At 63.4% G+C, this 55,814-nt stretch carries 53 protein-coding genes and 1 pseudogene (1 of these 54 running past the window's edge); 38 read left to right on the top strand and 16 right to left on the bottom strand.

Translation table 11 applies throughout. The features are described from left to right. The first annotated feature begins 101 nt into the window (after positions 1-101). From intI1 to Q9451_RS25245, 4 genes are all read left to right on the top strand, one after another. Positions 102-1,115, top strand: coding sequence for a class 1 integron integrase IntI1 (gene intI1 / locus Q9451_RS25260; protein ID WP_000845048.1), 1,014 nt, complete (start codon positions 102-104; stop codon positions 1,113-1,115). 282 nt (positions 1,116-1,397) lie between these two features. After that, positions 1,398-2,135 (top strand): recombinase family protein, encoded by a 738-nt coding sequence (locus Q9451_RS25255; RefSeq protein ID WP_001366550.1) that lies wholly within the window; start codon positions 1,398-1,400, stop codon positions 2,133-2,135. After that, positions 2,132-2,356 carry a hypothetical protein gene (locus Q9451_RS25250; RefSeq protein WP_000743213.1) on the top strand — a complete coding sequence of 75 codons (225 nt, stop codon included), beginning with the start codon at positions 2,132-2,134 and terminating at the stop codon, positions 2,354-2,356. Before Q9451_RS25255 ends, Q9451_RS25250 begins: the two co-directional genes overlap by 4 nt. Before the next feature lie 210 nt (positions 2,357-2,566). Beyond that, a complete protein-coding gene (locus Q9451_RS25245; RefSeq protein ID WP_001120888.1) occupies positions 2,567-4,060 on the top strand; it encodes an IS91-like element ISVsa3 family transposase in 1,494 nt (497 codons plus the stop codon). 175 nt (positions 4,061-4,235) lie between these two features. Here the strand turns inward: Q9451_RS25245 and Q9451_RS25240 are convergent, their stop codons facing one another. Both Q9451_RS25240 and sul2 read right to left on the bottom strand, forming a co-directional pair. Further along, entirely contained in the window at positions 4,236-4,538 is a 303-nt protein-coding gene (locus Q9451_RS25240) for a phosphoglucosamine mutase (RefSeq protein ID WP_000251875.1), read from the bottom strand. A gap of 86 nt (positions 4,539-4,624) precedes the next feature. Continuing rightward, positions 4,625-5,440, bottom strand: a complete 816-nt coding sequence (sul2, locus tag Q9451_RS25235; protein WP_001043260.1) for a sulfonamide-resistant dihydropteroate synthase Sul2 — start codon at positions 5,438-5,440, stop codon at positions 4,625-4,627. Between the two features lie 511 nt (positions 5,441-5,951). Here sul2 and Q9451_RS25230 point away from each other — a divergent pair. Next, positions 5,952-7,334 (top strand): multicopper oxidase family protein, encoded by a 1,383-nt coding sequence (locus Q9451_RS25230; protein WP_012270725.1) that lies wholly within the window; start codon positions 5,952-5,954, stop codon positions 7,332-7,334. Continuing rightward, on the top strand, positions 7,334-7,813 hold the full coding sequence (gene tadA / locus Q9451_RS25225; protein ID WP_071890897.1) for a tRNA adenosine(34) deaminase TadA: 480 nt from the start codon (positions 7,334-7,336) through the stop codon (positions 7,811-7,813). Before Q9451_RS25230 ends, tadA begins: the two co-directional genes overlap by 1 nt. Positions 7,814-7,824: 11 nt before the next feature. Here the strand turns inward: tadA and mltF are convergent, their stop codons facing one another. Continuing rightward, on the bottom strand, positions 7,825-9,282 hold the full coding sequence (gene mltF, locus Q9451_RS25220; RefSeq protein ID WP_012270727.1) for a membrane-bound lytic murein transglycosylase MltF: 1,458 nt from the start codon (positions 9,280-9,282) through the stop codon (positions 7,825-7,827). Positions 9,283-9,514: 232 nt separating this feature from the next. Between mltF and purL the strand changes: the two genes are divergently transcribed. Together purL and Q9451_RS25210 are read left to right on the top strand one after the other, a co-directional pair. Further along, a complete protein-coding gene (purL, locus tag Q9451_RS25215) occupies positions 9,515-13,414 on the top strand; it encodes a phosphoribosylformylglycinamidine synthase (protein WP_012270728.1) in 3,900 nt (1,299 codons plus the stop codon). 3 nt (positions 13,415-13,417) lie between these two features. Further along, on the top strand, positions 13,418-13,729 hold the full coding sequence (locus tag Q9451_RS25210; protein WP_012270729.1) for an NIF3 1: 312 nt from the start codon (positions 13,418-13,420) through the stop codon (positions 13,727-13,729). Positions 13,730-13,769: 40 nt separating this feature from the next. Here the strand turns inward: Q9451_RS25210 and tatC are convergent, their stop codons facing one another. The 3 genes from tatC to tatA are packed head-to-tail and all read right to left on the bottom strand — an operon-like array spanning position 13,770 to position 15,051. Then, positions 13,770-14,531 (bottom strand): twin-arginine translocase subunit TatC, encoded by a 762-nt coding sequence (gene tatC / locus Q9451_RS25205; protein WP_012270730.1) that lies wholly within the window; start codon positions 14,529-14,531, stop codon positions 13,770-13,772. Continuing rightward, positions 14,528-14,818, bottom strand: a complete 291-nt coding sequence (gene tatB, locus Q9451_RS25200) for a Sec-independent protein translocase protein TatB (protein WP_012270731.1) — start codon at positions 14,816-14,818, stop codon at positions 14,528-14,530. The genes tatC and tatB overlap by 4 nt, the downstream gene beginning before the upstream one ends. Next, the gene (gene tatA, locus Q9451_RS25195; protein WP_012270732.1) at positions 14,818-15,051 is read right to left on the bottom strand and encodes a twin-arginine translocase TatA/TatE family subunit; all 234 of its coding nucleotides are present in this window, start codon (positions 15,049-15,051) and stop codon (positions 14,818-14,820) included. The genes tatB and tatA overlap by 1 nt, the downstream gene beginning before the upstream one ends. Positions 15,052-15,196: 145 nt before the next feature. On the opposite strand from tatA, the gene gspK reads away from it, so the two are divergent. After that, the gene (gene gspK, locus Q9451_RS25190) at positions 15,197-16,162 is read left to right on the top strand and encodes a type II secretion system minor pseudopilin GspK (RefSeq protein WP_012270733.1); all 966 of its coding nucleotides are present in this window, start codon (positions 15,197-15,199) and stop codon (positions 16,160-16,162) included. Between the two features lie 40 nt (positions 16,163-16,202). Here gspK and Q9451_RS25185 read toward each other — a convergent pair whose 3' ends face one another. After that, entirely contained in the window at positions 16,203-18,278 is a 2,076-nt protein-coding gene (locus tag Q9451_RS25185; RefSeq protein WP_012270734.1) for a PhoX family phosphatase, read from the bottom strand. Between the two features lie 224 nt (positions 18,279-18,502). Here Q9451_RS25185 and Q9451_RS25180 point away from each other — a divergent pair, with 224 nt between their 5' ends. From Q9451_RS25180 to gspN, 12 genes are read left to right on the top strand one after another with little or no spacing between them, the layout of a single operon-like run. Continuing rightward, positions 18,503-20,143, top strand: coding sequence for a hypothetical protein (locus Q9451_RS25180; protein ID WP_012270735.1), 1,641 nt, complete (start codon positions 18,503-18,505; stop codon positions 20,141-20,143). Then, complete coding sequence (locus tag Q9451_RS25175) at positions 20,140-20,565, top strand: pilus assembly protein PilZ (protein WP_012270736.1); 426 nt, start codon at positions 20,140-20,142, stop codon at positions 20,563-20,565. The genes Q9451_RS25180 and Q9451_RS25175 overlap by 4 nt, the downstream gene beginning before the upstream one ends. A gap of 3 nt (positions 20,566-20,568) precedes the next feature. Beyond that, complete coding sequence (gspD, locus tag Q9451_RS25170; RefSeq protein ID WP_012270737.1) at positions 20,569-22,323, top strand: type II secretion system secretin GspD; 1,755 nt, start codon at positions 20,569-20,571, stop codon at positions 22,321-22,323. Next, positions 22,323-23,771 (top strand): ATPase, T2SS/T4P/T4SS family, encoded by a 1,449-nt coding sequence (locus tag Q9451_RS25165; protein ID WP_012270738.1) that lies wholly within the window; start codon positions 22,323-22,325, stop codon positions 23,769-23,771. The genes gspD and Q9451_RS25165 overlap by 1 nt, the downstream gene beginning before the upstream one ends. A gap of 3 nt (positions 23,772-23,774) precedes the next feature. Further along, the gene (gspF, locus tag Q9451_RS25160; protein WP_012270739.1) at positions 23,775-24,977 is read left to right on the top strand and encodes a type II secretion system inner membrane protein GspF; all 1,203 of its coding nucleotides are present in this window, start codon (positions 23,775-23,777) and stop codon (positions 24,975-24,977) included. 17 nt (positions 24,978-24,994) lie between these two features. Next, positions 24,995-25,429 carry a type II secretion system major pseudopilin GspG gene (gene gspG / locus Q9451_RS25155; RefSeq protein WP_012270740.1) on the top strand — a complete coding sequence of 145 codons (435 nt, stop codon included), beginning with the start codon at positions 24,995-24,997 and terminating at the stop codon, positions 25,427-25,429. 3 nt (positions 25,430-25,432) lie between these two features. Continuing rightward, entirely contained in the window at positions 25,433-25,864 is a 432-nt protein-coding gene (gene gspH, locus Q9451_RS25150; RefSeq protein WP_012270741.1) for a type II secretion system minor pseudopilin GspH, read from the top strand. Further along, positions 25,861-26,229, top strand: coding sequence for a type II secretion system protein (locus Q9451_RS25145; protein ID WP_012270742.1), 369 nt, complete (start codon positions 25,861-25,863; stop codon positions 26,227-26,229). Before gspH ends, Q9451_RS25145 begins: the two co-directional genes overlap by 4 nt. Next, positions 26,226-26,816: a prepilin-type N-terminal cleavage/methylation domain-containing protein gene (locus Q9451_RS25140; protein ID WP_012270743.1), complete on the top strand. Its 591-nt coding sequence runs from the start codon at positions 26,226-26,228 to the stop codon at positions 26,814-26,816. The genes Q9451_RS25145 and Q9451_RS25140 overlap by 4 nt, the downstream gene beginning before the upstream one ends. Continuing rightward, on the top strand, positions 26,813-27,886 hold the full coding sequence (gene gspL / locus Q9451_RS25135) for a type II secretion system protein GspL (protein WP_012270744.1): 1,074 nt from the start codon (positions 26,813-26,815) through the stop codon (positions 27,884-27,886). The genes Q9451_RS25140 and gspL overlap by 4 nt, the downstream gene beginning before the upstream one ends. Continuing rightward, positions 27,883-28,269: a type II secretion system protein GspM gene (gspM, locus tag Q9451_RS25130; RefSeq protein ID WP_012270745.1), complete on the top strand. Its 387-nt coding sequence runs from the start codon at positions 27,883-27,885 to the stop codon at positions 28,267-28,269. The genes gspL and gspM overlap by 4 nt, the downstream gene beginning before the upstream one ends. Next, a complete protein-coding gene (gene gspN, locus Q9451_RS25125) occupies positions 28,266-28,925 on the top strand; it encodes a type II secretion system protein N (protein ID WP_012270746.1) in 660 nt (219 codons plus the stop codon). The genes gspM and gspN overlap by 4 nt, the downstream gene beginning before the upstream one ends. 70 nt (positions 28,926-28,995) lie before the next feature. Here the strand turns inward: gspN and Q9451_RS25120 are convergent, their stop codons facing one another. The 4 genes and pseudogenes from Q9451_RS25120 to Q9451_RS25105 form a co-directional block, all read right to left on the bottom strand. After that, the gene (locus tag Q9451_RS25120; RefSeq protein WP_012270747.1) at positions 28,996-33,522 is read right to left on the bottom strand and encodes a hemagglutinin repeat-containing protein; all 4,527 of its coding nucleotides are present in this window, start codon (positions 33,520-33,522) and stop codon (positions 28,996-28,998) included. Between the two features lie 27 nt (positions 33,523-33,549). After that, positions 33,550-35,232 (bottom strand): annotated as a pseudogene (locus Q9451_RS25115) (ShlB/FhaC/HecB family hemolysin secretion/activation protein). Positions 35,233-35,392: 160 nt separating this feature from the next. After that, complete coding sequence (locus tag Q9451_RS25110) at positions 35,393-35,947, bottom strand: L,D-transpeptidase family protein (protein WP_012270748.1); 555 nt, start codon at positions 35,945-35,947, stop codon at positions 35,393-35,395. Positions 35,948-35,972: 25 nt separating this feature from the next. Next, positions 35,973-36,530, bottom strand: a complete 558-nt coding sequence (locus Q9451_RS25105; protein WP_012270749.1) for an NUDIX hydrolase — start codon at positions 36,528-36,530, stop codon at positions 35,973-35,975. A gap of 123 nt (positions 36,531-36,653) precedes the next feature. Here Q9451_RS25105 and Q9451_RS25100 point away from each other — a divergent pair, with 123 nt between their 5' ends. The 5 genes from Q9451_RS25100 to purT all read left to right on the top strand — a co-directional run bounded on the left by Q9451_RS25100 (position 36,654) and on the right by purT (position 39,799). Further along, positions 36,654-37,253, top strand: a complete 600-nt coding sequence (locus Q9451_RS25100) for a CoA pyrophosphatase (RefSeq protein ID WP_012270750.1) — start codon at positions 36,654-36,656, stop codon at positions 37,251-37,253. A gap of 44 nt (positions 37,254-37,297) precedes the next feature. After that, positions 37,298-37,822 (top strand): gamma carbonic anhydrase family protein, encoded by a 525-nt coding sequence (locus Q9451_RS25095; protein ID WP_012270751.1) that lies wholly within the window; start codon positions 37,298-37,300, stop codon positions 37,820-37,822. Beyond that, on the top strand, positions 37,812-38,009 hold the full coding sequence (locus tag Q9451_RS25090) for a DUF1289 domain-containing protein (RefSeq protein WP_012270752.1): 198 nt from the start codon (positions 37,812-37,814) through the stop codon (positions 38,007-38,009). Before Q9451_RS25095 ends, Q9451_RS25090 begins: the two co-directional genes overlap by 11 nt. 64 nt (positions 38,010-38,073) lie before the next feature. Further along, on the top strand, positions 38,074-38,541 hold the full coding sequence (locus Q9451_RS25085; RefSeq protein WP_012270753.1) for a VUT family protein: 468 nt from the start codon (positions 38,074-38,076) through the stop codon (positions 38,539-38,541). Positions 38,542-38,617: 76 nt separating this feature from the next. Then, positions 38,618-39,799 carry a formate-dependent phosphoribosylglycinamide formyltransferase gene (gene purT, locus Q9451_RS25080; RefSeq protein ID WP_012270754.1) on the top strand — a complete coding sequence of 394 codons (1,182 nt, stop codon included), beginning with the start codon at positions 38,618-38,620 and terminating at the stop codon, positions 39,797-39,799. Between the two features lie 32 nt (positions 39,800-39,831). Here the strand turns inward: purT and Q9451_RS25075 are convergent, their stop codons facing one another. From Q9451_RS25075 to Q9451_RS25065, 3 genes are all read right to left on the bottom strand, one after another. After that, a complete protein-coding gene (locus Q9451_RS25075) occupies positions 39,832-41,130 on the bottom strand; it encodes an MFS transporter (protein WP_012270755.1) in 1,299 nt (432 codons plus the stop codon). Positions 41,131-41,404: 274 nt separating this feature from the next. After that, on the bottom strand, positions 41,405-42,610 hold the full coding sequence (locus tag Q9451_RS25070; protein ID WP_012270756.1) for a transporter associated domain-containing protein: 1,206 nt from the start codon (positions 42,608-42,610) through the stop codon (positions 41,405-41,407). A 9-nt stretch (positions 42,611-42,619) separates the two neighbouring features. Then, positions 42,620-43,429 (bottom strand): inner membrane protein YpjD, encoded by an 810-nt coding sequence (locus Q9451_RS25065; RefSeq protein WP_012270757.1) that lies wholly within the window; start codon positions 43,427-43,429, stop codon positions 42,620-42,622. A gap of 230 nt (positions 43,430-43,659) precedes the next feature. Here Q9451_RS25065 and ffh point away from each other — a divergent pair, with 230 nt between their 5' ends. The 6 genes from ffh to Q9451_RS25035 all read left to right on the top strand — a co-directional run bounded on the left by ffh (position 43,660) and on the right by Q9451_RS25035 (position 47,738). Continuing rightward, positions 43,660-45,036, top strand: coding sequence for a signal recognition particle protein (ffh, locus tag Q9451_RS25060; RefSeq protein WP_012270758.1), 1,377 nt, complete (start codon positions 43,660-43,662; stop codon positions 45,034-45,036). A gap of 257 nt (positions 45,037-45,293) precedes the next feature. Then, entirely contained in the window at positions 45,294-45,545 is a 252-nt protein-coding gene (gene rpsP / locus Q9451_RS25055; protein ID WP_003252142.1) for a 30S ribosomal protein S16, read from the top strand. 5 nt (positions 45,546-45,550) lie between these two features. After that, positions 45,551-46,087, top strand: a complete 537-nt coding sequence (rimM, locus tag Q9451_RS25050; protein ID WP_012270759.1) for a ribosome maturation factor RimM — start codon at positions 45,551-45,553, stop codon at positions 46,085-46,087. Between the two features lie 3 nt (positions 46,088-46,090). Further along, positions 46,091-46,843, top strand: a complete 753-nt coding sequence (gene trmD, locus Q9451_RS25045) for a tRNA (guanosine(37)-N1)-methyltransferase TrmD (protein ID WP_003252146.1) — start codon at positions 46,091-46,093, stop codon at positions 46,841-46,843. Positions 46,844-46,885: 42 nt separating this feature from the next. Further along, the gene (gene rplS, locus Q9451_RS25040) at positions 46,886-47,236 is read left to right on the top strand and encodes a 50S ribosomal protein L19 (protein ID WP_003252148.1); all 351 of its coding nucleotides are present in this window, start codon (positions 46,886-46,888) and stop codon (positions 47,234-47,236) included. Positions 47,237-47,330: 94 nt separating this feature from the next. Then, on the top strand, positions 47,331-47,738 hold the full coding sequence (locus tag Q9451_RS25035; RefSeq protein ID WP_012270761.1) for an acyl-CoA thioesterase: 408 nt from the start codon (positions 47,331-47,333) through the stop codon (positions 47,736-47,738). Between the two features lie 3 nt (positions 47,739-47,741). On the opposite strand, the gene Q9451_RS25030 is transcribed toward Q9451_RS25035, so the two are convergent. Continuing rightward, positions 47,742-49,547 carry a sodium:proton antiporter gene (locus Q9451_RS25030; protein WP_012270762.1) on the bottom strand — a complete coding sequence of 602 codons (1,806 nt, stop codon included), beginning with the start codon at positions 49,545-49,547 and terminating at the stop codon, positions 47,742-47,744. Between the two features lie 68 nt (positions 49,548-49,615). Here Q9451_RS25030 and xerD point away from each other — a divergent pair, with 68 nt between their 5' ends. The 6 genes from xerD to Q9451_RS25000 all read left to right on the top strand — a co-directional run bounded on the left by xerD (position 49,616) and on the right by Q9451_RS25000 (position 55,180). Beyond that, positions 49,616-50,512, top strand: a complete 897-nt coding sequence (xerD, locus tag Q9451_RS25025; protein WP_012270763.1) for a site-specific tyrosine recombinase XerD — start codon at positions 49,616-49,618, stop codon at positions 50,510-50,512. 153 nt (positions 50,513-50,665) lie between these two features. Then, positions 50,666-51,409: a thioredoxin fold domain-containing protein gene (locus Q9451_RS25020; RefSeq protein ID WP_012270764.1), complete on the top strand. Its 744-nt coding sequence runs from the start codon at positions 50,666-50,668 to the stop codon at positions 51,407-51,409. A gap of 83 nt (positions 51,410-51,492) precedes the next feature. Next, the gene (locus Q9451_RS25015; RefSeq protein ID WP_012270765.1) at positions 51,493-52,797 is read left to right on the top strand and encodes a homoserine dehydrogenase; all 1,305 of its coding nucleotides are present in this window, start codon (positions 51,493-51,495) and stop codon (positions 52,795-52,797) included. A gap of 61 nt (positions 52,798-52,858) precedes the next feature. After that, on the top strand, positions 52,859-54,268 hold the full coding sequence (gene thrC, locus Q9451_RS25010; protein WP_012270766.1) for a threonine synthase: 1,410 nt from the start codon (positions 52,859-52,861) through the stop codon (positions 54,266-54,268). A gap of 131 nt (positions 54,269-54,399) precedes the next feature. Next, complete coding sequence (locus Q9451_RS25005; RefSeq protein ID WP_012270767.1) at positions 54,400-54,819, top strand: response regulator; 420 nt, start codon at positions 54,400-54,402, stop codon at positions 54,817-54,819. 79 nt (positions 54,820-54,898) lie between these two features. Next, on the top strand, positions 54,899-55,180 hold the full coding sequence (locus tag Q9451_RS25000) for a DUF3509 domain-containing protein (RefSeq protein ID WP_012270768.1): 282 nt from the start codon (positions 54,899-54,901) through the stop codon (positions 55,178-55,180). A gap of 184 nt (positions 55,181-55,364) precedes the next feature. Here Q9451_RS25000 and Q9451_RS24995 read toward each other — a convergent pair whose 3' ends face one another. Beyond that, on the bottom strand, positions 55,365-55,814 hold the 3' portion of the coding sequence (locus Q9451_RS24995; protein WP_012270769.1) for a TIGR02285 family protein. Its footprint extends 426 nt past the window's final position; 450 of the gene's 876 nt are visible here — the last part of the coding sequence; its start codon lies off the right edge, out of view; the stop codon is at positions 55,365-55,367.

Genomic DNA, 55,814 nt, shown 5'->3' with positions numbered 1-55,814 from the left:
CGTTGCTGCTCCATAACATCAAACATCGACCCACGGCGTAACGCGCTTGCTGCTTGGATGCCCGAGGCATAGACTGTACAAAAAAACAGTCATAACAAGCCATGAAAACCGCCACTGCGCCGTTACCACCGCTGCGTTCGGTCAAGGTTCTGGACCAGTTGCGTGAGCGCATACGCTACTTGCATTACAGCTTACGAACCGAACAGGCTTATGTCCACTGGGTTCGTGCCTTCATCCGTTTCCACGGTGTGCGTCACCCGGCAACCTTGGGCAGCAGCGAAGTCGAGGCATTTCTGTCCTGGCTGGCGAACGAGCGCAAGGTTTCGGTCTCCACGCATCGTCAGGCATTGGCGGCCTTGCTGTTCTTCTACGGCAAGGTGCTGTGCACGGATCTGCCCTGGCTTCAGGAGATCGGAAGACCTCGGCCGTCGCGGCGCTTGCCGGTGGTGCTGACCCCGGATGAAGTGGTTCGCATCCTCGGTTTTCTGGAAGGCGAGCATCGTTTGTTCGCCCAGCTTCTGTATGGAACGGGCATGCGGATCAGTGAGGGTTTGCAACTGCGGGTCAAGGATCTGGATTTCGATCACGGCACGATCATCGTGCGGGAGGGCAAGGGCTCCAAGGATCGGGCCTTGATGTTACCCGAGAGCTTGGCACCCAGCCTGCGCGAGCAGCTGTCGCGTGCACGGGCATGGTGGCTGAAGGACCAGGCCGAGGGCCGCAGCGGCGTTGCGCTTCCCGACGCCCTTGAGCGGAAGTATCCGCGCGCCGGGCATTCCTGGCCGTGGTTCTGGGTTTTTGCGCAGCACACGCATTCGACCGATCCACGGAGCGGTGTCGTGCGTCGCCATCACATGTATGACCAGACCTTTCAGCGCGCCTTCAAACGTGCCGTAGAACAAGCAGGCATCACGAAGCCCGCCACACCGCACACCCTCCGCCACTCGTTCGCGACGGCCTTGCTCCGCAGCGGTTACGACATTCGAACCGTGCAGGATCTGCTCGGCCATTCCGACGTCTCTACGACGATGATTTACACGCATGTGCTGAAAGTTGGCGGTGCCGGAGTGCGCTCACCGCTTGATGCGCTGCCGCCCCTCACTAGTGAGAGGTAGGGCAGCGCAAGTCAATCCTGGCGGATTCACTACCCCTGCGCGAAGGCCATCGGTGCCGCATCGAACGGCCGGTTGCGGAAAGTCCTCCCTGCGTCCGCTGATGGCCGGCAGCAGCCCGTCGTTGCCTGATGGATCCAACCCCTCCGCTGCTATAGTGCAGTCGGCTTCTGACGTTCAGTGCAGCCGTCTTCTGAAAACGACAGCATTTAGATCGATATGTGATAAATTGGCCTGCCAGTTTAAGATGGGTGCATTTGAGTATGCCCAAAGGAGCCCGCAAGTATGCGCAGGACGAAGCCAGTAGCCGCGCCGATGGTGGCGCGGGTCTATCTGCGCGTCAGCACCGACGCGCAGGACTTGGAACGCCAAGAGGCGATCACTACGGCCGCGAAGGCCGCCGGCTACTACGTCGCCGGCATCTACCGTGAGAAGGCATCCGGCGCACGCGCCGACCGGCCTGAGCTGCTGCGCATGATCGGCGACCTACAGCCCGGCGAGGTGGTCATTGCCGAGAAGATCGACCGCATCAGCCGCCTACCTTTGCCCGAGGCCGAGCGCCTGGTGGCCTCGATACAGGCCAAAGGCGCACGCCTGGCCGTCCCTGGCGTGGTCGATCTATCCGACCTGGCGGCCGAGGCCCAGGGCGTCGCCAAGATCGTGCTGGAAGCCGTGCAGATCATGCTTTTTCGCCTGGCCTTGCAGATGGCCCGCGACGACTACGAGGACAGGCGCGAACGCCAGCGCCAAGGCATTGAGTTGGCCCGCCAGGCCGGGCGGTACAAGGGCCGCCGTGCTGATCCGAAGCGCCGCGCCCAAGTTGTCGCGCTGCGCAAGTCCGGCTACAGCATCAACAAGACCGCCGAGCTGGCCGGGTACAGTGCGGCCCAGGTGAAACGGATATGGGCCGAGGTCAGCCAGGCCGAAGCGAAGCAGCACGGCGCGTTCGTGGAGGACGCATTGACGGAAGCCGATGCCCTGGCCGCTGTCGGCCAGGATGAGCGCCAGGAGGAAAGGGCATGAAGAAGCCGAACCAAGACGACGAGCCGTTTTTCATCACCGAGGAGATTGCGGCCGAAATGATCGCCGGCGGCTATGAGTTCGAGCTGCCGCCCATTCCTTGCACCATCCGCCTACGCGACGTGCTGGAGCGCATGACCGATGCTGAGCTAGCATTGCAGCCGGGCGAGATCGCCGACCAGGAGCGTGAACGCTGCCGGCGCAAGCCGTGTTCAACCTCATGATCTGGTCATGGTATTTTTCATGGCACTGAGCCTGATAGTTCTTGCAAATTGTTGTCACTAAAGGGTTTTGTGTGCTTGTTTACAATCGAGTGGGAGTGACGGGCACTGGCTGGCAATGTCTAGCAACGGCAGGCATTTCGGCTGAGGGTAAAAGAACTTTCCGCTAAGCGATAGACTGTATGTAAACACAGTATTGCAAGGACGCGGAACATGCCTCATGTGGCGGCCAGGACGGCCAGCCGGGATCGGGATACTGGTCGTTACCAGAGCCACCGACCCGAGCAAACCCTTCTCTATCAGATCGTTGACGAGTATTACCCGGCATTCGCTGCGCTTATGGCAGAGCAGGGAAAGGAATTGCCGGGCTATGTGCAACGGGAATTTGAAGAATTTCTCCAATGCGGGCGGCTGGAGCATGGCTTTCTACGGGTTCGCTGCGAGTCTTGCCACGCCGAGCACCTGGTCGCTTTCAGCTGTAAGCGTCGCGGTTTCTGCCCGAGCTGTGGGGCGCGGCGGATGGCCGAAAGTGCCGCCTTGCTGGTTGATGAAGTACTGCCTGAACAACCCATGCGTCAGTGGGTGTTGAGCTTCCCGTTTCAGCTGCGTTTCCTGTTTGCCAGCCGGCCCGAGATCATGGGGTGGGTGCTGGGCATCGTTTACCGCGTCATTGCCACGCACCTGGTCAAGAAAGCGGGCCATACCCACCAAGTGGCCAAGACGGGCGCGGTCACCCTGATCCAGCGTTTTGGATCGGCGCTCAATCTGAATGTTCACTTCCACATGCTGTTTCTCGACGGTGTGTATGTCGAGCAATCCCACGGCTCAGCGCGTTTCCGCTGGGTCAAGGCGCCGACCAGCCCAGAGCTCACCCAGCTGACGCACACCATCGCCCACCGGGTGGGTCGCTATCTGGAACGGCAAGGCCTGCTGGAACGGGATGTCGAAAACAGCTATCTGGCCTCGGATGCGGTGGATGACGACCCGATGACACCCCTGCTGGGGCACTCGATCACTTACCGTATCGCTGTCGGTTCACAGGCGGGGCGAAAGGTGTTCACTTTGCAAACTCTGCCGACCAGTGGTGATCCGTTCGGTGACGGGATTGGCAAGGTAGCCGGGTCCAGCCTGCACGCCGGCGTGGCGGCCAGGGCCGATGAACGCAAGAAGCTCGAACGGCTGTGCCGGTACATCAGCCGCCCGGCGGTATCCGAGAAGCGGCTGTCGTTAACACGAGGCGGCAACGTGCGCTACCAGCTCAAGACGCCGTACCGGGACGGCACCACGCACGTCATTTTCGAACCATTGGATTTCATTGCAAGGCTGGCCGCCCTGGTACCGAAGCCCAGAGTCAACCTAACCCGCTTCCACGGGGTGTTCGCACCCAACAGTCGGCACCGGGCGTTGGTCACGCCGGCAAAACGGGGCAGGGGCAACAAGGTCAGGGTGGCTGATGAACCGGCAACACCAGCACAACGGCGAGCGTCGATGACATGGGCGCAACGGCTCAAGCGTGTTTTCAATATCGACATCGAGACCTGCAGCGGCTGCGGCGGCGCCATGAAAGTCATCGCCTGCATTGAAGACCCTATAGTGATCAAGCAGATCCTTGATCACCTGAAGCACAAAGCCGAAACCAGCGGGACCAGGGCGTTACCCGAAAGCCGGGCGCCACCGGCTGAGCTGCTCCTGGGTCTGTTTGACTGACGAGCCTGAAGGCCAACGATACCAATCAAAATGCTGCGTTCACAGCGCCGCGGCAGGGATCCGCCGTGCTGGTTGTCGGAAAAGGAGCCGCTAGTGGGAAAGAGGAGGGTAAATTTTCAGCGTTGCTGGCTCCCCGTCAGCCGGATTGGGTTGCATCGCAGGGGTGTCGAAAGAGTCAACTGCGGTCCAAAGCTGTTGGACTTGGGTGAAAAGGGCGTTTATTCTTCCTATACGTTGTCGGCAGCGGGCCAAAAAGGAATACGTCCATGCCCATCGAGGTGAAACCGGCTGTGAGCGCGGGTTCAAGCATATAGCCCGACAGGCGCGTATCCTTGCCGATCACGACACGATGGCGGTGGTCACCGCGACGAAAGACACGGCCAGCCGCCATGCCGACGCGCAAGGCGGTTTCCGCCGTCATCGCGCCTTCGTTGGCTTTGCCACGAATACCGTCTGTGCCGAAATATTTGCGCACCATAAGGTCGATTATCCTGTCGTCGGGTCGCCCTCAAAGGGGACATGCCTGCTGAACCGCGAATATAGAGAAATATCCCGAATGTGCAGTTAACGAATTCTTGCGGTTTCTTTCAGCGCCGCCAATACCGCCAGCCCGTCGCGCAAGGGGCGCGGCTCGTGTGTGCGGATGAAGTCAGCTCCACCTGCGGCGGCGGCAAGCTCTGCAGCGAGTGTCGCGGCCCCGACATCCCCCGGACCACGGCCTGTGAGCGCGCGCAGAAAGGATTTGCGCGAAACAGACAGAAGCACCGGCAAATCGAAGCGCAGCCGCAATTCATCGAACCGCGCCAGCACCGAGAGCGAGGTTTCGGGAGCAGCCCCCAGAAAAAACCCCATGCCGGGATCAAGGACAAGGCGGTTGCGTTTGATACCGGCACCCGTCAGCGCCGCGATGCGCGCGTCAAAGAACGCCGCAATGTGATCCATGATGTCGCCAGCGGGTGCCTCGCGCCGATCTGCCTGCCCGTCTTGCACCGAATGCATAACGACGAGTTTGGCAGATGATTTCGCCAATTGCGGATAGAACGCAGCGTCTGGAAAACCGCGAATATCATTGAGATAGGCCACACCACGCGACAAGGCATAGGCTTGCGTCGCGGGTTGATAACTGTCGAGCGAGACGGGAATGCCATCTGCCTTGAGCGCGTCCAGCACCGGCGCGATACGCGCGATTTCTGTGTCGGACGAAACAGGCGCGGCGTCGGGATTGCTGGATGCCGGACCGAGGTCGATCACATCTGCCCCCTCGGCCATCAGCTTACGCGCCTGCGCAATGGCTGCGTCTGGCGCCAGATACCGGCCTCCATCGGAGAAACTGTCCGAGGTTATGTTGACGATGCCGAAAATGATGAGCGATTTATTCATGGGGGCTTCTATAATAATAATAATCGAGCATGAGTCTCATACGGATGCTCGGGTCGAAAGGGAATCCCCAGGCGAGTAACCTGTTTGCGGTGATCCATTGGCTGCAGGAGCAGAAGAGCATACATCTGGAAGCAAAGCCAGGAAAGCGGCCTATGGAGCTGTGCGGCAGCGCTCAGTAGGCAATTTTTCAAAATATTGTTAAGCCTTTTCTGAGCATGGTATTTTTCATGGTATTACCAATTAGCAGGAAAATAAGCCATTGAATATAAAAGATAAAAATGTCTTGTTTACAATAGAGTGGGAATAAGTTGAGCCACAAGGGCGCCGTAAGGCGCCCTTGTCGTATCTGTTTCCTGTGCTGGCCCCTTCGCGGGTAAAACCGTGAAGGGGCCAGCACAGGCCGATACAAGACTTCACTTAATCTTTCCCATTTGCAGGTGTATCGTATTCGCCCTTCATCGCCAGCCAATGCTGGCAGCTTGATTGCGCAGAACACGAGGTACCCGCACCGATGTCCTTCACCCGTCGACAAATGCTCAAGGGCCTCACTGGCCTGGTTGTGGTTGGCCTGGGCGCCGGTGGCGCGGCGCGTTACTGGCTGGGCAAGGTCGAAGATGACAACGCCGGCCACGACTATGAGCTGATTGCAGCGCCCCTGGACGTCGAATTGGTGCCGGGCTTCAAGACCGAGGCCTGGGCATTCGGCCCGTCGGCACCGGGTACCGAGCTGCGCGTGCGCCAGGGCACCTGGTTGCGGGTACGCTTCATCAACCACCTGCCGGTCGAGACCACCATCCATTGGCACGGCATCCGCCTGCCGCTGGAAATGGACGGCGTGCCCTATGTCTCGCAACTGCCAGTCAAGCCGGGCGAGTATTTCGATTACAAGTTCCGCGTACCGGACGCCGGCAGCTACTGGTATCACCCGCATGTCAGCAGCTCCGAAGAGCTGGGCCGTGGCCTGGTTGGGCCGCTGATCGTCGAAGAGCGCGAACCGACTGGCTTCCTTCATGAGCGCACGCTGAGCCTGAAGAACTGGCATGTAGACGAGCAGGGCGCCTGGCTGCCCTTCAGCATCCCGCGTGAGGCCGCGCGTAACGGCACCGCCGGGCGCTTGATCACCATCAATGGCCAGGCCGACTCGGTCACCGAGCTGCCGGCCGGCCAGGTGGTGCGGGTGCGTCTGCTGAACCTGGACAACACCTGGACCTACCGCCTCAATCTCAAGGGCAACTGCGAGGCGAAAATCTATGCCCTGGACGGCAACCCAGTGACCCCACGGCCATTGGAAGACGACTACTGGCTTGGCCCCGGCATGCGTATCTGCCTGGCTATCCGCATTCCCCAAGCGGGTGAGGAAATCTCCCTGCGCGACGGTTTCGTGCGCTTGGGCACCCTGCGTTCAGTGGCCAGCAATGACGCGCCAAGCGACTGGCCACCAGCGCTGCCACCCAACCCGATCGCCGAGCCAGACCTGGAGAATGCCGAAAAGCTCAACTTCAATTTCGAGTGGGCGGCGAGCGTCACGGTTACCCCTGACCCCGACAAACCGTCCAGCATGTGGCAGATCAACGGCCAGGCCTGGGACATCACCGACAAGACCTGCGCCGACCGCCCCATCGCTACGTTGCAGAAGGGCAAGAGCTACATTTTCGAGCTGAAGAACATGACCCAGTACCAGCACCCGATCCACCTGCATGGCATGAGCTTCAAGGTGATCGGCTCCAATCGCCACGACATCAAGGAGCCGTGGTTCACCGACACCTACCTGCTGGGCAAGAACGAGCGCGCCCAGGTTGCACTGGTGGCGGATAACCCAGGTACCTGGATGTTCCATTGCCACGTCATCGACCACATGGAAACCGGCCTGATGGCCGCGATCGCGGTGGTCTGATGCGTCCGCAGATCATCGATCGCAGCCGCGATCAGGAGTTCATGCGCCTGGCCCTGGCGCTGGCTGCCGAGGGCGCAGCGTTGGGCGAGGTGCCGGTGGGTGCGGTATTGGTGCAGCATGGGCAGGTGATTGGCCAGGGCTTCAACCGGCCGATCATCGACAGCGACCCGAGTGCGCATGCTGAAATGGTGGCCATCCGCGCAGCGGCGAAAGCGGCCAGCAACTACCGGCTGCCCGGCAGCACCCTGTACGTGACCCTGGAGCCGTGCAGCATGTGTGCAGGGCTGATCGTGCATTCGCGGGTGATGCGGGTGGTGTTTGGCGCGCTGGAGCCCAAGGCGGGGATCGTACAGAGCCAGGGGCAGTTCTTCGGCCAAGGGTTTCTGAACCACCGGGTGATAGTGGAGGGCGGGGTGCTGGCGGAGGCGTGCGGGCAGATCCTCAGCGACTTCTTCAAGGCCCGCCGGGCCAAAGGCTGACCTGTATTGGCTTACATCGGCGGCGACTGATCAGCCGGCTTGTCCTTGTTCACCCCAGGCACATGCAGGTTGCCCTCGGCCACCTGGCCTTCGAGCTGCGGTTGGGTCACCCAGGTAAGGATGTCGTAGTAACGACGGATGTTGGCCACGAAGTGCACCGGCTCGCCGCCACGGGCATAACCGTACTTGGTCTGCCGGTACCACTGCTTCTGTGACAGGCGTGGCAGCATCTTCTTGACGTCCAGCCACTTGTTCGGGTTGAGCTTTTCGCGCTTGGCCAGGGTCCGGGCGTCTTCCAGGTGGCCGGTACCCACGTTATAGGCTGCCAGGGCGAACCAGGTGCGGTCCGGCTCCTGAATGCTGTCGTCGAGCTCTTCCTTGATCTTCATGAAATACTTGGCGCCGCCCTGAATGCTCTGCTTGGGGTCCAGTCGGTTGGACACACCCATCGCCTGGGCGGTGCGTTGGGTCAGCATCATCAGGCCGCGCACGCCGGTCTTGGAGGTGACTTCCGGCTGCCACATCGACTCCTGGTAGCCGATCGCGGCCAGCAGGCGCCAGTCGACCTGCTCGACCTTGGCGTAGCTCTTGAAGTGTTTTTCGTACTTGGGCAGGCGTTGTTGCAGGTGCTGGGCGAAGGTGTAGGCACCGACATAGCCCAATACGTCGACATGGCCGTAGTAGCGGTCTTTCAGGCGCTGCAGCGTGCCGTTCTTTTGCGCCTTGTCGAGAAACTCGTTGATCTCGTTGAGCAGGCTGTTGTCTTCGCCTGCCGCCACGGCCCAGCGCTGGTCGCGGGTATCACCCACGTCGAAGGCGACTCGCACGTTAGGGAAGTACACTTGGTTCATCGCCAGTTCGTTGGAGTCGACCAGGGTCAGGTCGATCTGCCCTTCATCGACCATGCGCAGCAGGTCGACCACCTCGACGGCGTCGGACTCTTCATATTCCAGGCCAGGGTTCTGCTTTTTCAGCTCAGCCAGCAGGTCGGCATGGCTGCTGCCCTTGAGCACCATGATTTTCTTGCCGACCAGACCCTTGGCGTTGGTCGGGCGTGGGCGGCCGTTGCGGTAGATGACCTGTGGCGTCACTTCCAGGTACGGGTGCGAGTATTTCACCTGGGCCTTGCGCCGCTCGCTGCTGACCAGGCCGGCTGCGGCCAGTACCGGGCCAGAGGGTTTGCCTAGGGCGTCGTACAGCTCGTCGAGGTTGTCGGCGGTCTCGATCTGCAGCTTTACGCCGAGATCTTCGGCGAAATGCTGGACTAGCTCGTATTCGAAGCCGGTTTCGCCGTTGCGGTCCTGGAAGTAGGTGGCCGGGCTGTTGCGGGTGATCACGCGCAGCACGCCATCCTCCTTCACGCGCTCGAGGGTGCTGGGTTTTTCAACGCAGGCACCGAGCAGCAGAAAGAGTCCGGTTGCGAAAAGCCATTTGGCGCAACGCTGGCGCAAAGCAGTGTGGGCGAACATAGGTTGCAGTATACGCAAAGGACTGGCCCAACCATATCTCGACAACGGTTAGGTTGTCTGGTAGCGCGTTATGTGCTGTTCCCGCATTGATTGCATGCGTACTGCTTTTTTTTGACCCGAAAGTCCGGTTCCGCCGCCCGGCAGCCGTGGCTTAGAGCAGGTGCCGAAAGCCATCGAATTAGGCTAGAATGCACGGCCTCTAAGCACACCCCTTCCTGAGGCTGTCCCGACGATGTTGATCCTGCGCGGCGCTCCTGCCCTTTCTGCCTTTCGCCACGGTAAATTACTCGAGCAACTGAGCCAGAAAGTCCCCGCTGTTACTGGTTTGTATGCCGAATTCGCCCACTTCGCCGATGTTGACGGCGAGCTGACCGCCGACCAGCAGCAGGTGCTGGGCCGTCTGCTCAAGTACGGCCCGAGCGTGCCGGTACAGGAGCCGACCGGCCGCCTGTTCCTGGTCGTGCCGCGCCTGGGCACCATTTCGCCGTGGGCCAGCAAGGCCAGCGACATCGCCCACAACTGCGGCCTGCAGTCGATCCAGCGCCTGGAGCGCGGCATCGCCTACTACGTTGCCGGCACCCTGAGCGACGCTGACGCTGCACTGATCGCCGCCGAACTGCACGACCGCATGACCCAGCGTGTGCTGGCTCAGCTGGAGCAGGCGGCCGACCTGTTCAGCCACGCCCAGCCCAAGCCGATGACCTCGGTGGACATCCTGGCCGGTGGCCGTGACGCCCTGGCCCAGGCCAACATCGACCTGGGCCTGGCCCTGGCCGAAGACGAGATCGACTACCTGGTCGCTGCCTTCCAGGGGCTCAAGCGCAACCCGAACGACATCGAACTGATGATGTTCGCCCAGGCCAACTCCGAGCACTGCCGCCACAAGATCTTCAACGCCAGTTGGGACATCGACGGCCAGGCTCAGGAAAAAAGCCTGTTCGGCATGATCAAGAACACCTACCAGATGCACAACGAAGGCGTGCTGTCCGCATACAAGGACAACGCCTCGGTCATCGTCGGTAACGTGGCTGGCCGTTTCTTCCCGAACCCTGAAACCCGCCAGTACGGCGCGGTGCAGGAGCCGGTGCACATCCTGATGAAGGTGGAAACCCACAACCACCCGACCGCCATCGCCCCGTTCTCCGGTGCATCGACTGGCTCCGGCGGTGAAATCCGCGACGAAGGTGCAACCGGCCGTGGCGCCAAGCCCAAAGCGGGCCTGACCGGCTTCACCGTGTCCAACCTGCGCATCCCAGGCTTCGAACAGCCTTGGGAGCAGGCCTACGGCAAGCCTGAGCGTATCGTCGACGCCCTCGACATCATGATCGAAGGCCCTCTGGGCGGCGCCGCGTTCAACAACGAATTCGGTCGCCCGGCCCTGACCGGTTACTTCCGTACCTTCGAGCAGGCCATCAACACCCCGCACGGTGAAGAAGTACGCGGTTACCACAAGCCAATCATGCTCGCCGGTGGCATGGGCAACATCCGTGAAGACCACGTGCAGAAGGGCGAGATCACCGTCGGCGCCAAGCTGATCGTGCTCGGTGGCCCGGCCATGCTGATCGGCCTGGGCGGCGGCGCCGCTTCGTCGGTGGCGACCGGTGCCAGCTCGGCTGACCTGGACTTCGCTTCGGTACAGCGCGAAAACCCGGAAATGGAGCGCCGCTGTCAGGAAGTTATCGACCGCTGCTGGCAGCTGGGCGACGACAACCCGATCGCCTTCATCCACGACGTGGGCGCGGGGGGTATCTCCAACGCCTTCCCGGAACTGGTCAACGACGGTGGCCGTGGCGGCCGCTTCGAGCTGCGCAACGTGCCCAACGACGAGCCGGGCATGGCCCCGCACGAAATCTGGAGCAACGAATCGCAAGAGCGTTACGTGCTGGCTGTCAGCGCGGTCGACTTCGAGCGTTTCCAGGCCATCTGCGAGCGTGAGCGTTGCCCGTTTGCCGTGGTCGGCGAAGCGACTGAAGAGCCGCATCTGACCGTGAGCGACAGCCACTTCGGCAACACCCCGGTGGACATGCCGCTGGACGTGCTGCTGGGCAAGCCACCGCGCATGCACCGTTCGGTTACCCGCGAAGCCGAGCTGGGCGATGACTTCGACCCGAGCAAGCTGGACCTGGACAACGCCGTGCAGCGCGTGCTGAACCACCCGGCCGTGGCCAGCAAGAGCTTCCTGATCACCATCGGCGACCGCACCATCACTGGCCTGGTTGCCCGCGACCAGATGGTCGGCCCGTGGCAGGTTCCGGTAGCCGACTGCGCCGTCACCGCCACCAGCTTCGATGTGTACACCGGTGAAGCCATGGCCATGGGCGAGCGTACCCCGCTGGCGCTGCTGGATGCCCCGGCTTCCGGCCGCATGGCCATCGGCGAGACCATCACCAACCTGGCCGCTTCGCGTATCGAGAAGCTGTCTGACATCAAGCTGTCGGCCAACTGGATGTCCGCCGCTGGCCACCCTGGTGAAGACGCCCGCCTGTACGACACCGTCAAGGCCGTCGGCATGGAGCTGTGCCCGGAACTGGGCATTACCATTCCGGTCGGCAAAGACTCGATGTCGATGAAGACCAAGTGGAGCGAGGAGGGCGTGGAGAAGAGCGTCACCTCGCCAATGTCGCTGATCATCACCGGCTTCGCCCCGGTCACCGACATCCGCAAGACCCTCACCCCGCAACTGCGCATGGACAAGGGCGAGACCGACCTGATCCTGATCGACCTGGGCCGTGGCAAGAACCGCATGGGCGCCTCGATCCTGGCCCAGACCTACGGCAAGATCGCGGCCCAGGCACCGGACGTCGACGACGCCGAAGACCTCAAGGCCTTCTTCGCCGTGATCCAGGGCCTGAACGCCGACGGCCATCTGCTGGCCTACCACGACCGCTCCGATGGCGGCCTGCTCACCACCGTGCTGGAAATGGCCTTCGCCGGCCACTGCGGCCTCGACCTGCAGCTCGACCCGCTGACCGACAGCAAAGGCGACGTGCCAGCCATCCTCTTCAACGAAGAGCTGGGTGCGGTCATCCAGGTTCGCCAGGATGCCACCCCGGACGTGCTGGCACAGTTCAGCGCAGCCGGCCTGGGTGAAGGTTGCGTGGCAGTGATCGGCAAGCCGGTCAACAACGGTGAAGTGTCCATCAGCCTGAACGGTGAGGTGCTGTTCGACGATGACCGTCGCATGCTGCAGCGCCAGTGGGCCGAGACCAGCTACCAAATCCAGCGCCTGCGCGACAACGCCGACTGCGCCGACCAGGAATTCGACCTGCTGCTCGAGGAAGACAACCCGGGCCTGTCGGTCAAGCTGGGCTTCGACGTCAACGATGACATCGCCGCGCCGTACATCAAGAAGGGCGTGCGCCCGCAAGTGGCCATCCTGCGCGAGCAGGGCGTCAACGGCCAGGTCGAGATGGCCGCTGCCTTCGACCGCGCAGGCTTCGCTGCCATCGACGTGCACATGAGCGACATCCTCGCTGGCCGTGTCGACTTCGAGGCCTTCAAGGGCCTGGTCGCCTGCGGTGGCTTCTCCTACGGCGACGTGCTGGGCGCGGGTGAAGGCTGGGCCAAGTCGGCGCTGTTCAACGCCCGTGCCCGTGATGCCTTCCAGGCCTTCTTCGAGCGTACCGACAGCTTCGCCCTGGGCGTGTGCAACGGTTGCCAGATGATGTCCAACCTGCACGAGCTGATCCCGGGCACCGAGTACTGGCCGCATTTCGTGCGTAACCGCTCGGAGCAGTTCGAGGCACGCGTGGCCATGGTCGAGGTGCAGAAGTCCAACTCGATCTTCCTGCAGGGCATGGCCGGTTCGCGCATGCCGATCGCCATCGCCCACGGTGAAGGCCATGCCGAATTCGCCAACGAAGCGGCATTGCTGGAAGCCGATCTGTCCGGTTGCGTGGCCCTGCGCTACGTCGACAACCACGGCAAGGTCACCGAAGCCTACCCGGCCAACCCGAACGGCTCGCCGCGTGGTATCACCGGCCTGACCAGCCGCGATGGCCGTGTGACCATCATGATGCCGCACCCGGAGCGCGTATTCCGCGCCGTGCAGAACTCCTGGCGCCCAGACGAGTGGCAGGAAGATGCTGCGCTGATGCGTATGTTCCGCAACGCGCGGGTGTGGGTGAACTAAGGCGTGTACAAGCTCGCCTTCTTCGTCCCCGCCAGCCACGTCGAAGTGGTCAAGGCCGCTGTGTTCGCTGCTGGTGGCGGGCGCATCGGTGACTATGACCACTGCGCCTGGCAAACCCTGGGCCAGGGCCAGTTCCGCCCGTTGGACGGCAGCCAGCCGTTCCTCGGGCAAACCGGCCAGGTCGAGGTGGTGGAAGAGTGGAAGGTGGAGCTTGTGGTGGCTGACGGTCTGGTAGCCCAGGTCGTCGCTGCCCTGAAGCAGAACCACCCCTACGAGACGCCAGCCTACGAAGTCTGGCAGCTCGCCCAGTTCTAGACTGCATCAAGGCCTTCGCGGGCAAGCCCGCGAAAGGGCTCTATAAGCCGGCCACAATCTCCTTGCCGGGCTCAGGCCGCTTCAACCAGGCACAAGCCAGCAATCCCACCTCGAACAGTATCCACATCGGCACCGCTAGCATCGTCTGCGAAAACACATCCGGCGGCGTCAGGATCATCCCCACCACAAAGCACCCGACGATCACGTAGGGCCTGCTGCGCCGCAATGTGGCCACATCGGCCAACCCCACCCAGACCACGATGAAGGTCGCCACCGGGATCTCGAATGCCAGCCCGAATGCCAAAAACAGCGCCAGGATAAAGTCCAGGTACTGGCTGATGTCAGTCATCATCGCCACACCGTCCGGTGTCACGCTGGCAAAAAAGCCGAACATCATCGGAAACACCAGGAAGAACGCGAACGCCATGCCGGCATAGAACAGCACGATGCTCGACACCAGCAGCGGCAGGGCAATGCGCCGTTCACGGCGGTACAACCCCGGTGCCAGAAAGCCCCAGGCCTGATGCAGCAGCAGCGGCATGGCCACGAACAGTGCGCACATCGCTGTCAGCTTGAACGGCGTCAAAAACGGCGAGGTGACGCTGGTGGCGATCATGCTCGCGCCTTCCGGCAAAAAGCGCCGAAGCGGCTCGGAGATGAGCGTGTACAGCGTTTGGGCGAAGGGGAACAGGCCGGCGAACACCAATGCCACCAACCCCAGACAACGCACCAGGCGTTTGCGCAGGTCGCGCAGGTGTTCGGTCAACGGCATGCTGGCCGTCGGGTCCATGGCACTGCTCATGAGGCGTTTTCCTTGGGTAGCGTGACTGTAGCCGCATCATTGGCCGGCTCTGTATTCAGGCTGATGCCCTGACGGATCTCCTGTTCCAGGCGCTGCAAGGGTGCGCTGTCGAGGTGGGGCAGCTCGATTTCGCGCTCCACCTGCGTACGCAAGGCGTGCATGGCCCGGCGCGCCTGGCCCAGGCCACGCCCAAGGGTGCGTGCCGCCACTGGCAGGCGCTCCGGGCCCAGCACCAGCAGGGCGACGACGCCGACCAGCAGCAACTCGCTGAAGCCTACCTCGAACATCAGGCCTGACGGTCCGCTTGCGGTTGCTGCGTGGCCTGGCCGGTCAGCGGGGCCTGTTGCTGCATCTGCGCCTGGCCGGGTGTGCTGGCGTCATTGTCACCGCCCATGGACTTGCGAAAACCCTGGATCGCCTCGCCCACATCGCTGCCCAGGCCCTTGAGGCGCTTGGTGCCAAACAGTAGAAATACGATCAGCAGTACGATCACCAGTTGCCAGATTCCAATGCCACCCATTGCGACCACTCCTGTAAGGCCATGAAAAGGAAGGGCAATCCTGCATCGCCTAGATGACATGCGCATGACGAACGGGCATTGCCATCTACCTGCAACAAGCGGCGTGTTGACTGGCGTTTTTACTTTGCGAGCGAGGCACGCACGGATGGGTGGCAGGCAACAGCAGGGGGCGGCCCTGTTGATGGTGATGGTGGTGCTGGCGATGCTGGCGGCGGGCATGGCTTGGTTGGTGGAAGATGGTCGGCGCCAGGTGGATGAGGTGCGTCTGTTGCAGCAGCGGGTGCAGGTGCGCGCCATGGAACAGGCGGGCCTTGCCTATGCCGAGCAGGCTCTGCGGGACCCCGCCTGGCGGCTTAGCCCATTGTTCTGGCAAGCCTTGCGCGGGCAGCCACTGAACTACGATTTTGGCACGGGCCAGGCGCAATTGCGGGTGCGCGACCAGCACACATGCTTCAACGTCAATGCGTTGCTGGGTGCCGATGGCGAACGTGCCGAGCACCAATTGCGTTATCTGCTGGGCGACGACATGGCTGCCGAGCGCCTGGTCGATGCACTGGCCGACTGGCTCGACGCCGACAGTGATACCCGTCTGCAGGGCGCCGAGAGTGCCCAGTACCTGCGTCAGCAACCCGCACGGCTGGCGGCCAATCAGCCGATGCTCGACACCAGCGAGCTGAACCTGTTGCTGGAGCCGGATGCCGCTCGCCAGGCTCGTTATCCGATGCTGTGCGCCTTGCCCCAGGTCACCGGCTGGCGCCTGAATGCCAATGCGCTGGGGCTGGAGCACCTACCGTTGCTGGAAGCGCTGTACGAAGGGCGCTATTCGCGCTCTTTGCTCAGCCGCATCATCACCGGGCGACCGGCGTCGGGGTATGCGGATGCGGCCGCGTTGCGCCAGGCGCTGGGGGCGGTGGATGACGAGACGTTCGAACGACTGAGTGAAGGCTTGCTGCTCAACAGTGGGTACTTCCTGTTGCAGCTGTCGTTCGAAGAGGAGGGCAGGATGATGCGCAGCGAGTTTCAGGTAGAGGCGCTTGGGGTGGTGCAATGGCATGCGCGGGTGCCAGCACAGCAGGTGCGGGTGCGTAGCCGGGAGCCCATGGCCTGGTAAAGCTTGAGAGTACTGGGGCCGCAGAGCGGCCCCAGATCGATCAGGCGGTGCCGATCTCCCCGCCATCATTGCGCTGAATCACCACCGTCGAAGCCCGTGGCCTTACAGTCGCCCCAGCCGGCGTAGCATCGGTGGCCTTGTCGGTATAAGGCCAGTTCCCCGGATGCTGAATGTTGACGAACAAGGTCTTGTTGTCCGGGGTAAAGGAAATCCCGGTCACCTCGCAATCATTCGGCCCGACAAAGAAGCGGCGCAGGGCCACCTGGTTCTGTGCGTTCACCGGTACCTGCTTGCCGCTGGCATCCACCAGGTCGGTGGGGATCACCGCCAGCAGTTGGTCGTTGGTGTAGTCGGTCAAGGTGGTTTCGCCGTTGTCGGTTTCGAACCACAGAATGCCACGGCTATCGAAACTCATGCCGTCGGGGCTGGCGAACTGGTTGAGCTCGGTCAGGCCAGAACGATTGATGTCGGCAGTGCCGGCAGCGTTGGCGCCGAACACGAAGATGTCCCAGGTAAAGCTCAGCTGGTCGTCACTGTCGTGCCAGCGAATGATGTGGCCGTGACGGTTCGGGCCACGTGGGTTGGCTGCATCGACCTTTTCCGGGGTGCGTGCGCTGTTGTTGGTCAGGGTCAGGTACACGTCGCCGTTCAGTGGGTTGACCGTGGTCCATTCCGGGCGGTCCATCGGCGTTGCGCCCACGGCATCGCCGGCACCACGGGTGTTGAGGATGATGCCTGGCAGGTCACCATACAGTGCACCCAGGGTGCTGCCGGCCTTGGTGGCGGTGCCCACGTCCAGCAGCAGCCATACGCCGGTGCCATCGGCATTGAAGCGGGCCACGTAGAGCTTGCCCTGGTCGAGGTACTTGGCGCCGGTGGCCAGGCGGTCGGCCGGGTTGGCGTCGGCGGCGTCCCACACGGCGGTGGACACCCACTTGTACAGGTACTCGTTGTTCGAGTCGTCACCCATGTACCACACAAGCGGCTTGCCCGCGACGGGAAGGCCTGGGGCGCAGCCCTCGTGGCGGAAACGGCCCAGCGCGGTACGCTTGGTGGCCAGGGTACTGCTGTTGTAGGGGTCGATCTCGACGATGTAGCCGTAGGTGCTGGCTTCGTTGCGGTAGTCGTCGCTGGCGCTGGCGCCCTTGATGGTCACGTCGAAGCGGGCGAATTCGTCGGCCACCTCGGTGCTGTCACCGGCAGCGCTTTCCCACTTGTACTGGCCACTGGAGGTGCCCACGCCAATACGGCGCTGGTCCTCGGGGCGGGTGCCTTTGTTGACGAAGATGCCCGGCCAGTTCTCTTCGCAGGTCAGGTAGGTGCCCCACGGGGTATAGCCGTTGCCGCAGTTGTTGTTGGTGCCACGGCAGTGAGTGCCGGCGGTGGAGTACTTGGTCTTGACGTGGTCGGTGCCGCGCAGCGGCCCGGTGATTTCCATGCGCGAGGCAGTGGTGAAGCGGCGGTTCAGCGGGTCGTTGTCGACCACCTGCCAACGGCCGTTGATTTTCTGCAGGCGTACCACGCCGGCACCGTGGGCGTTGATTTCCTTGCGCACTTCTTCGGCCGGGCGCTTGCCGTTCACATCGGTGGTCGGGCCGGCCGGGTGCAGGGCCGCGGTGTCGATGTATTCGAAGTTGATCGCCAGCAGGCCGTCTTCCGAGCTGCCGTTGATGGGGAAGAAGTGCATGCCGTCATGGTGCATGCCCATGGCGTTGGCCTGGTCGGTCGAGGTGTTGCTGCCGTCGGACTTCCACGGGTTGCCGTTGCTGTTCAGCGGCGTACCCCAGGGCGCCAGCACGTAGGCGCTATAGCCAGCGGCGACGACACAGGCGTCGGTGCGCGAACCTGGGATGGACTGGAAGCCCAACGCCAGTTTCGGTACTTCCGGTTCGGTGACTGGCGGCTCGGTCACCGGTGGCTCGGTGACGGGGTCATCGTGATCGGAGCCGCCACCGTCGAAGCAGCCTGTCAGGCCGGTACCGGCGATCATGGCGATGGCGGCGCCCAGGCTACCGCGCATCACGCTGCGACGGCTCAGGTAGGCGTCCATGACGTTGGCCATCGGCAGGTTGCCGCTTTGGTTCCGGTCCAGGTTGTCGCCGGTATCTCGACTCATCAGGGTGTCCTTATATTGGCTGAGTTAGAAGAACCCGCGACTTTAGGGGGAAAATATGATGATTCATTGGCAGAAATGTTAAGGGGTTTTTAAAACGACTCGCTCTTAGAAAAGCTTCTGACAGATCAATTTGGAATGTCTGTCGGATTTCTGCCATCAAACTGTAATGCCAACGCCGCAACATCCGGGGCCCTGAATGAACGCGGAAAAGGATGGCGGGTGCGATGGCGAGCAGTGTGCACAGGCGCGAAGTGATCGGCTGGATGGGTATCGGTGCCTTGGCACCGCTGCTCGGCGCCTGCACTGCCTTCCCAGGGCAGCAGGGCGGTAACGCCCACCTCGACTTGCTCTATGTAGCCGATACCCTCGATGCCCGCCAACCTGGCCTGGCCGTGGTGCCGGCTACCCGGCTGGGACCGGTCAGCCACCTGGGCCGCGCGCCATGGATGACAGGCAGCAGCGCCAGCATCGCCTACCCGCAACTGGCGCCGCTGCTCGATGCGAATCAGGCTGGGGCTGCCCAGTTGGGCGGCTATGCGGTGCTGGCGGCGTTGCTGGAGCAGCTGCGCGGCGAGGCCGGTGCCGGCAACAGCCTCACCCTGGAAAACGGCCAAGGCTGGAATGGCAGTGGCCTGGCTTACCTGACCCAGGGCGAAAGTGGAGTGCAAGGCAGCCAACTGCTGGGCGTCGAAGCGCGGGTCAGCAGCGACGAACGGGTACTGTGGCCACAGCGCAGCCCAGGGCTCTATCGCCAGGCAAGCCCCCTTACCTTGGCTGCCGGGCTGGCAGACGCGCAACGCCAGGCATTGGGCCTGGAAGCCTTGCACGTCTTCGAGCGCGGCGGTGCGCGCATTGCGGTGGTTGGCGTGACCGACCCTTATGCCCAGGACCAGAAAGCTTCGCTCAAACAGTGGTACCAGTCACTGCAGCCGGTATTCGAGCAGGCCCGGCGCGAGGCGGACCTGGTGGTGGCCATGGCCGATGTGGGCACAGGCCCCGGCCTGTGGCTGGCTGAACGGTTGCCGCAAATCGATGTGCTGCTGTGCGCCCGTGGCCAGGACTTGTGGCCGGCGCCGGTCGAAGTAACCCAGGCCAGCGGCCGCCGCGTGCCGGTGTTGTTCGCCGGCTGCCGGGGCAGCGGTGCGTTCCGCCTGCGCTGCCAACGTGTGGCCGGGCTGTGGCAGTTCGACGGGCGCTTCTTCCCGGCCTTTGAACAACAACTGGCGCCTGCCGCGCAGGTGCGCGTCGCGCAGTTTCAGGCACAACTACGCCAGCAACGTGCCGGCCACGCGGCCTGGCTCGATCAGCCGTTGGCCCGCGCACCCCAGGCCTTGTGGCGCCGCGATACCCGAGGCGGCAGCTGGGACCGCCTGCTGCATCAAGCCCTGGCTGACGACAGCAGCATGCCCGTGCTGTTGCCGGGCCTGCGTTATGACTACCCGCTGCCGGCGGGTGCGTCCATCACCCGCGAACACTTGATCAGCCTTACCGGCGGTTACCCGGCGCCGGTGGTCGAAGCGCCGGCTCGGCAGGTCGAGCAAGTGCTGGAGAACGCTGCAGAACAATTGTTCGGCGACCCGTTGCTGTTGGACAACAGCCAGGACCTGCCGCGCTGGCAGGGCCAGGCCTGGCGCGTCAGCTACAGCCCGCAAGGCAAGCGCATCACTGGCCTGGAGCCCGTGCAGGGCCTGTGCCGCACCTTTGGCCTGCAATTCGACAGTCAAGCCGGCGAGCCCCTGTGGCAGCGGGTCGAAGCCTGGCTGGCCCGGCAAGGTGCCGACTGGCAACTGGTGCCGCTGCAACTGCCCGAAGTGCGTTACGTGCAGGGGCACCCGGGCTGGCATCCACGGCAGTTGGCCTCGTGACCCTCGCCTCGCGCGTGTTCACGGGCGCTGGCCTGACCTTGGCCGGCTGGCTCGCTGCACAGTGTGTGCTGCAACTGAGCCGTCAGCCGCAACCCGCCACGGCGCCTGCGGCGGTCGACAGCCCGCTGCCCGGGCTGATGGTTGGCCACTGGCAAGCGCCCATCGACGACGGTGCCATTGCCCTTACTCGCTTGCCACTGCAATACCTCGGCGGCCTCAAGGCGCAGCCATTGGCATCCAGTGTGGTGGTGCTGCGCTACGGCGAGCAAGTACGCACTCTAGCCCGTGGCCAGCGCCTGGCACCTGGGATCGTGCTGCAGGACATCGACAGCGATGGCCTGATTTTCAACAACCAGGGGCGGCGCGAACGCCTGCCCTGGCCGCCACGCCCTGCCGTGACCGGCTTCAAGCGGCAAGGATGAACGATGCCTGTTAGATACTGCGTGGCGGCCGCGCTGAGCGTGGCCTTGTCCATGGCCTGCGCTGAAGAACCGGTGTTCGATGACAACGGCACGCCGATGTACGAAGTGAACTTCGTCGATACCGAGCTTGGCGAGTTCATCGACAGTGTGTCGCGCATCACCGGCACCACCTTCATCGTCGACCCCAGGGTCAAGGGCAAGGTCACCGTGCGCACCGTCGACCTGCACGACGCCGATGCCATCTATGACATCTTCCTGGCCCAACTGCGCGCCCAGGGTTATGCCACCGTCGACCTGCCCAACGGCAGCGTGAAGATCGTCCCCGACCAGGCCGCACGTCTGGAGCCGGTGCCGGTGGAGGCGGGCGGGCAGCAGGGCGAGGGCAGCGACAGCGTGGCCACTCGGGTATTCAACGTGCGTAACGCCGCCAGTGAACAAGTCCTGGGCATTCTCAAGCCGCTGATCGACCCACGGGTTGGGGTGATTACACCGTATCCGGCGGCGCATCAGCTGGTGGTGACCGACTGGCGCAGCAACCTGGAACGCATCGCCAGCCTGCTGCGCCAGCTCGACCGCCCAGAGGAGGCACAAGGCAGCGGCAGTACCCAGGTGATCTACCTGCGCCATGCCAATGCCGGTGAAGTGGTCAAGGTGCTGCGCGGGCTCAGCCAGGAAGGTGCGGTGCCAGCTGAAGGGCCTGGAGAAGGAGAAAGCAAGGACAGGCCGGTGATGGTCGCCTCCGCAGGCCCAAGTATCCGCTTGGAGTACGAAGAGGGCACCAACGCCGTGGTCATGGTCGGCCCCGACAGCGAGCTGGCGGCGTATCGTGCCATTGTCGAGCAACTGGACATTCGTCGCGCCCAGGTGGTGGTCGAGGCGATCATCGCCGAGGTATCGGACAGCAGCGCTCAGGAGCTGGGTGTGCAATGGCTGTTCGCCGACGAAAAGTTCGGTGCCGGTATCGTCAACTTCGGCAGCAATGGCGTGAATATCGCCAACATCGCCGGGGCCGCCGCCAGTGGTGACAACGAGGCCCTCGGCGACTTGCTGTCCACCACGGCGGGTGCCACGGCGGGCATCGGCCATTTCGGCGGCGGCTTCAACTTCGCCATGCTGGTCAACGCGCTGAAGGGCAAAAGCGGCTTCAACCTGCTGTCCACGCCCACCTTGCTGACCCTGGACAACGCCGAAGCGTCGATCCTGGTCGGCCAGGAAGTGCCTTTCGTCACCGGCTCGGTGACGCAGAACAACGCCAACCCGTACCAGACCATCGAACGCAAGGAAGTCGGGGTGAAGCTGCGCATCAAGCCGCAGATCAACATCGACAACAGCGTGCGCCTGGACATCGTCCAGGAAGTGTCGTCGATTGCCGACTCCAGTGCAGCCAGTGACGTGATCACCAACAAGCGCGAGATCAAGACCAAGGTCATGGTCGAGGACAACGGCCTGGTGATTCTCGGCGGCCTGATCAGCGACGAACTGAGCACCAGCAACCAGCGTGTGCCGCTGCTTGGCGACATCCCTTATCTGGGCCGGTTGTTCCGCTCCGATGCCAGCAAGAACACCAAGCAGAACCTGATGGTGTTCATCCGCCCGCGCATCCTGCGCGATGGGCCCAGCCTGGCGGGGCTCAGCGAAGACAAATACCGCACCTTGCAGCAGACCACACCGCTGCAATTGCCAGACCTTGCACAGGGCACGCCACTGTTGCAGGTATTTCCCTCCAGCCGCGCGCGCCTGGAAGGCGGTGACTGGTGATGCTGCCCTATCGCCAGGCACGGCTGAGCGGGGTGGCCATGGCTGCGACGGAGCAGGGTTGGCAGTTGTGGCTAAGGACCGACGCCGACAGCGCGCAGTTGCAGGAGCTGTTGCGCGTGCATGGCCAACCCTGCGCGCTTGAATACCTGGAGCCCGCAGTATTCGATGAGCGCTTGGGCCAGCTGTACCAGGCCGGCGATGCGGCCACTGCAGCGCTGATCGAAGGGATTGGCGACCAGGTCGACCTGGACAGCCTGATGAGCGAGATGCCGCGCATCGAAGACTTGCTGGAAAGCGACGACGAAGCCCCGGTAATCCGCTTGATCAACGGCCTGTTCGGCCAGGCGCTGCGCCTGCGTGCCTCGGACATTCATATCGAGACGTTCGAACAAAGCCTGGTGGTGCGCCTGAGGGTCGATGGCCACCTGCGCGAAGTGCTGCGCCCGCCGCGAGCGTTGTCGGCGATGCTGGTGTCACGGATCAAGGTCATGGCCCGCCTGGACATCGCAGAAAAACGCCAGCCCCAGGATGGGCGCATCACTTTGCGCGCGGCGGGACGCGAAGTGGACGTGCGGGTCTCGACCTTGCCCGGCATCCATGGCGAGCGGGTGGTGATGCGGGTACTCGACAAGCAGGCCAGCCTGTTGGCGCTGGAAAACCTGGGCATGCCGGCGGCGGTGTTGCAGGGCCTGCGCAGCTGCCTGGCGCGGCCCAACGGTATCGTGTTGTCCACTGGGCCAACCGGTTCGGGCAAGACCACCACCCTGTACGCCAGCCTCAACAGCCTCAACGACGGCAGCCGCAACATCCTCACCGTTGAGGACCCGGTGGAGTATGCCATCGCAGGCATTGGCCAGACCGCCATCAACCCGCGTGCCGGGCTGACGTTCGCCAGTGGCCTGCGCGCCATCCTGCGTCAGGACCCGGACGTGATCATGCTCGGCGAAATCCGCGACCAGGAGACCGCACAGATCGCCGTGCAGGCCAGCCTCACCGGCCATCTGGTGCTCTCTACCCTGCACACCAACAGTGCCGTGGGCGCGGTGACCCGGCTACGTGACATGGGTATCGAGCCGTTCCTGATTGCCTCGTGTCTGCGCGGTGTACTGGCCCAGCGCCTGGTGCGGCGCTTGTGCAGTTGTGCCGTGGCGCACCCATTGCAACCGGCCGAGCGTGACCTGTGGCCAGAGCTGGCTGCACTGGGCAGCAGTTACCACGCGGTCGGCTGCGAGCAGTGCCAGGGCAGCGGATACATCGGCCGCCTGGGCCTGTACGAATTCATCGAACTGGACGCCGGGCTGATCGGCCTGTTGTATGACGGCGCCAGCGAACTGGCCATGCAGGCCTACCTCGGTGAGCGCCGGCAAAGCCTGGTGGCGATGGCCAGCGAGTGCCTGGCCCGTGGCGAGACCAGCCTGGCCGAAGTGCTGCGCGCGGTGCAGGGCTAAGGCATGCCGACCTATCGCTACCAGGCCGTGGACCTCGCGGGCAAATCGCACAAGGCCAGCCTGCAGGCTGACAATGAGCGCCACGCCCGCCAGCTGTTGCGCGAGCAGGGCCTGTTTGCCCGCCAGTTGCAGCGCCACGAAGCCGGTGTCCAGCGACCCCGGCGCCAGCGGCTTAGCCGCGCCCAGCTGTGTGAATTGACCCGTCAACTGGCCACCTTGATCGGGGCCGGCATCCCCTTGGTCGATGCCCTGGCCACCCTGGAACGGCAACTGCGCCAGCCCGCCTTGCACAGTGTGCTGGTGGCCCTGCGCGGCTCGCTTGCCGAAGGCCTGGGCCTGGCTCGCAGCCTGGCTCGGCAGGGCGCACCTTTCACTGGCCTGTACTGCGCGCTGGTCGAGGCTGGCGAACGTTCCGGGCGCCTGGCCCAGGTGCTGACCCGCTTGGCCGATCATTTGGAACAGGTGCAACGGCAGCAGCACAAGGCCCGCACTGCGCTGATCTACCCCACGGTACTGATGGGGGTGTCGCTTGCCGTGGTCATCGGCCTGATGACATTCGTCGTGCCCAAACTCACCGAACAATTTGCCCATGCCGGGCAGAGCCTGCCACTGATCACCTCGTTGCTGATTGGCCTGAGCCAGGGCTTGGTGCTGGCAGGGCCGTGGATGGTAGGGCTGGCGCTGATGCTCGCCGTGCTGGGTGGCTGGTTGCTGCGCAAGCCGCATTGGTGTCTGCGCCGCGACCAACTGCTGTTGCGCCTGCCGCGCATCGGCGGCCTGGTGCAGGTGCTGGAAAGCGCACGCCTGGCACGCAGCCTGGCGATTCTCAGTGGCAGCGGCGTGGCCCTGCTCGAAGCCTTGCACGTGGCCACCGACACCATCGGCAACCGGCGTATCCGCCTGGCCATGGAGCAGGTACGCCAGCAAGTGCAGGGCGGCACCAGCCTGCACCGTGCGCTGGATGCCTGCCAGCAATTCCCGCCGCTGCTGGTGAACATGGTCGGCAGCGGCGAGGCCAGCGGCACCCTGGCCGACATGCTCGAGCGTGTGGCCGACGACCAGGAGCGCGGCTTTGCCCGCCAGGTGGATACCGCCATGGCGCTGTTCGAACCCCTGATGATTCTGGTGATGGGCGCCGTGGTGCTGTTCATCGTGCTGGCGGTGCTGCTGCCGATCATGCAACTCAACCAGGGCCTGCAACTGTGACGACAAGGAGTATTGCCATGCAGCATCGACGTAATCGCCAACGCGGTTTTACCCTCATGGAGATCATGGTGGTGATCTTCATCATCGGCCTGCTGATTGCCGTGGTTGCACCCAGCGTGCTGGGCAACCAGGACAAGGCCATGAAGCAGAAGGTGATGGCCGACCTGGCTACCCTGGAGCAAGCGCTGGACATGTATCGGCTGGACAACCTGCGCTTTCCCAGCAGTGAACAGGGCCTGGCCGCGCTGGTGAAAAAGCCGGCCCAGGAGCCGCTGCCACGGGCCTGGCGCAGTGACGGCTATGTACGCCGCCTGCCGCAAGACCCGTGGGGCACCCCTTACCAGTACCGTATGCCGGGCGAGCATGGCCGGGTCGATGTGTACTCGCTGGGCGCCGATGGCCAACCGGGCGGCGAAGGTCAGGACGCCGACCTGGGCAACTGGGCGCTGTAACCGGTGCGTGGTCAGCGGGGTTTCAGCCTGATCGAGTTGCTGGTGGTGTTGGCCATCGCCGGGCTGATGACCGGGCTGGTAGTAGCCGGGTTCGGCAGTGGCCAGGTCGGTGTCGAGCAGGCTCTGCAACGGCTGGTGGCTGAGACCCGCAGCCAGGCCGCGCTGGCCAGGCATGCCGGGCAATTGCGCGGGCTGCGCTGGAATGGCCAGCGCCCGGAGTTCGTCCGGCGCGAGGGCAATGCCTGGGTGGTTGAAGCGGTCGCGCTCGGCGACTGGCCCAAGGGCCTGCACCCGGACTGGCCCGCCAGCCCACAGCCCCGCCTGATGTTCACCCCCCATGGCTGGGCACAGCCGGGCAGCGTGCGTTGGCGCTGGGCTGATGGCGGCCAGCGCTGGGCGTGGGACCGCGATGGTCGTTTGCAGGTGGCGCCATGAAGCCGCGCCAGTGTGGCTTCACCTTGCTGGAAGTGACCGTGGCCTTGGCGATTGCTGCCGTGCTGGCCGTCATCACCAGCCAGGTTCTGCGCCAGCGCCTGGCGGTGCAGGAAAACCTGCAGCAGCACCGCCTTGGCCTGCTGTGCGCGCGCGAGCTGCAAACCCGCTTTGCCGTCGAACAGTATTGGCCTGCTGCCAATCAGGTGAATGGCGAGCTGAGCCAGGGCGGCTTGCCATGTCATTGGCAACTGCAACTGCGCCGTACCGGGGTGCGCGATTTACGCCGTGGCGAACTGCAGCTTTTCGCCGACCGCGGCCAGCGCCTGCCGTTGGGCCAGTACACCGTGTTTCTGGAGCGCCCATGAAACGCTACCAGGCGGGCCTGACCCTGATCGAACTGATGGTCGCCCTGGCTCTGACCGCCTTGCTTGGCATCATGCTCGCCGCCTTGGTCAATGGCTGGCTCAAGGTGCGCGAACGCCTGCTGGTGACCACGCAGGAAAGCTCGGTGCTGGAGTTCTGCCTGGCCCTGGAGCGGCGGTTCGACAGCCCGGTACTGCGCCGGGTCTACGACCAGCGCCTACCCCTTGCCAGCCGCTGGCTGGACTGGCAGCCCGCCAGCCACCAGTTGCTGTGGGTCGCCAGCACCGGCCTACCCGCAGCCGAAGGTGGATCGCGCCTGCAACGCCAGCGCCTGCGCTTCGAGGCCCGTGAGCAGCGCCTGCTGCTGGAAAGTTCGGCCGACCTTTACGCCGCCGCTGCCCCTCGATGGATACAGCGTGAACGGCTCGACCGGGTCAGTGCAATGAATGTTCTGTACTACCAGGGCGGCCGCTGGCTGGCCTGGCCTTCCGATCAACCGGCGCACCCCGGCCGTGGTGTGCGCCTGGAACTGCAGCGTGATGGAGCCCCTTATGTCTGCACCTTCGCCCTCCCATGGGGGCGCTCATGAAACGTGAATGGCGGCGGCCGTCGGCCCAGCCATGGCTATTGCTGCGGCCGGGCGGGGTCTGGCAGTGGGCACTGGTCAAGGGCGGTATCGTGCAATGTGATGGGCAGGGTGAGCCGCCGGCAAACCTGCAGGCGCGTATTGCGTTGGTCCTGCCTGCCGAGGCCTGCAGCCATTTCCGCGTGCCGGCACCGCCCGGCCTCAAGCGCGAAGAATGGCCGTTGCTGCTCGAAGACCGCCTGCTACAGGCCACGGATGAGGTGGCCTGTGCCTGCCTGGCCCGTGAGCCCGGGCACCTTCGCCTGTTGGTCGTGGCGCGTCAGCAATTGGACGACTGGCGCGGGCAATGTGCTGAATGGGGTTTGCAGGTGGAGCGTTGCTGGGCCGAGTTGCAGTTACTGCCATTGCCCGAGGCAGGGGGCGCCTGGTTATGGCAACGCACCCCCGGCATGTCCTTGTACAAAGGGCTGAGCGAAGACGGGCAGGAACACTGGCTGGCTTGGCCAGATGCCTTGGGTAACGCGCCGTCGCACCCGTGGGACGAGTTGCACAAGACATCGCTGAGCGGTAACTGGCCAACTGCGTTTGCATCGCTCGACTCACTGCCTGGCCTGTTCGATCGCGACCGCAAGGCGCGCGCTTTGCCGGTGCCGTCCCGCCAGCAACAGCGGCTGCTTGCGGCTTGCCTGGTGCTGGCAGCGGTTTGGGCGGGGCTTTGGTTGAGCCAGCAATGGCGCCAGGCGCAACTCTGGCGCAGCCAGGTCATTGCCGTGACTGGCGAGCAAGCCAGCCCCCGGCATGCCGCACAGGCACTCAAGGGCCTGCGCGAGCGTGCGCTGCAACAGCAACTGCGCACCGGTCAGCTGGACGACCTGCAAGTACGTTTGCAGGCCTGGATGCGTGAAAACCCCGGTTGGCGCCTGCAGGCTGTGCGTTTCGATGGACAACGCTGGCACCTGAGTCTGGCAGGCGAGGGCAGTACGCCGCCATGGCGCGACATGGCCGCTGCCGCTGGCGCCACGGTGCAGATTCAAGGCGACCAAGTGATCTTCGACCTGGGAGCGGCCTCATGAACCGGGACTGGCTGCAGCGTCATCGCATGACGTTTGCCTGGGCATTGATTGCCCTGTTGCTGGCCTTCCTGGCCCTGCGCGCAGGCGCCGAGCAGTGGCGCGAGCTCAGCCTGTGGCGCGGGCTGGCCGAACAGGCCGCCGGCCTGCACGGCGGGCCGGGGTTGAGCTTGGAGCGGCTGCGCCAGTCGGCCCATGCGCGGCAGATCGAGCTGGCCGACGTCGATGCCCAAGGCAACGCCTGGCAGTTGCGCGGCGAGGTGGCCGATGAGCAAGCGCTGCAAGGGTGGTTGCAGAGCTTGCGTGCAGAAGGCGTTCAGACCTTGCAATGGGGGCTGGAGCAGCATGGCAAGGGGTTGCAGTTCGACGTGGTGGTGCAGCCATGAGGCGCGGCAGCGTGGTGTGGATGTGTTTGGTTTTCGCACTGACATTGCTCGTGGAACTGCCTGCCGATTGGTTGGCGCGCGGGCTTGGCCTGCCCGCGCGTGATGTCAGTGGCAGCCTGTGGCAAGGCCAGGCGCAGCAGTTGGGGCCACTCGGGCCGTTGCGCTGGACAGTACAGCCTTGGCGCCTGCAGGCAAACGCACAGTTGGGCTTGCAGGGCCAAGGCTGGCACCTGCGCGGCGAAGGTTGGCCGTGGCGTTGGCGGCTGGAAGCAGCAGCCATGGGCCCCCAGGCAACTGTACACATGGATTATCGGTTGGCCGGGCAGTGGCAGGGCACGCTGCGTATGCAGGGGGCGGGCAGCGAGTGTCAAGCCAGCGAAGGCCGGCTGACAGTGGCTGATCTTGCCCTGAGCGAGCCATGGTCGCTGGGCTTGGGGCAGGGTTGGCTGGAAATGGATTGCCGCAGCGGCTGGCACCTGCGCGGGCAGTTGGCGCAGCCGGGGCAGCACCAATTGAGCGTGGATGCCGACCTGCCCGGGGGCCGGGCACAGGTGCTGTTCGAGCTGCAGCCAGAGGCGGCGTTGACCCCATTGTTGCGGGGCGCCCAATGGCTTGGGCCACAGGCACTGGTGGGGCAGCGAGACCTTCGCTGGTAGGCGACAAGGTTGCTACTGCATGGCGACACTGTCGATGCGCAAGCAACCTTGCGTAGGGGCGCGCTTGTGGCTATTGCTTCTTGCCCTGCACACTCGAAGCCCATTGCTCGCTGCGGCTATGCCCACTGGTTCTCAACAACCCAAGGTCCAGCGCATTCTCGCCATCCGCTGCCCCTTTGCCCTTGGCCATATCGGCGATTGCCGTGCCCAGGTCCACCGGTGAGTTGGACGCATCGATCGATACGTCCCGGCGATAGTCATTACCGCTCAGCGTTTCTTGAGTGATCGAGTCGGCGTCGAGCCCCACGGCGCCCCTGGCCGACTGCAAACGTGCCCCCACCAGATGAGCGTTGCCACCCACCTGCAGGTCGATACCATCGCTGCCTTTGAGCGTGGCCTGATGGGCCACGCTGTCACGCTGCACGTGCGAAACGTCGAGGCTTAGGGTCGGCGAGAGCCCTGGGTCTGCCTTGCTCAAGGCGGAGCCGGCTTTTTTCTCGACCTTGCCCCCCAGAGGCCCGGCCACCGAAGTGGCCGCGTTGACATAGCCCTGTGGGTTTTTCTCCTGGCTCAGCCTGGCATCCCCTTTGACGCTCAGGGTGTCGACGCGGTCCTTGCGGCTGGCGATACGCAGGTCACCGTCGATCACGCCACCAATATGCCCCGCTACCAGGGTGGCGCCTTCGATGCGGGTATCGCCGCGGCTTTGCAGGTCGATGCGCTCGGCGCGCAGGTCATTGGCATTCCAGGTGAGGTTGTCGCGCTTGTCGAACTCTACCTTGAGGCGGCCATGCAGGCCGCGGGTATCCAGCGCGCCCTTGGCCATGTCGAAACCGGCGCCGGCGGTGATGTCGAGGTTGTCGCGTCGCTCCTGGTTGGAAGAGGCTTCCACCAGCATGCCGCCGTTCGAAGCGTCGAGGGTCATTCGTTCGGCCGAGGCCTGAAGGCCTTGCAGGTGCAGGGCGATATCCTCGCGGGCGTTGCTGCTCAGGGTCAGTGCGCCGTTGCTGGCAAACTGGGCATCAATCGCCTGGTGTGCATTTTCTTCCTGTTTGCCGTGGCTGAAGTGGCCACCCAATGCTCCCCCCTTGGTCGTGCCTGCCTTGACCGCCAGCTCCAGGCCGCCGCCCAGCTTGGCGCCCGTGGCTTGCTGGGTATTGCTGGCCGCCTTGACCCGCAGTTGGCCGCCGCTCTGCACCAGGATGTCGCCAACCTTGGCCTCGCGGCTGCCAATGCGGGTACCTTCGAGCAGCAGGTCGGCACCGCTGGTCAGTCGCACCTCGCCCTTGGCGTCGACTTGTGCCACTTGAGCCGTGCTCTGCGTGCTCAGCGTTTGACTGTGGTCGAGATAGCCACGGCCATTGACGCCGGTGCTGCCTGGACGGTTGCCAACTTTGGCCCAGGCATTGCCATCGAGCTGGCGTGCCTGTTGTTCGGCCTGGTCGGTCGCCTGTGACAAGGTTAGCGAGCCAGCACTGTGCATGACCACGCTACCTTCGCCGCCATCGATGCGGGCCCCTTCGTAGCGCCCATCGCTGCCCAGCTGTACCTGGATACCCTGTTGCCCGTACAGGCTGCCGGGCACGGCGGTGCTGCCGATATCCTTGCTTTCCAGCGACCCTCCCTGGCCAGCGGCGCGTACGTTCAGGTCCTCGCCGGTGCTGGTGTCCAGGCGCACGTCGCCGCCATAGGCCAGGCGTTGCACGGTCACTTCCTGGGTGTTCTCGGCCGCGTGCATCTGGTGCTGCTGCGCCTCGATCTGCAGCGCGCCGGCGTTGGCCTGCCAAGCTGTTCCCTGGTCTGCGAGGGTGTCGGCCTTGACCTCGACCTTGGCCCCGGAAAACTCGCTCACCCGAGCCAAGCTGCGACGCTGGTTTTCCAGGCGCTTGAGGTGTTCGACGGTCATGTCGGCACCGATGCTGGGTGGCGCCATGGCATCTTCGGGCGAGGCTTGCTGGAAGCGTGCGGCTTCCTCACCCAGCACCAGGCGTTCGATGGGGCGGGTAAGGTCGCGGTACTCGACACTGGCGCCCAGGCTGGCAGACCAGTTGTCGCGGCTTTGTTCATGTTCCTGGGTATCCTGCAGCGCGCGGTTATCGATGCGTTCGGCGGTCACCTGCAGGGAGTTGCCGGCCTCGACGTGCGCGGTCTCGGTGAGCAGTGCATCACTGCGCAATTTCAGATCGCCGCTGGCCTGCAACGCGCTGCGCTGCACCTTGCTCTCGCGCTCGGTCTGCACCTCACGGTTGTGATGGCCTTCGAACAGACTGCCCAAGCGGTCGATGCCGCCGGTTACCGTCAACCCGCCACCGCTATGGGTGGTAGTGGTGGTCGCGTCACGCTCATTACGGGCCGCACCCAGCGTCACTTCCTGAGCCTGTACGTCGAGGTCGCCGGCAGTGGCCTGGACCTTGCTGCCCTTTACCTGCAGGTGCGCGCCACTGTTCATGCCCACCGAGGCGCCCTTGAGCTCACTGGCAACCTGGTGGGTGGTGCGCTGCTTGCTGGTGCTGTTGGCGACCTCATATGCCACGCCAGCCGCGTACTGGCGGGATTCTGGCTTGCCATCCTCGGCTTCCTGGGTTTGCCTGGCGCTGGCCGTGAAGCCGCGTTGCTGGTCGCGGGTTTCGCGTTCATCGACCGATTGTGCACTGCCAATCAGCAGGTCGCCTTTGGCCTCCACTTGCAGGTGTTTGCCCGCTTCGACCTTGGCACCCTGAATGCGCAATTCTTCGGCACTGGCCAGGCGCAGGTTGCTGGCCGAGCTGACGTCGCTGACCAGCACCTGCTGTTTGCGGTCTGTACCTTCGTGTTCGCTGCCAATCAGGCCGAACAGTTTGCTGTCGCTGGAGCGGTTGGTGGAGGTGCTGCTGGCGTGGTCTGCCTCGATGGCCAGCGAACCTTTTTCGCTGTAGAGCACGGCGTCCTGCTTGCCGTGCACGCTGCTGCCGGTGATAGCGACCTGCTCGGCAGCCACGGTGAGCTTGCCCTCGCTGGCGACCGTGCTGCCTGCAACGGCCTTGCCCTCGGTGTCCTTGCCTTGGCGATCACCAAAGAAGGTGCCCGATACCAGGTCGCCGCGATAGTCGCGTTTGGTTCCGCGTTCCTGCAATGTGGTGGTGCCGATGTCTGCCTGTTTTGCCTGGATGGCCAAATCGCCGCGGCTGTGCAGGCTGCTGCCTTGCACATCGAGCTTGCCGCTTGCCTTGATCGCCATGTGCTTGGCGCCGAGCGTACTGCCCTTTGCGGTTTCCTTGAGCTGGTCGGTATCGCTGTCACCGCGCCATAAATCCTTGCGGTGGCGCACCTGCTCTTCAGTGCGCTGGCTATCGATGCCGGCCACGATGTCCAGGCCGGCGCCACTGTCGACGATCAGCTCGTTGCCTGCGTCCACCTTTGCTGCAGCCAGGCGCATGTCCTCGCCAGACTGCAACAGCACGCTGTCGCTGCCCTGCAATTGACTGCCCTGCTGCTGTTGGTGAGTGGTGGTGGTTTTGCGGCTGTAGGTTTCGCGGGTGATGAACAAGAACTTCTTGTTCCAGCTGTCGTTGTTGTGCTCGATGTGCTTGCGGGTCTGGGCGTCCAGTGTGAGCTTCTTGCCGGCGCGGGCTTCGATGCTTGCGGCCTGGCCGTTGACCGCATCAAGTATCAGGTCATCGGCAGCGGTGAGTTTCAGTGTACCGCGCTCGCTACGTAGCTCGGTGGGGTTGTCGACTTTGCCGCTGATATGCAAACCGCCTGCCGATTGGATGTCGACGCCCTCGGTGCCCATGACCTGTGATGCCCCCATGCGCACTCCCGCGCCTTCGGCAGTGCTCACCACACGGATACGCCCAGCGCGCATTGCACCGAACAGGCTGGCATCAATGCTCGAAGAGGGGCTGGGCAGGTGTTCCACAACGTCGCCACTGCGACTGTCCACACGGTTGCGACCAACCGTGATGTTGAGCGCTTCGCCGGCCGTGAGCAGGCCTTTGCTGTCCACGCGCGGTGCAATCAGCTCGAGCGCGCCACTGGCATTGCTCTGGCCATTTTCCAGTACCTGGAGGGTGCCGCTGGCCGTGAGTGTGTCCAGGTATTTGAGCTGCTGCTCTTCGAAAGCCGGGGTTCCCACCACGAAGCCAGCACGGGTGGTGTTGATGAAGCTGCCGCCATTGAGGGTGATGCCATTGGGGTTGGCCAGGATGTAGTCGGCCGGGCGCCCGAAGATTTCCTGTGGCCCTTCGATCAACGAGGCGTTGCGGCTGACCACTTCGTTGAGGATGGTCGAGGCGGCCTGGCCCTGAAACTGCGGGTTGGCCGCCAGGGCACCGGCCAGCTGCGACCGCCCGGCCTCGGTGGCGTTGTTCAACACCAAGCCAGGGGTGCCAACGTTGTAGTCGATGAACTGGTTGTGCGACAGCCCGCTGGCGTTGGGCGGCACGATGTCGATGACCGGTACCCCATGGCCGTTGTGGATGATCGGGGTGCCTGCCGGGCCGGCTGTTGCATCCAGGCCGTTCTGGGCCAGAGCGGCGCTGGGGCCCAGCAACGTGAGGAAGATGGACCAGCGCAAGATATTTGGGCGGATAGGTGGTAACTGCGAGAGTGTTTGCATTTTCTCGTTCTCTTTGTTGTGGGTGAATCAGATGTTCAGGGTCCAGTCCATTACCCAGAAGCCGGGCTCCAGCAGTGGGCGGGGCAGGTCGCTGGTGTACAAGGCGCGTTGATAGTCCAGGCGCAGGCGACTGCCGGGCAGGCTCAGTTCCAGCCCCGCGGCGGCCCCGGCCAGGCGCTGTGACGGTTTGCCTTCGGCCGTGCGGGCCCAGCCCAGGTCCAGGCCGATGTAGGGGCGTACCTCGATGGGATAGGCCCAGGCCAGGGGCAGCGGTTGGCTGAGCGTGTTGCGCCAAACCGCGCTGCTGGCGCCGGAGTAGGTGCGCTGGCGAAAGCCGCGCACAGCCGAGTCGTCACTGACCAGCAACTGTTCGACGGCAGGCAAGGGGTCATGGCTGTACTGCACACCCAGCTCGCTCTGCCAGCGCCACGGGGCAGGGGCCGGGCCCTGACGCAAATGCAGCAGGTTGGCGCGGTACTTGCGAAAGTTCGGGCGCAGGCGTTGCGCACCCAGCGGCGAGCGGTCAGCGCCCAGTGCGTCGATGCCTTGAGCAACCCCGAAGTAGCCATTCCACAAGCCCTCTTCGAGCCACAACAGGTTGATACCGGCCTCTACCGAGGCCAGTGTCGGGCTCTGCTGGACGATGACCGCGCCAGCGCTGCGGTTGATCAGTTGCTTGCGGTCCAGGCGGATGCTGGCGCTGAGCATGCCTTGCTGGTTGCGCCACAACACCCGCTCGACACTCAGGCCCTGGTAACTGCTGCTGCCGTCGGCCGCCTTGTCGCTGTGGGGAAGTGGCGCCCGGTAGCGTAGCTGGCTGGCGCTGAGCGCAACGGTCCAGGCACCGTAGGGGATGCTGTAGTACAGCGACACACCCTGGCTTTGCCCAGGCGCTTCGAGCACCGTTGTGGTCAGCGACAGGCGCAGGTCGTCATTGAGACCTTAAGGGCTGTCCAGGCCAATGCCGAGGTTGACGCGGTGGCGGCCGGTCAATTCGCTGCCACGGTTGTCGAAGCGGCTGTCCAGGTGCCAGCGTGAAGCCACTTTGTGTGGCTGCACGACAACGCGGGTACCGCCCTGCAGTTCGCCGGGCAGCAGAGCGGCACCCAGCTCGTAGGCGCGCAGGCGGTTGAGTTGGTCCAGGCCTTGCTCAAGGTCCGGCAGGTACAGGGGCTGCCCGAGCAGGCCGGGGAATGCATTGGCGAGGGACAAGGGCAGGTCGGGGCCTGCCAGTTCAATGGACTCGACAAAGCCTTCGACAATGACGATATCCAACGGTGCACCGTCTTCTGGCAGTTGCCGCAGGTAAGGCCGGCTGGTCGGGTAGCCGGCCTGCACGTAGCGCTGGGTGATGGCTTTCAGTAGCCGGTTGATGTCGGCGATGCCCATGCAGGCAGGGGTGAGGGCACGGATGGTTGGCGCCAGCGCTGGGTTCGAAAGCTGCTGGTTGCCGGCCACGCGCACGCCATCGACGGCCCAGCAGCGAGCGTGGTGCGGGAGGGGGGCAGTGGTGTCGCTGGGGGCGGTTGGGGCGGGTATACGCTGCCAGCGCTCAAGACGCTGCTGTTGCTCCAGCTGTCGCAGCCCATGCTGTTGGTCGCGCAACTGCTGGCTGGCTGGGTCGTCGGCCAGCGCCTGGGTGATGGACAGCACGCCTGACAGGCAAAAGGCTGGCAGCCAACGGGCGATGCGGTGAATCAGGCACGGCATTGAAGCACCCCGCAAATGATGTACGGTTTTCGTACTCGTCTGCGTGGATGCTAAGAATTAAGTCATTCGCCTGGATGCAGTACCCTGCCTAAGCGCTTGTCAGGCAAGTTCTCGCAAACCTGCGGGAAAACTCCTACAACCTTTGCTGGAAGGCCCTATATCAGGGCCGGATCTCGATCAGCGTCCCATCGCGTACCAGTTCCCATACTTCCTGCATGTCGCGGTTACGCATGGCAATGCAGCCATCGGTCCAGTCCAGGGTATGGAAGTACCATTCCGGGTATTCATCGTTGATCGGCGTGCCATGGATCATGATCATGCTGCCGGCACTCACCCCTTCACGGGTAGCGCGGGCGGCATCGCTGATGTTCGGGTAGTTGATGTGCATGGCCAGGTTGAAGCGGTCGCTCTGCTTGCGCCAGTCCAGCCAGTACAAACCCTCGGGGGTTTTCTTGTCGCCCTCGCGCTCCTTGGCGCCCTTGGGCTGCTTGCCAAGCGAGATACGGTAGGTTTTCAGCGGCTCGCCACGGCTGATCAACTGCAGGCGGCGCTCGGACTTGATTACCAGCACCTTGTCGATCAACGGCTGCATGGCCTGCTGCGAAGGCGAGGGCGTTTGCGCTGCCGGCACGGGCTTGCGGATGATGGTCTCGGTGAAGGCCGCTTGGGACACCGAGGTAACGCAAAGGCAGAAAAGGGCAAGCAACCAGCGCATGTAACGGTATCCCTGAAGGCTTCTTCTATGTAGAGGTGGTGGTCGTGACGCTCATCGGCGGCAGGTATTCATGACCTATGGGGTAATGCTGCCCGAGGCGGTCGCGATAGTAGCATTCTAGTGTGCGCGTGACGGTGCGGAAAGCCAGCTCGCCCCACGGTATCTCATGTTCTTCGAACAAGCGCACCTCCAGGCTTTCGACACCGACGGCGAAGTCCAGGTCCGTCAATTCGGCGCGGAAGAACACATGCACCTGGTTGATGTGCGGCAAATCGAACAGTTGATACAGCGACGTTGGCCCGACCCGGGCGCAGGCTTCCTCGACGGTTTCGCGACGGGCGGCCTGGTCGAGGGTTTCGCCGTTTTCCATGAAACCGGCGGGCAGGGTCCAGAAGCCCCGACGCGGCTCGATGGCGCGCCGGCACAGCAGCACCTGGCTGCCCCAGGTCGGCAATACACCGGCAACGATATTGGGGTTTTGGTAGTGGATGGTCTGGCAAGACTCGCAGACATACCGCAGGCGGCTGTCGCCCTGGGGGATCTGTTGAGTGACCGGTTGGCCGCACGCGCTGCAGAATTTCATGTGTAGATCCTTATGTTCACGGCTATCTTGGCGTGGCCACCGTGCCGCCGCAAGCGCTGGGGCTTGGGTGCTTCGCGGCTTTCGTGCATCATGCAAGACAGGCCTTGGACATGAGCGTGCGCAATGCTGGACGAGCTACTTCGCCGAATGAGCAACCATCACCCCGCATCACTGGAAACCGACCGACGGTTTCCCGAAGCGGCGGTTCTCTTGCCCATTACCCGCAGCGAAGCGCCCGAACTGGTATTGACCCTGCGCGCCAAGGGGCTGTCTACCCACGGCGGTGAAGTCGCCTTTCCCGGTGGTCGGCGTGACCCGGAAGACCCAGACCTGGTATTTACCGCCCTGCGTGAAGCCGAGGAAGAGATCGGCCTGCCGCCTGGCCTGGTAGAGGTGATCGGCCCGCTCAGCCCGCTTATTTCACTGCATGGCCTGAAAGTGACACCATTCGTCGGGCTTATCCCCGACTTCGTCGAATACCGCGCCAACGACGCCGAAATCGCGGCAGTATTCACCGTACCGCTGGAGTTCTTCCGGCAGGACCCGCGTGACCATACCCACCGTATCGATTACCAGGGACGTAGCTGGTATGTGCCAAGCTATCGCTACGGTGAATACAAGATCTGGGGGTTGTCGGCGATCATGATCGTCGAGCTGGTCAACGTGCTGTTCGATGCCGGCATCAGCTTGCACCAGCCCCCTGAGCGTTACATCAAAAACTGAACGGGGCCTACCCCGTCGTCTGCGTTGCAGCCTGAGGAGCGTTCATGAAATACCGCCTGGGTAACCTGCGCGTCGAAACCCACCCCACCAGTTGGGCTGCCCCCAATGCCACGCTGATTGGCAACGTGCGCCTGCAAGCCGATGCCAGCGTGTGGTTCGGCGCGGTTCTGCGCGGCGATAACGAGCTGATCGACATCGGCGAGGGCAGCAACGTGCAAGATGGCACGGTAATGCACACCGACATGGGCTCGCCGCTGACCTTGGGCAAGGGGGTGACCGTTGGTCACAACGCCATGTTGCATGGCTGCACGGTAGGCGACTACAGCCTGGTGGGTATCAATGCCGTCATCCTTAATGGTGCGCGCATTGGCAAGCACTGCATCATCGGCGCCAATGCACTGATCCCCGAGGGCAAGGAAATTCCAGACGGTTCGCTGGTGATGGGCTCGCCGGGCAAGGTCGTGCGCGAATTGACCGAGCAGCAGAAGCGCATGCTGGAAGCCAGCGCCGCGCATTACGTGCACAATGCCCAGCGTTATGCACGTGAGTTGGTGGTTGATGATGAGTGAAAGGGTAGAGCGGCCGGTGGCCTCGCCGTGCGTCAGCATTTGCGCGCTGGATGAGCAGGATATCTGCACCGGGTGCCAGCGTACCGTGGCCGAAATCGGCCGCTGGGGGCGGATGGACAATGACGAGCGCCGGGCGGTGCTGAAGTTGTGCCATGAGCGCGCAGTACAAGCCGGGCTCGTCCTCTAGGCGCGGCGTTGCCTGTCGAGGGGGCTAGCGGTACTCTGTAGGGCTTGCCCACAGATGACCCGCCATGTTCTATCTGATTGCCTATATCAGCAGCGTAGTGCTGATCAACTACGCCTTCTCCAGTGCCCCGCACCTGGACATCATCTGGTCTGCCTGGGGCGGCCTGGTATTCATCCTGCGCGACATGGTGCAGACCCGCTTCGGTCACGGTGCCCTGGTCGCCATGCTGGTGGCGCTGGTGCTGTCGTATGTCACTTCCGAGCCGGCCATCGCGCTGGCCAGTGCCACTGCGTTCTTCATCTCCGAGCTGATCGACTGGCTGGTGTTCAGCATCACCCGTCGGCCGCTGCGCGATCGCCTGTGGCTGAGCTCGGCGCTGAGTATTCCGGTGGACACCTTCATCTTCTTCGGCATGATCGGGGCCTTGACCCCGGCGGTGGTCGGCACGGCCATGGCCTCGAAGTTCGCCGGTGTCACCGCCGTGTGGCTGGCCATGGCATTTCGCGCCCGGCGGGCTGCCGTTACGGGTTGATGGTGTAGAATAGCGGTCCTTTTTCAGCGGGCCACACCAAGCCTGGTGCGGCCCCGGATGCCTTCGAGGACCTGAAATGACCCGTATCGGAACCCCATTGTCGCCCACCGCGACCCGTGTACTGCTCTGCGGCTGTGGCGAGCTGGGCAAGGAAGTGGTGATCGAGCTGCAGCGCCTGGGCGTCGAAGTAATCGCCGTCGACCGTTACGCCAATGCCCCGGCCATGCAGGTGGCGCACCGCAGCCATGTGGTCAACATGCTCGATGGCGTTGCCCTGCGCGCGGTGATCGAGGCCGAGAAACCGCACTACATCGTTCCGGAAATCGAAGCCATCGCCACCGCCACCCTGGTCGAGCTGGAAAACGAAGGCTTCAACGTAGTACCGACCGCGCGTGCCACCCAACTGACCATGAACCGCGAAGGCATCCGCCGCCTGGCTGCCGAAGAGCTGGACCTGCCAACCTCGCCGTACCACTTCGCCGACACCTTCGAGGACTACGCCAAGGCCGTTGCCGACGTGGGCTACCCGTGCGTGGTCAAGCCGGTGATGAGCTCGTCGGGTAAGGGCCAGAGCCTGCTGCGCAGCGATGCCGACCTGCAGAAGTCGTGGGACTACGCCCAGGAAGGCGGCCGCGCTGGCAAAGGCCGGGTGATCGTCGAGGGCTTCATCGACTTCGAATACGAGATCACCCTGCTGACCGTGCGCCACGTGGGGGGCACCACCTTCCTCGAACCTGTCGGCCACCGTCAGGAGAAGGGCGACTATCAGGAATCCTGGCAGCCACAGGCCATGAGCCCCAAGGCGCTGGCTGAGTCGCAGCGCGTGGCCAAGGCGGTCACCGATGCCTTGGGTGGTCGCGGCCTGTTTGGCGTAGAGCTGTTCGTGAAGGGTGACCAGGTGTGGTTCAGCGAAGTGTCGCCGCGCCCGCATGACACCGGGCTGGTAACCCTGATTTCCCAGGACCTGTCGCAATTCGCCCTGCATGCCCGCGCCATTCTTGGCCTGCCGATTCCAGTGGTGCGTCAGTTTGGTCCGTCGGCCTCGGCAGTGATCTTGCCGGAAGGGCAGTCGCAGCAGACCAGCTTCGCCAACCTGGGGGCGGCGCTGAGCGAGCCCGATACCGCCATTCGCTTGTTTGGCAAGCCGGAAATCAATGGTACCCGCCGTATGGGCGTGTGCCTGGCGCGTGACGAGTCGGTGGAGCTGGCGCGGGCCAAGGCGACCCGCGCTTCGCAGGCGGTCAAGGTAGAGTTCTGATTCGACTGGGGCCGCAACGCGGCCCCAATTGCTTACAGTTCGGTATTGCGAGTCTCTTTCAGGCACAGCACAGCAATCAGGCTGATCACCGCCGCTGCCGACACATAACCCCCCACCCAACTCAAGCCGCCCATGCTCACCAGCTTCTGGGCAAAGAACGGTGCCGCCGAGGCGCCGACGATGCCGCCCAGGTTATACGCCGCCGAAGCCCCGGTATAACGCACATGAGTCGGGAACAGTTCAGGCAGCAGTGCCCCCATCGGTGCGAAGGTCACGCCCATCAGGAACAGCTCGATGGCCAGGAACAGCGCCACGCCCGTGGTCGACCCCGACGTCAGCAGTGGTTCCATGGTAAAGCCCGAAGCGATCGCCAACAGGCCGCCCACGATCAGCACCGGCTTGCGCCCGTAGCGGTCGCTGAGCCACGCCGACAACGGTGTGGCCAGGGCCATGAACACCACTGCGAAGCACAGCAGGCCAAGGAACGTCTCGCGGCTGTAGCCCAGCGTGGTCACGCCATAGCTCAGCGAGAACACCGTGGAAATGTAGAACAGCGCGTAGCACACCACCATGGCCGCAGCGCCCAGCAAGGTTGGCAGCCAGTATTTGGAGAACAGGTCGACCACCGGCATTTTCACCCGCTCATGGCGGGCAACGGCCTTGGCGAACACTGGGCTTTCTTCGAGCTTCAGGCGTACATACAGGCCCACCAGCACCAGCGCGGCGCTGAGCAGGAACGGAATACGCCAGCCCCACTCACGGAACTGCTCGTCACTGAGCACCAAGGCCAGGGTCAGGAACAGCCCGTTGGCAGCCAAGAAGCCGATCGAAGGGCCTAGCTGCGGGAACATGCCGAACCAGGCACGCTTGCCTTCAGGGGCATTCTCGGTAGCCAGCAGGGCCGCGCCGCCCCATTCCCCGCCCAGGCCCAGGCCTTGGCCAAAACGCAGCAGGCAAAGGATGATCGGTGCCCACATGCCAATGCTGTCGTAGCCCGGCAGTACGCCGATGGCCGTGGTGCAAACGCCCATCAGCAGCAGCGAAGCGACCAGCGTCGACTTGCGGCCAATGCGGTCGCCAAAGTGACCGAACAACGCCGAGCCCAGCGGGCGGGCGAGGAAGGCGATACCGAAGGTGAGGAAGGCAGCCAGCATTTGCGCGGTGCCTGACTCGGACGGGAAGAACACCGGGCCGATCACCAGGGCTGCGGCAGTGGCGTAGACGTAGAAATCGTAGAACTCGATAGCGGTGCCGATGAAGCTGGCGGTGGCGACCCGCGCAGGCGAGTTGACCGGCGCGGCAGGCGCTTGGGCATAGGTGCTGCTTGTCATTAAGTAGGTCCCTAACAGTCTGGTCCGGCTCCATGGGCTTGGCCAGCGTCGGCGTGCAATGCAAAGGGCAGGCACGGTTGCGCGGGCGCCGGAGCGTTTTGTTGTTGTGCGCGCCCGACTGACGATAGCCCAAGGGGGATAGGGGCGGGGCGGGCACTGTTCGGGGTGTTGAAGCAGGACCGCGGGGCGTGTCAGTGGAGCGGACTGGCCGTGGAGCGCCGGGTGCGGGTAGCAGGCGTGACGGCGGGGCTGGGTAAGCGTGACCCGAGTATAGCTATCGGGTCACGGTCCACACCAGTACCTTGCTGGCACAATTGTCCTCTGTTTCGAGGATTTCCAGGCGATAGCGGCCGATCTTCAGGCAAACGGCGCTCTCCGGGATGCTTTCCAGCGCTTCGGTAACCAGCCCGTTGAGGGTTTTCGGCCCACCGTCGCAGGGCAGGTGCCAGCCCAAGGTGCGGTTGATTTCACGTAACGAAGCCGTGCCGTCGATGACGAAGGTGCCATCGGGCTGCGGGTGCACGTGAGGGTTTTCCAGGCTTTGCTCGTCCTCGAACTCGCCGACGATCTCTTCGAGGATGTCTTCCAGGGTGACGATGCCCAGTACCTCGCCGTACTCGTCCACCACCACGCCCAAGCGGCGTTGTTGTTTGTGGAAGTTCAGCAGTTGCATTTGCAGGGGCGTGCTTTCGGGTACGAAATAGGGTTCGTAGCAGGCGCTGTGCAGCGCATCCAGGGTCAGCTCGGCCTTGGGCAGCAGGTGGCTGATCAGCTTGGTGTTGAGGATGGCTTCGACTTGGTTGATGTCGTTGTGGTAGACCGGCAGGCGGGTGTGGCGGCTGACGATCAACTGCTCGATGATGCGCTCGATCGGCTCGTCGAGGTTGATGCCGTCCACTTCGTTACGTGGCACCAGGATGTCGTTGACGGTGACCTTGTCCAGCGACTGCAGGCCGTCGAGCAGGCTGTGGCGAGGTGGTTCGTGTTCCTCGTCTTCGTCGAAGTCATCCGATTCCTGAGCATGCAAGGCCACGGCTGTGGGCTGTACGCGGAACGGGCGCAGCAGCAGCTTGGCGAAGCCGTCCAGCAGGTAGGCCAGCGGCTGCAGCAGGGCGAGGGGGACTTTCAGCAGGCTGGTGCCCAGGCTGACGAACGCCTGCGGGTTGCGCCGGGCCAGGCGCCGCGGCAGGTATTCGGCGAACACCAGCAAGCTGAGGGTGGCGGCCAGACCGGCCAGCCAGAAGCCGTGCTCGCCACTGTAGCGCTGGCCCACCAGGCAGGCCAGGCCCAGCACCAGCAGTTTGCCCAGGCTGGCACACAGCACCAGGGCCTGGGCTGGCAGCATGGGCTGGCCATCTTCGCCAGCGCGTTGCGTGCCATTGAGTTGCAAGCGGGCGGCATCCACGGCGGTGAACAGTGCTGACCACAACAGGGCCAGTGCCAGTGTGCCGAATAGCGGTGCGTACGGCAGGGTGTCCATGGGCGGCCGTCAGATATGCAAGATGAATTCGCGAACCAGCTTGCTGCCGAAATAGGCCAGCATCAGCAGGCAGAAACCGGCCAGCGTCCAGCGGATGGCCTTGTGGCCCCGCCAGCCCAGGCGGGTACGGCCCCACAGCAGCACGCTGAACACCACCCAGGCGACACAGGCCAGCAACGTCTTGTGCACCAGGTGCTGGGCGAACAGGTTGTCGAGGAACAGCCAGCCGGAGATCAACGAAAGCGACAGCAGGCACCAGCCGGCCCAGAGAAAGCCGAACAGCAGGCTTTCCATGGTTTGCAGCGGTGGGAAGTTGCGGATAAGCCCGGACGGGTGCTTGTTCTTCAACTGGCGGTCCTGCAGCAGCAACAGCAGTGACTGGAAAACCGCGATGGTGAACAGCCCATAGGCCAGGATCGACAACAGGATATGGGCGAGAATGCCCGGTTCTTCGTTTATCAGTGGCACCGTGCCGGGTGGTGCGAACTGCGCCAGCAACGCTGTCACCGCGCCCAGCGGGAACAGCAACAACAGCAGGTTTTCTACCGGTATGCGCAGGCAGGCCAGCAGGGTCAGGGTGATGACGGCCACGGCGATCAGGCTGGCGGCGCTGAAGAAGTCCAGGCTCAGGCCCAGCGGGGTGATCAACTGGAAGAACAGCGCGCCGGCCTGGGCCAGCACCGCGACGGCGCCCAGCAGGCCAAGCAGGCGCTTGTCGGCCTTGCGGCCCTGGGCCAGGTACGAGCCCTGGTAGATGGCCGCAGCTATATATAGGCCGGCAGCGATCAGGTTGGGGATGAGGCTGGGAGAGGAGACCATAAGTCCTGGTTGGCGAGCCTTAAAGAGACGGAGTTTGGCATAGATTCCGCTGCTCTAGGAAGACTGGTAGGCCGCGTCGCGGCATTCGCGGGTAAAGCCACCGAATATCTCCCAAGGTGTGCGCCGCCGCCGCACTTCGCTATAATCGCCGCCTTGCTGTGCCCGGCGGGTGTGTATTTCCCCTGGGCGCCTGACAAACCTCGGCTTTTACTGGGCCTGAAAGGATCACCATGTTCGAAAACCTGACCGACCGCCTGTCACAGACGCTGCGCCATGTCACCGGCAAGGCCAAGCTGACCGAAGACAACATCAAGGACACGCTGCGCGAAGTGCGCATGGCCCTGCTCGAGGCCGACGTTGCCCTGCCGGTGGTCAAGGATTTCGTCAACAGCGTCAAGGAACGTGCGGTCGGCACCGAAGTCTCGCGTAGCCTGACCCCGGGCCAGGCATTCGTGAAGATCGTCCAGGCCGAGCTGGAAAGCCTGATGGGCGCGGCCAACGAAGACCTCGCACTGAACGCCGCCCCGCCTGCCGTGGTGCTGATGGCCGGCCTGCAAGGCGCCGGTAAGACCACCACCGCCGGCAAGCTGGCGCGCTTCCTTAAAGAGCGCAAGAAAAAGAGCGTGATGGTGGTGTCCGCCGACGTTTATCGCCCGGCGGCGATCAAGCAGCTGGAAACCCTGGCCAACGACATCGGTGTCACCTTCTTCCCGTCCGATATCAGCCAGAAGCCGGTGGCCATTGCCGAAGCGGCCATCCGTGAAGCCAAGCTGAAGTTCATCGACGTGGTCATCGTCGACACCGCCGGCCGTTTGCACATCGACGCCGACATGATGGACGAGATCAAGGCGCTGCACGCCGCGGTCAAGCCAATCGAGACGCTGTTCGTGGTCGACGCCATGACCGGCCAGGACGCCGCCAACACCGCCAAGGCCTTTGGCGAGGCGCTGCCGCTGACCGGTGTGGTACTGACCAAGGTCGACGGTGACGCCCGTGGTGGTGCTGCGCTGTCGGTGCGTGCCATCACCGGCAAGCCGATCAAGTTCATCGGTATGGGTGAGAAGACCGAGGCTCTCGAGCCGTTCCACCCCGATCGCGTCGCTTCGCGCATTCTCGGCATGGGTGACGTGCTCAGCCTGATCGAGCAGGCCGAGCAGACCATCGACAAGGCCAAGGCCGACAAGCTGGCCAAGAAGCTGAAGAAGGGCAAGGGCTTCGACCTCGAGGACTTCCGCGACCAGCTGCAACAAATGAAGAACATGGGCGGCCTCGGTGGCCTGATGGACAAGCTGCCGAGCATCGGCGGGGTCAACCTGTCGCAGATGGGCAACGCCCAGGGCGCCGCCGAGAAGCAGTTCAAACAGATGGAAGCGATCATCAACTCCATGACCCCGGCCGAGCGCCGTGACCCTGACCTGATCAGCGGTTCGCGCAAGCGCCGTATCGCCCTGGGTTCCGGTACCCAGGTGCAGGACATCGGCCGCTTGATCAAGCAGCACAAGCAGATGCAGAAGATGATGAAAAAATTCTCTGCCAAAGGCGGCATGGCCAAGATGATGCGCGGCCTGGGCGGGATGCTGCCAGGCGGCGGCATGCCGAAGCTGTAACTTATTCCGGGTGCCTGCCTTTCGTCGGGCTGGCGCCCAGAACCCCCGCTGTAGTGGGGTAACGGCCGCGGATTTCGCGGCACAACCGGCAAATCTGGACGGTAGGGCATGGCCTTGCCGAAAAAGTCATTTGCAAATGTCCGTGTATTCCCCGAGAATATGCGGCCTTTTGGGCACCCGTGTGCCTATTTGGCATTCAGATTTGCAGTACCAGCTGCTGTATCAACTGCAGCACCGACTATAGGAACGATGTTCACATGGTAACCATCCGTCTGGCCCGTGGCGGCTCGAAAAAGCGCCCATTCTACCACCTGACCGTGACCAACTCGCGTAACGCCCGTGATGGCCGTTTCGTTGAGCGCGTAGGTTTCTTCAACCCGATCGCTGCTGGCGCCGAAGTTAAACTGTCGGTCAACCAAGAGCGCGTCACCTACTGGCTGAGCCAGGGTGCACAGCCGTCTGAGCGTGTTGCTCAGCTGCTGAAGGAAGCTGCCAAGGCCGCTGCCTGAACAGTATGAACGCGACGCCAGAAAAGGCTGACGACCTGATCGTCGTTGGCAAGATTTTTTCGGTTCACGGCGTTCGCGGCGAGGTGAAGGTGTATTCCTTTACCGATCCGATTGAAAACCTGTTGGATTATCCGCGCTGGACGCTTCGGCACGAAGGCAAGGTAAAGCAGGTCGAGCTGGTCAGCGGTCGTGGCTCCCAAAAGGGCCTGGTCGTGAAGCTCAAAGGCCTCGAAGATCGCGATGAAGCCCGTCTTCTGAGCGGTTACGAAATCTGCATTGCGCGGAGCCTTTTGCCCAACCTGGCTGCCGACGAGTACTACTGGTACCAGTTGGTCGGTCTGAAGGTCATCAACCAGGACGAACACCTGTTCGGCAAGGTCGATCACCTGTTGGAGACCGGTGCGAACGATGTAATGGTGGTCAAACCCTGCGCAGGCAGCCTGGATGATCGCGAGCGTCTGTTGCCCTATACGGCGCAATGCGTGCTGGCAATCGACCTGGAAGCAGGCGTGATGCGGGTTGAGTGGGACGCGGACTTCTAAACGATGGGTAACCTTCGCGTAGACGTCATCACGTTGTTCCCCGAGATGTTCTCGGCCATCACGGAGTACGGCATTACCAGCCGCGCGGTGAAACAGGGGTTGCTTCAGGTAACTTGCTGGAACCCGCGGGACTACACCACAGATCGTCACCACACGGTAGATGATCGGCCGTTTGGCGGTGGTCCGGGCATGGTGATGAAAATCAAGCCTCTGGAAGATGCCCTGGTTAGCGCCAGGCAAGCGACCGGAGCTGCGGCAAAGGTGATCTACCTTTCGCCACAAGGCCGCAAGCTGACTCAGCAGGCGGTCAAAGGCCTGGCCGAACAGGAATCGTTGATCCTGATCGCCGGTCGTTATGAAGGCATCGACGAGCGCTTTATCGAGGCTCATGTCGATGAGGAGTGGTCGATTGGCGACTATGTGCTTTCCGGTGGCGAGCTGCCGGCCATGGTACTGATCGATGCGGTTACGCGGCTGCTGCCCGGAGCTTTAGGGCATGTGGACTCGGCGGAAGAAGATTCCTTCACCGACGGTCTGCTCGATTGCCCGCACTACACCCGACCTGAGGTGTATGCGGATCAGCGTGTTCCCGACGTGTTGCTAAGTGGCAACCATGCACATATCCGGCGTTGGAGGATGAAGCAGTCCCTTGGTAGGACCTTCGAACGACGCGCCGATCTTCTGGAAAGTCGCTCGCTTTCTGGAGAAGAGAAGAAGCTGCTCGAGGAATATCTCCGCGAGCGGGACGATAGTTAAACGTATCGATGGTGGATCACGTATCCATCTTAGGAGCACAGCATGACCAACAAGATCATCCAGCAGCTCGAAGCCGAGCAGATGAGCAAGGAAATCCCGACCTTCGCACCAGGCGACACCGTTGTCGTTCAGGTTAAAGTGAAGGAAGGTGAGCGTTCCCGTCTGCAGGCGTTCGAAGGCGTCGTTATCGCCAAGCGTAACCGCGGTCTGAATAGCGCCTTCACCGTGCGCAAGATCTCCAGCGGCGTTGGCGTAGAGCGTACCTTCCAGACCTACAGCCCGCAAATCGACAGCCTGGCCGTGAAACGTCGTGGTGACGTGCGTAAAGCCAAGCTGTACTACCTGCGCGACCTGTCCGGCAAAGCCGCTCGCATCAAGGAAAAACTGTCCTGAGTACAGTTTGCCCGGTGGCCGAGGCCGCCTAGCGAGAAAAAAGCAGCCTTCGGGCTGCTTTTTTGCGTTTTGAAACCCCGAAGATGTGATTGCCATGACTACCCGAGACCAGGAAATCCAGCGCCGCACCGAGCTGTCGGTGACCCGCGTGACCAAGGCGGTGTTCCCCAACACCACCAACCACCACAACACCCTGTTCGGCGGCACCGCACTGGCCTGGATGGACGAAGTGTCGTTCATCGCCGCCACGCGCTTCTGCCGCCTGCCGCTGGTGACCGTTTCTACCGACCGCATCGACTTCAAGCACCCGATCCCGGCGGGCTCGATCGTCGAGCTGGTGGGGACGGTGATCAAGGTCGGCAATACCAGCTTGCAGGTGCAGGTGGATGTGTTTGTCGAGAACATGTACCTGGACGGCCGTGAGCGGGCGATCCATGGGGTGTTCAGCTTCGTCGCCATCGACGAGGACAAGCGCCCGGTGCCCGTGCTGCCAAGCGCCTGAAGATCAGGGTTCTGGCGCTGGCTCGATCAACGCCACCAGGGTCCAGCCCGGTTGCGGCTGCAGCGGGTTGTCGGGGCTGGCTACATGCACCCAGCCATGGCCATCGCGGGCGAACAGCAGGTGTGCACGTTCGCCATGCAGTGCCTGGTAGGCATCCCAGCCAAAGCCTTCGGTGAGGTTGGTGCTGTACAACTCGGCGCCTTGATGCAGGCGGTTGGCCAGTTGCAGGTAGGTCATCGGGTTGGCCCCCAGCAGATGGCCACGATGCTCCTCGGCCGCCCGGTGCTTGTCGCTACGTTGTTTCTCCAGGCCGCTGGCCAGCACGAACAGCCGCCCGTGCCCGAAATCATGGCGAAACCTTGCGCAGGCCAGGGCATTGATTTCGCCAGCGGGAGAAAGGCCCAGCAAGTGCCCGAGGCCGACCAGGTCCAGGTGGGCATCGGCATGCTGCGAGGCGGGGTTGCCAAAATAGGTCGGAAGACCGTCCATGCGCGCAGCGCGGATGTTTTCCCAGCTGGAGTCCGTCAGCAACACCCGGCAGCCCAGCTGCTGCAGGGCTTTGGCGATGGCGCGGGCTGGTTCGTTGGCACCGACGATGAGAAACCCGCTGGGTGCTGGTTCGGCGACCTTGAGCAGGCGTGCCAGCGGCCTGGCCGTGGCGCTTTGCAGTACCACCGTGCCGATGATCACCGCGAAGGTCAGCGGCACCAGCAGCAGGGCGTCCTGGTGGCCGGCCTGGTGCAGGCGGATGGCAAAGATCGCGGAAACAGCGGCTGCGACGATGCCGCGGGGCGCAATCCAGGCCAGCAGTGCGCGCTCGCGCCAGCTGAGTGTCGAGCCCAGCGTGGACAGCCACACGTTGAGCGGGCGTGCCACCAGCTGGATCACCAGCAACAAGGCCAGCACCGCAGGGCCGAGGCCTAGCAGGGCATGCAGGTCAAGGCGCGCGGCGAGCAGGATGAACAGGCCGGAAATCAGCAGTACGCTGAGGTTTTCCTTGAAGTGCAGGATTTGTCGCACATCGACCCCGCGCATGTTGGCCAGCCACATGCCCATCACGGTCACCGCCAGCAGCCCGGATTCATGCATGATCTGGTTGGCGGCGATGAAAATGCCCAGTACCGCCGCCAGCGATGCGAGGTTGTGCAGGTACTCCGGTAGCCACTGCTCGCGCATGATCTGCCCCAGCAGCCACCCGCCGGCCGCGCCCAGGGCTGTGCCGCAAAAAATCACCCCGGCAAAAGTGGTCAGGCTCTGGCTCAGCGCGTTGCCATCGGCGCTTGCGATGATGAAGCTGTACACCACCACGGCGAGTAGCGCGCCGATGGGGTCGATCATGATCCCTTCCCAGCGCAGGATGTTGGCGATCGTCGACTTTGGCCGCACCACGCGAAGCATGGGTACGATCACCGTGGGCCCGGTCACTAGGGTCAGGGTGCCGAACAGAATCGACAGCGGCCAGTCGAACCCGAGTAGCCAGTGGGTCGCCAGGGCGATCACCAGCCAGGTGAGCAGGGCACCCACGGTGACCAGGCGATGCACCACGCTGCCGATCTCGCGCCACTGCGACAGGTGCAGGGTCAGGCTGCCTTCGAACAGGATCAGTGCCACTGCCAGCGACACCAGCGGCATCAGCAACGGGCCGAACAGTGCTTCGGGATCGAGCCAGCCCAGTGCCGGGCCGGCGATGATCCCGGCCAGCAGCAGAAACAGAATCGCCGGCAGTTTCAGGCGCCAGGCCAGCCATTGGCAGGCAAGCGCGGCGGCACCGATACCGCCGACGCTGAGAAGAATCTGCTGTTCGCTCATACGGGCTCCCTATGCCTGCAGTGTTATGAAAGACTAAGCGTCAATTCGCCGTTTGCCACCGAGTCTTCATGCCCGCCCTCGATCACCCCCTGATAGACCAGTTTCTCGACGCCCTGTGGCTTGAAAAAGGCCTGTCCGACAACACCCGAGTGTCCTACCGCAGTGACCTGGCCTTGTTCAATGGCTGGCTGCAGGAGCAGGCAGTGTCGCTGCCGGATGCCGGCCGCGAGCTGATCCTCGATCACCTGGCCTGGCGCCTCGACCAAGGCTACAAGCCGCGCTCCACGGCGCGCTTCCTGTCCGGCCTGCGTGGTTTTTTCCGCTACCTGCTGCGGGAAAGGCTGGTGGCCATCGACCCGACCTTGCAGGTCGACATGCCACAACTGGGCAAACCACTGCCCAAGTCACTCTCCGAAGCCGATGTCGAAGCCCTGCTGCAGGCACCGGACCTGGGCGAAGCCATCGGCCAGCGCGACCGTGCCATGCTCGAAGTGCTCTATGCCTGCGGCCTGCGCGTCACCGAGCTGGTCAGCCTGACCCTCGACCAGGTCAACCTGCGCCAGGGTGTGCTGCGGGTAATGGGCAAGGGCAGCAAGGAGCGCCTGGTGCCCATGGGTGAAGAGGCGGTGGTGTGGCTGGAACGCTACCAGCGCGATGGCCGCGCCGAACTGCTCAACGGCCGCCCCAGCGACGTGCTGTTCCCCAGCCTGAGAGGCGAGCAGATGACTCGCCAGACCTTCTGGCACCGCATCAAGCATCATGCCCGGGTTGCTGGCATCGACAAGCCGCTGTCGCCGCACACCTTGCGGCATGCCTTCGCCACCCACCTGCTCAACCACGGTGCCGACTTGCGTGTGGTGCAGATGCTGCTGGGCCACAGCGACCTGTCGACCACGCAGATCTATACCCACGTCGCCAAGGCCCGCCTGCAGCAGTTGCACGCCCAGCACCACCCGCGTGGATGAATGTTTTTCATGTTCCGCCGGCCGGTCCTTGCCAGCCCCTTCACCGGCAGCGTGATGTGGTAGGCTTGGGCGGTTTGCACCAAGGGCCGCACGGTCACCGCGTATTTTCCGCAGGTGGCGCCCTCCGGCCCCTGTCCGCCTTCAGGAGTTCCCATGCGCGTGACCCAGTTTTTCGCCGCCGCCGCTTTGGCGCTGGCCAGTACCTTTGCCGTTGCTGCGGCAACCGATAGCAACGCCGGGGCCGAGCAGGCCATCCGTAAATCGTTGCAGAACCTAGAGCTGGAAGTGCCCGTGGAAAGCGTGGCCAGCAGCCCCCTCAACGGCCTGTATGAAGTCAAGCTGCAGGGCGGTCGCGTGCTCTACGCCAGCGCCGACGGCCAGTTCGTGATGCAGGGTTACCTGTTCCAGATCCAGGACGGCAAGCCGGTCAACCTCACCGAGAAGACCGAACGTCAAGGCATCGCCAAGCTCATCAACGGCATTCCAGCCGCCGAGATGGTGGTTTATCCTGCCAAGGGCGAGACCAAGTCGCATATCACCGTGTTCACCGACACCACCTGCCCGTACTGCCACAAGCTGCATGCCGAAGTGCCCGAGCTGAACCGTCGCGGTATCGAAGTGCGCTATGTCGCGTTCCCGCGTCAGGGCCTCGGCTCGCCGGGTGACCAGCAGTTGCAGGCGGTGTGGTGCTCCAGCGACCGCCGTGGGGCGATGGACAAAATGGTCGAAGGTGAAGAAATCAAGGCCGCCAAGTGCACCAATCCTGTCAGCAAGCAGTTCCAGCTGGGCCAGTCGATCGGTGTCAATGGCACGCCGGCCATCGTCCTTGAAAGCGGCCAGGTCATTCCGGGCTACCAGCCGGCACCGCAAGTTGCCAAGCTGGCACTTGCCAAGTAATTCAATCAAGTACGCCGTCGTCATGGGGTGACGGCATGTTTCACGGTCGGCAAGCGTGTCGACCGTTCAATGGGGAGTTCACAGTGAAACCGGTCAAAGTAGGCATCTGTGGGTTGGGGACCGTCGGTGGCGGAACCTTCAATGTACTTCAGCGCAACGCCGAGGAGATTGCCCGCCGTGCCGGGCGCGGTATTGAAGTGGCACAGATCGCCATGCGCTCGCAGAACCCGAACTGCCAGATTACCGGTACCCCCATTACCGCTGACGTGTTCGAAGTTGCGAGCAACCCGGAGATTGACATTGTCATCGAGCTGATCGGTGGCTATACCATCGCCCGCGACCTGGTGCTTAAGGCCATCGAAAACGGCAAGCACGTGGTCACCGCCAACAAGGCGCTGATTGCCGTGCACGGCAACGAAATTTTCGCTAAAGCCCGCGAGAAGGGCGTCATTGTCGCCTTCGAAGCGGCTGTGGCCGGTGGCATCCCGGTCATCAAGGCTATCCGCGAAGGCCTGTCGGCCAACCGCATCAACTGGCTGGCCGGCATCATCAACGGCACCGGCAACTTCATCCTCACCGAAATGCGTGAGAAGGGCCGCGCCTTCCCGGACGTGCTCGCCGAAGCGCAGGCGCTGGGTTACGCCGAAGCCGACCCGACGTTCGACGTCGAAGGCATCGACGCCGCGCACAAGCTGACCATCCTGGCGTCCATCGCGTTCGGCATTCCGCTGCAATTCGACAAGGCCTACACCGAAGGCATCACCCAGCTGACCACGGCGGACGTGAACTACGCCGAGGCCCTGGGCTACCGCATCAAGCACCTGGGTGTTGCCCGTCGCACCGCCGAAGGTATCGAGCTGCGCGTGCACCCGACGCTGATCCCAGCCGACCGCCTGATCGCCAACGTCAACGGCGTGATGAACGCCGTCATGGTCAACGGTGACGCGGCCGGGTCTACCCTGTACTACGGCGCGGGCGCTGGTATGGAGCCCACCGCTTCGTCGGTGGTCGGCGACCTGGTCGACGTGGTCCGTGCCATGACCTCCGACCCGGAAAACCGCGTGCCGCACCTGGCCTTCCAGCCAGACTCGTTGTCGGCCCACCCGATCCTGCCGATTGAAGCCTGCGAAAGCGCCTACTACCTGCGCATTCAGGCCAAGGATCACCCGGGCGTACTGGCCCAGGTGGCCAGCATTCTCTCGGAGCGTGGCATCAACATCGAGTCGATCATGCAGAAGGAAGCCGAGGAGCAGGACGGCCTGGTGCCGATGATCCTGCTGACCCATGGTGTGGTCGAGCAGCGTATCAACGATGCCATCATCGCCCTGGAAGCCCTGCAGGACGTGGTCGGCAAGGTTGTGCGCATTCGCGTCGAACAGCTCAACTAACAAAATTAGTGCCGTCGGGCCGCCAGCGCGGCCCCGGCCCCAGCATCGAAGGTTTGCACCCATGCGCTATATCAGTACCCGCGGCCAGGCACCGGCCCTGAATTTCGAAGACGTGCTGCTGGCTGGCCTGGCCAGTGACGGCGGCTTGTACGTGCCGGAAAACCTGCCACGCTTCACCCAGGAAGAAATCGCCTCGTGGGCCGGTCTGCCGTACCACGAGCTGGCTTTCCGAGTGATGCGCCCGTTCGTCGAAGGCAGCATCGCCGACGCCGACTTCAAGAAGATCCTCGAAGAAACCTACGGCGAGTTCGCCCACGCGGCGGTCGCACCGCTGCGCCAGCTGAACAGCAACGAATGGGTGCTGGAGCTGTTCCACGGCCCGACCTTGGCGTTCAAGGACTTTGCCCTGCAGTTGCTCGGCCGTCTGCTCGACCACGTGCTGGCCAAGCGCAACGAGCGCGTGGTGATCGTCGGCGCCACCAGTGGTGACACCGGTTCCGCCGCCATCGAAGGCTGCCGCCGTTGCGACAACGTCGACATTTTCATCCTGCACCCGCACCAGCGCGTGTCGGAAGTGCAGCGTCGGCAGATGACCACCATCTTCGGCGACAACATCCACAACATCGCCATCGAAGGTAACTTCGACGACTGCCAGGAAATGGTCAAGGCCAGCTTCGCCGACCAGTCGTTCCTCAAGGGCACCCGCCTGGTAGCCGTCAACTCGATCAACTGGGCGCGGATCATGGCCCAGATCGTCTACTACTTCCACGCAGCGCTGCAGTTGGGCGGCCCGGCGCGCTCGGTGGCGTTCTCGGTACCGACTGGCAACTTCGGCGACATTTTCGCCGGCTACCTGGCGCGCAACATGGGCCTGCCGGTCAGCCAGCTGATCGTCGCCACCAACCGCAACGACATCCTGCACCGCTTCATGAGCGGCAACCAGTACGTCAAGGACACCCTGCACGCGACCTTGTCGCCGTCGATGGACATCATGGTCTCGTCCAACTTCGAGCGTCTGCTGTTCGACCTGCACGGCCGCAACGGGGGGGCGATTGCCGAGCTGATGGCCAACTTCAAGCAAGGTGGCGGCTTCAGCGTCGAGCAAGACCGCTGGACCGAAGCGCGCAAGCTGTTCGACTCGCTGGCTGTGAGCGACGAGCAAACCTGCGAGACCATTGCCGAAGTATTCGCCGCCACCGGTGAAGTGCTCGACCCGCATACCGCGATCGGCGTCAAGGCTGCCCGCGAGTGCCGCCGTAGCCTGGATACGCCGATGGTGGTGCTGGGCACCGCGCACCCGGTCAAGTTCCCGGAAGCGGTGGAGAAGGCCGGTGTGGGCAAGGCGCTGGAACTGCCGGCGCACCTCAGCGACCTGTTCAGCCGTGAAGAGCGTTGCACGGTGCTGGCCAATGACCTGAAAGCTGTACAGGGCTTTGTCAGCCAGCACGGCAACCGCGGCAAGCCGCTGTAACCGAGTGGGTTTGCGGGGCCGCTACGCGGCCCCAGCTTCTCGGACTTTTCCCACGATCGCCTCTGAAAAGCCCTATTCAGCCTGCTGGGCGCAACGCCTAGATTAGCCGGTCCTCCCATCCGGAGCGGCTCATGCACCAGACCTACGTGTTGATCCACCAGGCACGCCCATCCCACCAGATCCTGCTGCACCAGGCGCTCAATAGCCAGGGTGTCTTCAACGTGCGCATCAGCGCGAGCACCGGTGACCTGGATGCCTGCCTCAGCGCTGAGCATCGCCCCGATTTGCTGATCCTCGACCACGCCATGTCAACGCGGGCCGGTCTTGCCTTGCTCGCCCAGCAACACAATGCGCGCGCATTGCTGTTCGTCGGCCAGCCCGCGCCCAATCGTCAAAACCTTGCCCAAGAGGCCAGAAAACGCGGCCTGTGGGTGCTCGCCGAGCTGCCCTGGCCGCTGTCGATGCCGGGCCTGCAGCACGCCCTGCAAACACTGCAGGTGCGCCCAGGGCGGTGTAGTAAAGCTGTCATGTCGGCCCCGCATGCTCACTGAGACAGCCGCAGTGTGACGAACTTTCCGCTGTGCCTGTTGGTCAGTTCCTTTAGATCCCACCACGCAGCGAGTGATCCGGATGGAAAGAATCTGCAGCCTGCTCAACGACGCCCTAGCCCCCTATCAGGCACACCTCGGCAGCGCCGATGCCAGTGGCAATCGCCAATTGACCGTTCATGACCGCCTTGCCGGTATTACCTTGCGGCGCATGGTCAGCGAGCGACAGTTGCAGGAGCAACGCCTGCTGATAGATTTGGTGGATGGCTTGCACCGTGACTTGCAAATAGCAGAAGGGCGTTTGCAGCCGTGTGTGATTGCCGCATTGCAGCAGCGTCAGCAACCCCAGGGAACCTTTGCCTGAGTGGCTTATCAGACACAGTAGGGGCAGCCGGCCAGCGCTTTGCTCCGGCGCTGGCAGGGCTGTCACGGGAAGTCTCCAAGGACTTTCGCTTGGCCCCGGGCGTCTTCCCCAGCGTCCGGGGTTTCTTTTTGGGTTCTGCGCAGTCCCCTGTAGGCACGGCTTTTTTTGGCGCGATGGGCTGCAACTACTGCGCTTCGAAGAAACGCTTGCTCTCTTCCAGGTAGTCTTCCTGCAGCGCAGGGTCCAGCCAGCGCGCATACAGCGCCGGCAATACATCCTGGCGCAGCCTGGGTAACAGCTGATCGATATGCGCAATCGCTTCGCGCCCCAGAGGGTTGTCCGAGCAACCCACATGCAGAAACTGATAGCGTTCTACCCCCTGCACAGGATGAAACTGGTAATCAGCCAGTGAACCACCTTGTTGCTGGATGAGATAGCGCACCTCAGGCCAGTAGCCGAGCACCAGGCGCAAACGCCCCAGTTGTTGCATCTGCAGCAGGTTGGCAGTGGCGTCGTTGCCATAATGGCGGCTGAGCGCGGTGTCGGGCAACTGACGCAGAATGGCGTCGATCTGCGTGCCGTAACTGCGTTCTGCAACAATCCCCAGCTTCAGCGCGTTGTTGCTCAGCAAACC

The sequence above is a fragment of the Pseudomonas sp. NY8896 genome, from assembly GCF_039634505.1.
The sequence above is the reverse complement of the archived record's forward strand: the minus strand, read 5'-3'. Positions and strand labels throughout refer to the sequence as shown.

Excerpts from the sequence above, each read along its gene's own strand:
- rimM (WP_012270759.1), top strand. The coding sequence starts at position 45,551 with ATGAACGCGACGCCAGAAAAGGCTGACGACCTGATCGTCGTTGGCAAG.
- Q9451_RS25140 (WP_012270743.1), top strand. The coding sequence starts at position 26,226 with ATGAAACGCTACCAGGCGGGCCTGACCCTGATCGAACTGATGGTCGCC.
- Q9451_RS25070 (WP_012270756.1), bottom strand. The coding sequence starts at position 42,610 with ATGGACACCCTGCCGTACGCACCGCTATTCGGCACACTGGCACTGGCC.
- purL (WP_012270728.1), top strand. The coding sequence starts at position 9,515 with ATGTTGATCCTGCGCGGCGCTCCTGCCCTTTCTGCCTTTCGCCACGGT.
- gspD (WP_012270737.1), top strand. The coding sequence starts at position 20,569 with ATGCCTGTTAGATACTGCGTGGCGGCCGCGCTGAGCGTGGCCTTGTCC.
- gspG (WP_012270740.1), top strand. The coding sequence starts at position 24,995 with ATGCAGCATCGACGTAATCGCCAACGCGGTTTTACCCTCATGGAGATC.
- Q9451_RS25105 (WP_012270749.1), bottom strand. The coding sequence starts at position 36,530 with ATGAAATTCTGCAGCGCGTGCGGCCAACCGGTCACTCAACAGATCCCC.
- Q9451_RS25255 (WP_001366550.1), top strand. The coding sequence starts at position 1,398 with ATGCGCAGGACGAAGCCAGTAGCCGCGCCGATGGTGGCGCGGGTCTAT.
- xerD (WP_012270763.1), top strand. The coding sequence starts at position 49,616 with ATGCCCGCCCTCGATCACCCCCTGATAGACCAGTTTCTCGACGCCCTG.
- Q9451_RS25145 (WP_012270742.1), top strand. The coding sequence starts at position 25,861 with ATGAAGCCGCGCCAGTGTGGCTTCACCTTGCTGGAAGTGACCGTGGCC.
- Q9451_RS25005 (WP_012270767.1), top strand. The coding sequence starts at position 54,400 with ATGCACCAGACCTACGTGTTGATCCACCAGGCACGCCCATCCCACCAG.
- purT (WP_012270754.1), top strand. The coding sequence starts at position 38,618 with ATGACCCGTATCGGAACCCCATTGTCGCCCACCGCGACCCGTGTACTG.
- intI1 (WP_000845048.1), top strand. The coding sequence starts at position 102 with ATGAAAACCGCCACTGCGCCGTTACCACCGCTGCGTTCGGTCAAGGTT.
- Q9451_RS25100 (WP_012270750.1), top strand. The coding sequence starts at position 36,654 with ATGCTGGACGAGCTACTTCGCCGAATGAGCAACCATCACCCCGCATCA.
- Q9451_RS25075 (WP_012270755.1), bottom strand. The coding sequence starts at position 41,130 with ATGACAAGCAGCACCTATGCCCAAGCGCCTGCCGCGCCGGTCAACTCG.
- sul2 (WP_001043260.1), bottom strand. The coding sequence starts at position 5,440 with ATGAATAAATCGCTCATCATTTTCGGCATCGTCAACATAACCTCGGAC.
- Q9451_RS25000 (WP_012270768.1), top strand. The coding sequence starts at position 54,899 with ATGGAAAGAATCTGCAGCCTGCTCAACGACGCCCTAGCCCCCTATCAG.
- Q9451_RS25245 (WP_001120888.1), top strand. The coding sequence starts at position 2,567 with ATGCCTCATGTGGCGGCCAGGACGGCCAGCCGGGATCGGGATACTGGT.
- rpsP (WP_003252142.1), top strand. The coding sequence starts at position 45,294 with ATGGTAACCATCCGTCTGGCCCGTGGCGGCTCGAAAAAGCGCCCATTC.
- gspF (WP_012270739.1), top strand. The coding sequence starts at position 23,775 with ATGCCGACCTATCGCTACCAGGCCGTGGACCTCGCGGGCAAATCGCAC.
- Q9451_RS25240 (WP_000251875.1), bottom strand. The coding sequence starts at position 4,538 with ATGGTGCGCAAATATTTCGGCACAGACGGTATTCGTGGCAAAGCCAAC.
- Q9451_RS25185 (WP_012270734.1), bottom strand. The coding sequence starts at position 18,278 with ATGAGTCGAGATACCGGCGACAACCTGGACCGGAACCAAAGCGGCAAC.
- Q9451_RS25120 (WP_012270747.1), bottom strand. The coding sequence starts at position 33,522 with ATGCAAACACTCTCGCAGTTACCACCTATCCGCCCAAATATCTTGCGC.
- Q9451_RS25090 (WP_012270752.1), top strand. The coding sequence starts at position 37,812 with ATGATGAGTGAAAGGGTAGAGCGGCCGGTGGCCTCGCCGTGCGTCAGC.
- Q9451_RS25180 (WP_012270735.1), top strand. The coding sequence starts at position 18,503 with ATGGCGAGCAGTGTGCACAGGCGCGAAGTGATCGGCTGGATGGGTATC.
- ffh (WP_012270758.1), top strand. The coding sequence starts at position 43,660 with ATGTTCGAAAACCTGACCGACCGCCTGTCACAGACGCTGCGCCATGTC.
- tadA (WP_071890897.1), top strand. The coding sequence starts at position 7,334 with ATGCGTCCGCAGATCATCGATCGCAGCCGCGATCAGGAGTTCATGCGC.
- gspK (WP_012270733.1), top strand. The coding sequence starts at position 15,197 with ATGGGTGGCAGGCAACAGCAGGGGGCGGCCCTGTTGATGGTGATGGTG.
- Q9451_RS25030 (WP_012270762.1), bottom strand. The coding sequence starts at position 49,547 with ATGAGCGAACAGCAGATTCTTCTCAGCGTCGGCGGTATCGGTGCCGCC.
- Q9451_RS25020 (WP_012270764.1), top strand. The coding sequence starts at position 50,666 with ATGCGCGTGACCCAGTTTTTCGCCGCCGCCGCTTTGGCGCTGGCCAGT.
- Q9451_RS25035 (WP_012270761.1), top strand. The coding sequence starts at position 47,331 with ATGACTACCCGAGACCAGGAAATCCAGCGCCGCACCGAGCTGTCGGTG.
- gspN (WP_012270746.1), top strand. The coding sequence starts at position 28,266 with ATGAGGCGCGGCAGCGTGGTGTGGATGTGTTTGGTTTTCGCACTGACA.
- tatA (WP_012270732.1), bottom strand. The coding sequence starts at position 15,051 with ATGGGTGGCATTGGAATCTGGCAACTGGTGATCGTACTGCTGATCGTA.
- gspL (WP_012270744.1), top strand. The coding sequence starts at position 26,813 with ATGAAACGTGAATGGCGGCGGCCGTCGGCCCAGCCATGGCTATTGCTG.
- Q9451_RS25085 (WP_012270753.1), top strand. The coding sequence starts at position 38,074 with ATGTTCTATCTGATTGCCTATATCAGCAGCGTAGTGCTGATCAACTAC.
- Q9451_RS25165 (WP_012270738.1), top strand. The coding sequence starts at position 22,323 with ATGCTGCCCTATCGCCAGGCACGGCTGAGCGGGGTGGCCATGGCTGCG.
- thrC (WP_012270766.1), top strand. The coding sequence starts at position 52,859 with ATGCGCTATATCAGTACCCGCGGCCAGGCACCGGCCCTGAATTTCGAA.
- Q9451_RS25095 (WP_012270751.1), top strand. The coding sequence starts at position 37,298 with ATGAAATACCGCCTGGGTAACCTGCGCGTCGAAACCCACCCCACCAGT.
- Q9451_RS25110 (WP_012270748.1), bottom strand. The coding sequence starts at position 35,947 with ATGCGCTGGTTGCTTGCCCTTTTCTGCCTTTGCGTTACCTCGGTGTCC.
- gspM (WP_012270745.1), top strand. The coding sequence starts at position 27,883 with ATGAACCGGGACTGGCTGCAGCGTCATCGCATGACGTTTGCCTGGGCA.
- mltF (WP_012270727.1), bottom strand. The coding sequence starts at position 9,282 with ATGTTCGCCCACACTGCTTTGCGCCAGCGTTGCGCCAAATGGCTTTTC.
- tatC (WP_012270730.1), bottom strand. The coding sequence starts at position 14,531 with ATGAGCAGTGCCATGGACCCGACGGCCAGCATGCCGTTGACCGAACAC.
- rplS (WP_003252148.1), top strand. The coding sequence starts at position 46,886 with ATGACCAACAAGATCATCCAGCAGCTCGAAGCCGAGCAGATGAGCAAG.
- Q9451_RS25250 (WP_000743213.1), top strand. The coding sequence starts at position 2,132 with ATGAAGAAGCCGAACCAAGACGACGAGCCGTTTTTCATCACCGAGGAG.
- tatB (WP_012270731.1), bottom strand. The coding sequence starts at position 14,818 with ATGTTCGAGGTAGGCTTCAGCGAGTTGCTGCTGGTCGGCGTCGTCGCC.
- Q9451_RS25065 (WP_012270757.1), bottom strand. The coding sequence starts at position 43,429 with ATGGTCTCCTCTCCCAGCCTCATCCCCAACCTGATCGCTGCCGGCCTA.
- Q9451_RS25230 (WP_012270725.1), top strand. The coding sequence starts at position 5,952 with ATGTCCTTCACCCGTCGACAAATGCTCAAGGGCCTCACTGGCCTGGTT.
- trmD (WP_003252146.1), top strand. The coding sequence starts at position 46,091 with ATGGGTAACCTTCGCGTAGACGTCATCACGTTGTTCCCCGAGATGTTC.